The organism is Streptomyces sp. 7R007, assembly GCF_054850255.1.
Window position 1 is genome coordinate 1 of the sequence record NZ_JBTWMV010000029.1, and the last position, 57,671, is coordinate 57,671.

40 protein-coding genes and 2 pseudogenes (1 of these 42 running past the window's edge) are annotated in these 57,671 nt (G+C 72.7%); 28 read left to right on the forward strand and 14 right to left on the reverse strand.

What is annotated here, in order from left to right:
• On the forward strand, positions 1 to 835 hold an 835-nt coding region (locus ACYF6T_RS30445; RefSeq protein WP_461700467.1), incomplete at its 5' end, for a ricin-type beta-trefoil lectin domain protein.
• A gap of 13 nt (positions 836 to 848) precedes the next feature.
• Here the strand turns inward: ACYF6T_RS30445 and ACYF6T_RS30450 are convergent.
• From ACYF6T_RS30450 to ACYF6T_RS30460, 3 genes are all read right to left on the reverse strand, one after another.
• On the reverse strand, positions 849 to 2,849 hold the full coding sequence (locus ACYF6T_RS30450) for an ATP-binding protein (protein WP_461700468.1): 2,001 nt from the start codon (positions 2,847 to 2,849) through the stop codon (positions 849 to 851).
• A gap of 352 nt (positions 2,850 to 3,201) precedes the next feature.
• Entirely contained in the window at positions 3,202 to 3,867 is a 666-nt protein-coding gene (locus ACYF6T_RS30455; protein WP_461700469.1) for a Pvc16 family protein, read from the reverse strand.
• Between the two features lie 138 nt (positions 3,868 to 4,005).
• On the reverse strand, positions 4,006 to 4,674 hold the full coding sequence (locus ACYF6T_RS30460; protein WP_461700470.1) for a helix-turn-helix transcriptional regulator: 669 nt from the start codon (positions 4,672 to 4,674) through the stop codon (positions 4,006 to 4,008).
• Positions 4,675 to 4,829: 155 nt separating this feature from the next.
• Here ACYF6T_RS30460 and ACYF6T_RS30465 point away from each other — a divergent pair, with 155 nt between their 5' ends.
• Entirely contained in the window at positions 4,830 to 8,483 is a 3,654-nt protein-coding gene (locus ACYF6T_RS30465) for a helix-turn-helix transcriptional regulator (protein ID WP_461700471.1), read from the forward strand.
• Here the strand turns inward: ACYF6T_RS30465 and ACYF6T_RS30470 are convergent.
• The gene (locus tag ACYF6T_RS30470) at positions 8,480 to 13,522 is read right to left on the reverse strand and encodes a hypothetical protein (protein WP_461700472.1); all 5,043 of its coding nucleotides are present in this window, start codon (positions 13,520 to 13,522) and stop codon (positions 8,480 to 8,482) included. The two genes, ACYF6T_RS30465 and ACYF6T_RS30470, sit on opposite strands and share 4 nt — an antisense overlap.
• Positions 13,523 to 13,761: 239 nt before the next feature.
• Here ACYF6T_RS30470 and ACYF6T_RS30475 point away from each other — a divergent pair, with 239 nt between their 5' ends.
• Genes ACYF6T_RS30475 through ACYF6T_RS30495 form a run of 5 tightly spaced genes read left to right on the forward strand, consistent with a single transcriptional unit; the run spans position 13,762 to position 16,209 of the window.
• The gene (locus ACYF6T_RS30475; protein ID WP_461700473.1) at positions 13,762 to 14,142 is read left to right on the forward strand and encodes a sortase-dependent protein; all 381 of its coding nucleotides are present in this window, start codon (positions 13,762 to 13,764) and stop codon (positions 14,140 to 14,142) included.
• The gene (locus tag ACYF6T_RS30480) at positions 14,139 to 14,744 is read left to right on the forward strand and encodes a class F sortase (protein WP_461700474.1); all 606 of its coding nucleotides are present in this window, start codon (positions 14,139 to 14,141) and stop codon (positions 14,742 to 14,744) included. The genes ACYF6T_RS30475 and ACYF6T_RS30480 overlap by 4 nt, the downstream gene beginning before the upstream one ends.
• Positions 14,741 to 15,232, forward strand: a complete 492-nt coding sequence (locus ACYF6T_RS30485; RefSeq protein WP_461700475.1) for an RNA polymerase sigma factor — start codon at positions 14,741 to 14,743, stop codon at positions 15,230 to 15,232. The genes ACYF6T_RS30480 and ACYF6T_RS30485 overlap by 4 nt, the downstream gene beginning before the upstream one ends.
• Positions 15,216 to 15,656: a hypothetical protein gene (locus tag ACYF6T_RS30490; RefSeq protein ID WP_461700476.1), complete on the forward strand. Its 441-nt coding sequence runs from the start codon at positions 15,216 to 15,218 to the stop codon at positions 15,654 to 15,656. Before ACYF6T_RS30485 ends, ACYF6T_RS30490 begins: the two co-directional genes overlap by 17 nt.
• 31 nt (positions 15,657 to 15,687) lie before the next feature.
• Complete coding sequence (locus ACYF6T_RS30495) at positions 15,688 to 16,209, forward strand: hypothetical protein (protein WP_461700477.1); 522 nt, start codon at positions 15,688 to 15,690, stop codon at positions 16,207 to 16,209.
• Here ACYF6T_RS30495 and ACYF6T_RS30500 read toward each other — a convergent pair.
• The 3 genes from ACYF6T_RS30500 to ACYF6T_RS30510 all read right to left on the reverse strand — a co-directional run bounded on the left by ACYF6T_RS30500 (position 16,202) and on the right by ACYF6T_RS30510 (position 19,364).
• Positions 16,202 to 17,353 (reverse strand): serine hydrolase domain-containing protein, encoded by a 1,152-nt coding sequence (locus tag ACYF6T_RS30500; RefSeq protein WP_461700478.1) that lies wholly within the window; start codon positions 17,351 to 17,353, stop codon positions 16,202 to 16,204. The genes ACYF6T_RS30495 and ACYF6T_RS30500 overlap by 8 nt on opposite strands.
• 204 nt (positions 17,354 to 17,557) lie before the next feature.
• The gene (locus ACYF6T_RS30505; protein WP_461700479.1) at positions 17,558 to 18,259 is read right to left on the reverse strand and encodes a glycerophosphodiester phosphodiesterase; all 702 of its coding nucleotides are present in this window, start codon (positions 18,257 to 18,259) and stop codon (positions 17,558 to 17,560) included.
• Between the two features lie 19 nt (positions 18,260 to 18,278).
• Positions 18,279 to 19,364 carry an adenosine deaminase gene (locus tag ACYF6T_RS30510; protein WP_461700534.1) on the reverse strand — a complete coding sequence of 362 codons (1,086 nt, stop codon included), beginning with the start codon at positions 19,362 to 19,364 and terminating at the stop codon, positions 18,279 to 18,281.
• Between the two features lie 98 nt (positions 19,365 to 19,462).
• On the opposite strand from ACYF6T_RS30510, the gene ACYF6T_RS30515 reads away from it, so the two are divergent.
• A complete protein-coding gene (locus tag ACYF6T_RS30515) occupies positions 19,463 to 20,068 on the forward strand; it encodes a DUF4190 domain-containing protein (protein ID WP_461700480.1) in 606 nt (201 codons plus the stop codon).
• A gap of 50 nt (positions 20,069 to 20,118) precedes the next feature.
• Here the strand turns inward: ACYF6T_RS30515 and ACYF6T_RS30520 are convergent, their stop codons facing one another.
• Positions 20,119 to 20,679 (reverse strand): NADAR family protein, encoded by a 561-nt coding sequence (locus tag ACYF6T_RS30520; RefSeq protein ID WP_461700481.1) that lies wholly within the window; start codon positions 20,677 to 20,679, stop codon positions 20,119 to 20,121.
• Positions 20,680 to 20,888: 209 nt separating this feature from the next.
• Here ACYF6T_RS30520 and ACYF6T_RS30525 point away from each other — a divergent pair, with 209 nt between their 5' ends.
• The 8 genes from ACYF6T_RS30525 to ACYF6T_RS30560 all read left to right on the forward strand — a co-directional run bounded on the left by ACYF6T_RS30525 (position 20,889) and on the right by ACYF6T_RS30560 (position 30,589).
• The gene (locus tag ACYF6T_RS30525; RefSeq protein ID WP_461700482.1) at positions 20,889 to 22,424 is read left to right on the forward strand and encodes a gamma-aminobutyraldehyde dehydrogenase; all 1,536 of its coding nucleotides are present in this window, start codon (positions 20,889 to 20,891) and stop codon (positions 22,422 to 22,424) included.
• Between the two features lie 55 nt (positions 22,425 to 22,479).
• Complete coding sequence (locus tag ACYF6T_RS30530; RefSeq protein WP_461700483.1) at positions 22,480 to 23,727, forward strand: polyamine ABC transporter substrate-binding protein; 1,248 nt, start codon at positions 22,480 to 22,482, stop codon at positions 23,725 to 23,727.
• A 5-nt stretch (positions 23,728 to 23,732) separates the two neighbouring features.
• Positions 23,733 to 24,902: an ABC transporter ATP-binding protein gene (locus ACYF6T_RS30535; RefSeq protein ID WP_461700484.1), complete on the forward strand. Its 1,170-nt coding sequence runs from the start codon at positions 23,733 to 23,735 to the stop codon at positions 24,900 to 24,902.
• Positions 24,902 to 25,831 carry an ABC transporter permease gene (locus ACYF6T_RS30540; protein ID WP_461700485.1) on the forward strand — a complete coding sequence of 310 codons (930 nt, stop codon included), beginning with the start codon at positions 24,902 to 24,904 and terminating at the stop codon, positions 25,829 to 25,831. The genes ACYF6T_RS30535 and ACYF6T_RS30540 overlap by 1 nt, the downstream gene beginning before the upstream one ends.
• Entirely contained in the window at positions 25,832 to 26,632 is an 801-nt protein-coding gene (locus tag ACYF6T_RS30545; RefSeq protein WP_461700486.1) for an ABC transporter permease, read from the forward strand.
• Positions 26,633 to 26,669: 37 nt separating this feature from the next.
• Complete coding sequence (locus tag ACYF6T_RS30550) at positions 26,670 to 28,088, forward strand: NAD(P)/FAD-dependent oxidoreductase (RefSeq protein WP_461700487.1); 1,419 nt, start codon at positions 26,670 to 26,672, stop codon at positions 28,086 to 28,088.
• 128 nt (positions 28,089 to 28,216) lie between these two features.
• Entirely contained in the window at positions 28,217 to 28,699 is a 483-nt protein-coding gene (locus tag ACYF6T_RS30555; protein WP_461700488.1) for a bifunctional DNA primase/polymerase, read from the forward strand.
• An 84-nt stretch (positions 28,700 to 28,783) separates the two neighbouring features.
• On the forward strand, positions 28,784 to 30,589 hold the full coding sequence (locus ACYF6T_RS30560) for a chitinase (protein WP_461700489.1): 1,806 nt from the start codon (positions 28,784 to 28,786) through the stop codon (positions 30,587 to 30,589).
• A gap of 49 nt (positions 30,590 to 30,638) precedes the next feature.
• Here the strand turns inward: ACYF6T_RS30560 and ACYF6T_RS30565 are convergent.
• Positions 30,639 to 31,208 (reverse strand): annotated as a pseudogene (locus ACYF6T_RS30565) (phosphatase PAP2 family protein); the annotation flags it as partial.
• Positions 31,209 to 31,619: 411 nt separating this feature from the next.
• On the reverse strand, positions 31,620 to 32,954 hold the full coding sequence (gabT, locus tag ACYF6T_RS30570; protein WP_461700490.1) for a 4-aminobutyrate--2-oxoglutarate transaminase: 1,335 nt from the start codon (positions 32,952 to 32,954) through the stop codon (positions 31,620 to 31,622).
• Between the two features lie 226 nt (positions 32,955 to 33,180).
• On the opposite strand from gabT, the gene ACYF6T_RS30575 reads away from it, so the two are divergent.
• The 3 genes from ACYF6T_RS30575 (at position 33,181) to ACYF6T_RS30585 (ending at position 38,614) form a co-directional block, all read left to right on the forward strand.
• A complete protein-coding gene (locus tag ACYF6T_RS30575; RefSeq protein WP_461700491.1) occupies positions 33,181 to 35,289 on the forward strand; it encodes an ATP-binding protein in 2,109 nt (702 codons plus the stop codon).
• Between the two features lie 94 nt (positions 35,290 to 35,383).
• Positions 35,384 to 37,045: a PucR family transcriptional regulator gene (locus ACYF6T_RS30580; protein WP_461700492.1), complete on the forward strand. Its 1,662-nt coding sequence runs from the start codon at positions 35,384 to 35,386 to the stop codon at positions 37,043 to 37,045.
• Between the two features lie 123 nt (positions 37,046 to 37,168).
• Positions 37,169 to 38,614: an aldehyde dehydrogenase family protein gene (locus tag ACYF6T_RS30585; RefSeq protein WP_461700493.1), complete on the forward strand. Its 1,446-nt coding sequence runs from the start codon at positions 37,169 to 37,171 to the stop codon at positions 38,612 to 38,614.
• A 78-nt stretch (positions 38,615 to 38,692) separates the two neighbouring features.
• Here ACYF6T_RS30585 and ACYF6T_RS30590 read toward each other — a convergent pair whose 3' ends face one another.
• Positions 38,693 to 41,536: a glycoside hydrolase family 3 C-terminal domain-containing protein gene (locus ACYF6T_RS30590; RefSeq protein WP_461700494.1), complete on the reverse strand. Its 2,844-nt coding sequence runs from the start codon at positions 41,534 to 41,536 to the stop codon at positions 38,693 to 38,695.
• Positions 41,537 to 41,861: 325 nt separating this feature from the next.
• Between ACYF6T_RS30590 and ACYF6T_RS30595 the strand changes: the two genes are divergently transcribed.
• The 6 genes and pseudogenes from ACYF6T_RS30595 (at position 41,862) to ACYF6T_RS30620 (ending at position 49,778) form a co-directional block, all read left to right on the forward strand.
• Positions 41,862 to 43,553 (forward strand): extracellular solute-binding protein, encoded by a 1,692-nt coding sequence (locus ACYF6T_RS30595; RefSeq protein ID WP_461700495.1) that lies wholly within the window; start codon positions 41,862 to 41,864, stop codon positions 43,551 to 43,553.
• 27 nt (positions 43,554 to 43,580) lie between these two features.
• Positions 43,581 to 44,615 (forward strand): ABC transporter permease, encoded by a 1,035-nt coding sequence (locus tag ACYF6T_RS30600; protein ID WP_461700496.1) that lies wholly within the window; start codon positions 43,581 to 43,583, stop codon positions 44,613 to 44,615.
• The gene (locus ACYF6T_RS30605; protein WP_461700497.1) at positions 44,612 to 45,565 is read left to right on the forward strand and encodes a carbohydrate ABC transporter permease; all 954 of its coding nucleotides are present in this window, start codon (positions 44,612 to 44,614) and stop codon (positions 45,563 to 45,565) included. The genes ACYF6T_RS30600 and ACYF6T_RS30605 overlap by 4 nt, the downstream gene beginning before the upstream one ends.
• Positions 45,562 to 46,644, forward strand: a pseudogene (locus ACYF6T_RS30610) (beta propeller repeat protein); the annotation flags it as partial. The gene ACYF6T_RS30605 and the pseudogene ACYF6T_RS30610, both read left to right, overlap by 4 nt.
• Before the next feature lie 191 nt (positions 46,645 to 46,835).
• Entirely contained in the window at positions 46,836 to 49,025 is a 2,190-nt protein-coding gene (locus ACYF6T_RS30615; protein ID WP_461700498.1) for a glycosyl hydrolase family 95 catalytic domain-containing protein, read from the forward strand.
• Positions 49,026 to 49,061: 36 nt separating this feature from the next.
• Complete coding sequence (locus ACYF6T_RS30620; RefSeq protein WP_461700499.1) at positions 49,062 to 49,778, forward strand: glycoside hydrolase family 12 protein; 717 nt, start codon at positions 49,062 to 49,064, stop codon at positions 49,776 to 49,778.
• A 40-nt stretch (positions 49,779 to 49,818) separates the two neighbouring features.
• Here the strand turns inward: ACYF6T_RS30620 and ACYF6T_RS30625 are convergent, their stop codons facing one another.
• Together ACYF6T_RS30625 and ACYF6T_RS30630 are read right to left on the reverse strand one after the other, a co-directional pair.
• Positions 49,819 to 51,867 (reverse strand): glycoside hydrolase family 31 protein, encoded by a 2,049-nt coding sequence (locus ACYF6T_RS30625; protein ID WP_461700500.1) that lies wholly within the window; start codon positions 51,865 to 51,867, stop codon positions 49,819 to 49,821.
• 137 nt (positions 51,868 to 52,004) lie between these two features.
• Entirely contained in the window at positions 52,005 to 53,021 is a 1,017-nt protein-coding gene (locus ACYF6T_RS30630) for a LacI family DNA-binding transcriptional regulator (RefSeq protein ID WP_461700501.1), read from the reverse strand.
• 376 nt (positions 53,022 to 53,397) lie between these two features.
• On the opposite strand from ACYF6T_RS30630, the gene ACYF6T_RS30635 reads away from it, so the two are divergent.
• Positions 53,398 to 55,341 carry an acyl-CoA dehydrogenase family protein gene (locus ACYF6T_RS30635; protein ID WP_461700502.1) on the forward strand — a complete coding sequence of 648 codons (1,944 nt, stop codon included), beginning with the start codon at positions 53,398 to 53,400 and terminating at the stop codon, positions 55,339 to 55,341.
• A gap of 1 nt (position 55,342) precedes the next feature.
• Here ACYF6T_RS30635 and ACYF6T_RS30640 read toward each other — a convergent pair whose 3' ends face one another.
• Positions 55,343 to 55,792 (reverse strand): lamin tail domain-containing protein, encoded by a 450-nt coding sequence (locus ACYF6T_RS30640; protein WP_461700503.1) that lies wholly within the window; start codon positions 55,790 to 55,792, stop codon positions 55,343 to 55,345.
• Between the two features lie 189 nt (positions 55,793 to 55,981).
• On the opposite strand from ACYF6T_RS30640, the gene dxr reads away from it, so the two are divergent.
• Both dxr and ACYF6T_RS30650 read left to right on the forward strand, forming a co-directional pair.
• Complete coding sequence (gene dxr, locus ACYF6T_RS30645) at positions 55,982 to 57,238, forward strand: 1-deoxy-D-xylulose-5-phosphate reductoisomerase (RefSeq protein ID WP_461700505.1); 1,257 nt, start codon at positions 55,982 to 55,984, stop codon at positions 57,236 to 57,238.
• An 8-nt stretch (positions 57,239 to 57,246) separates the two neighbouring features.
• Positions 57,247 to 57,671, forward strand: partial view of a M50 family metallopeptidase gene (locus ACYF6T_RS30650; protein WP_461700535.1) — the start only. It continues 868 nt past the right edge of the window; 425 of the gene's 1,293 nt are visible here — the first part of the coding sequence; it begins with the start codon at positions 57,247 to 57,249; the stop codon falls past the right edge of the window.

A 57,671-nucleotide genomic window follows, 5' to 3' on the forward strand; every position in this document is an offset into this window, starting at 1 on the left:
ACCGCGCCGGATCATCTGGTTCGGCGCGAAGGAACAACGCCCGTACCGGCTGTCCGTCCTCCGCTCCGGCGCCAACCCCCTTCCAGTCGAGGGGACTTACGTCCAGCGGGGGTTCCTGCCCCGCTGGCTGGCGACCTTCTTCGGGGTGTTCCTCGCCCTCGCGATCACCTTCGTGATGCTCTGGATCGCCTACAAACCCTCCGTCAGCTCCGGCGCCACGGAGTCGGTCGTCGAGGCGGGCGGGGCGCTGACGCCCTCGCCCACCCCCACTCCGGCCCTGACACCGGACGCCCAGGTACCGTCCACGGCCGAGGAACAGCCGGTTCAGGAGCAGCCCACGGAGACCAAGAGCGCGAAGTCCCGGAGCGGTTCGGGATCGTCGGGCGGCGGGACGAAGTCCGGGGGATCGACGAAGGCCAGCCCCAAGCAGACCGCCCAGGTCGTGGGACAGCTGATCATCGGACAGGGCTCCGACCGCTGTATCGACGTCACCGACGGGGACGACGGCGTGGGCCGTGACGGCACCCGGTTGCAGCTGTGGGACTGCGCGGGATCGGCCAACCAGAAGTGGGACTTCCGGGGCGACGGCACCGTGCGCTCGCTCGGCATGTGCATGGACGTGGCCTGGGGATCCAAGGACGACGGCGCGGCGATCCAGCTGGCCCGGTGCAGTGGCAACCCGGCCCAGCAGTTCGTGCTGAGCCAGGCCGGCGACCTGGTCAACCCGCAGGCCGACAAGTGCGTGGACGCCACCGACAACGGGACCGGCAACGGCACCAAGTTGCAGCTGTGGACGTGTTCCGGAACGCCCAACCAGAAGTGGCGGGTGGAGTAGGCCCTGCCTACGCCTACCAGGCGCCCTCGCCCGGCACCAGCCGGCCCGCCTTGCGGTACTCACGGCGGGCGCCCTCCAGCAGGTCGGCGCCCGTCACCGGCTCACCGCGGCCGGCGGCGAGATAGGCGGCGGTCACCACGGCGCTGCGGATGGAGCCGCCGGCCAGCTCGAAGTCGGCGGCCAGCGGGGCGAGTTCGATGCCGTCCGCACAGGGCACGTGGGACAGGCTGTGCCGCCACAGGGCGCGGCGCTGGCCGGCGTCCGGGAACGGGAAGTCGACTACGAGGTCCAGACGCCGGGTGAAGGCCTCGTCGATGTTGGCGCGCAGGTTGGTGGTGAGCAGCGCGATGCCGTCGAAGGACTCCAGCCGCTGGAGCAGATAGGCGCTCTCCATGTTGGCGTACCGGTCGTGCGAGTCCTTGACCTCGGAGCGCTTGCCGAAGACGGCGTCGGCCTCGTCGAAGAGGAGCACGGCGTCGGTGCGGTCGGCCTCGGTGAAGATGCGCTCCAGGTTCTTCTCCGTCTCGCCGACGTACTTGTCGACGACGGAGGAGAGCTGGACGACGTAGAGGTCGAGGCCGAGTTCGGCGGCCACGACCTCCGCGCTCAGCGTCTTGCCGGTGCCGGACTCGCCCGCGAACAGGCCGAGGACGCCCCGGCCCCGGCCGCCGCCCGCGCTGAGCCGCCAGTCGCCGAGGACGCGGTCGCGGTGGCGGGCGCGCAGGGCGAGTTCGCGCAGCTGGGTGAGCGGGGCGTCGGGGAGGACCAGGTCCGACCAGTCGACGGCGGGCCGGATCCGGCGGGCGTGCCGCTCCAGGCCCGAGGCGGACTGCCGGCGGGCGGCGAGGCGGACGTGGGCCGCGGTGAGCGGGGTGCCGTCGAAGGCGGCGAGGCCGCGGGCGGCGCGCGCGGCACGGGCGATGCGGTCGCCGGAGAGGTGGTACGGGGCGACGGTGGCGGCCAGGTCGAAGTCCGGCTCCTCGCCGAGGGCGTCCACCCAGGCGCGCACGGCGCCGGCTCGCTGCGCGGGGGCCTCCAGGACGAGGACGTCGTGCTCGCACCACTGGGGGTCGTAGGGGCGGGGGCCCGCGATCAGTACGGGCAGGTCGGTCGCCGCGGCCACCTCGCGTACCAGCGCCGACGGCTGGTCCGGCAGGCCGGTGACCACGACCGCGCGGCCGCCCAGGCGGGCCTCGCGCAGCAGGTCCGGGACGCGGTCCTCGGGTCCCGAGAAACGCAGGGCCGGCAGGCCCGCCAGGCGCAGGGCGGCGGTGACGCAGGCGAGTGCGTCGCCTTCGTGGTCCTCGCGGAGATAGACGGTGAGCGGGGGGCCGGCGGCGAGGAGGGCGGCCAGCCGTTCGGCGACACGCGCGAACTCCCCGTCCGGGAAGGGATCTTCACCGTCGTACGACAGCACGTGCGCGTGTCCCGTGAGCGTCGCGTCGGGGGTGTCGTCGCCGAGCAGGTGGGCCACGAGCCGGTCGGGGACGCGCAACGGACGGCTGAGGAAGGGGCGTTCGGGCTCCTCCAGCGTCAGCAGGCCGAGCGCGCACAGGGGGGCCGTCGGGTGCAGGCGGGCCCGTGCGCCCGGTGAGTGCACCGGGATGCCGCACAGGTCGAGGGCGAGGGCGACGGTGGCCCGGCGGCGGCTGACGTCGTCGTTGAGGTAGCCGTACAGCTGCTCGAAGCTGCGGTCCAGGTCGGGGGCGAGCGCGATGAGCAGCAGGGCGGCGTCCAGGTCCGTCAGGCCCAGGCGCGCGCAGAGGTCGGACAGCCGGTCGTCCCGCGCCGCACCGAACTCCGCGCGCTCCGACCGCGCCGCGGGGCGCAGCAGATGCCGTACGGCCTCCTCCGACAGATACAGCCCGCGCAACGGGTCTGCGGCCGTGGGATCCTCGGCCGCCCGCTCCTCCACCAACAACGCCACACGCTCCCGCAGGGCACCGAGCCGAGCGAGAAGGAGCTCGGCGGGATCGTCGAGGCCGGCCAACTCCTCATAGGCAGCAGCGGTCACGAGACCACCACCGACCGGGAGGGACGGGGGAACTCGGCCGACGTGCCGCGACACGGGGCCTCGACCGGCGTGAGGCGGCGCCGGAGCTCGGGTGACTGACCACGGCCCGGAAGCCCGGTCGGCGGGGCGTGACGCCGGTGCTCGGTTGGCCGGTCGGGGCGCTGGAGGTGGGTCGGCCGATCGTGGTGCTGGGCCTGGGCGGGTGTGGCGTGGTGCTGGAGGGCGTTGGGTCGGTTGTGGGGTGGGGGGCTCTTTGGCATTTCGCGGGGTTCGGGGGAGGCAGTCGTCGCGCGGCGTCCGGTCAGGTGGTCGTGGCGCCGGAACCTTCTCGGCTGGTCGTGGGCGGACGTCGTCACTTCGGGGGGCCGCCTCGGTGGCGGGGTGGGCGGGTCGCTGCCAGGTGGTGGGGGCGGTGGGCTCGTTCCTCCGCTTCCTGCGCGGGGGTGTCCGTGCGGCGGACCCGGACGGCCGCGCCCTCGGTGACCGGCGGGCCGGCGTCGTACTCCGGGAAGGCCGGGAAGGGGGCGGTGACCACGAGGTCGAGGGACGGCTTCAGTTCGCCGCCCAGCGCGGACCAGATCTCCGCCAGCGAGCGGGACTCGGTCTGCACGCCGGCCACGGACACCGGCACCGACAGCCCCAGCACGCGCAGCGACTCGGGGAGTTCGTCCGGCGACAGCAGCTCGCGCGGGATCAGCGTGGCCAACACCGCCGACAGCAGCCGGTGTTCGTCCTGCGGCTGCTTCGTCCACGCCGTGACGAGGTAGGACAGCCGGAACCAGCGCGGCGGCTGACGCCGCTTGACGACCACGTCCCGCTCGTCGTACACGGGCACGTGCCCCCGCTGACGGCGGCCGACGTCCTCCCGGATGTCGTACAAGTAGGCGTTGATCGTGGGCGCGTTGCGCCGGGCGGCCCAGTCACGGGTGGGCGCCTCGAAGGCGACGTCGATGCCCGAACCCGCCAGCGCGCCGCCGCCGAGCAGGCCCTTGAGGACCTCGTCCACCTCGTGGATCACCGTCGCGCTCCCAGCTGCCGTACGCGGCCGCCGCGTTCGGGCCGCCGTCTTCGATCCTGCACCTCGGCCCCCGCGTCACCGCAGGCACGCAGGGGCAGAACGTCCTGCCCGAGGGGCCGGTTCCGGATGCCCGTTCGATCAGATGTAGCCTTCCCGAAGGGCATGCGCCACGGCGTGCGCCCGGTTGCGCAGGTGCAGCCGGGTCGTCAGCCCGTGTACGACGTTCTTGACGGTGCGTTCGGAGTAGGACAGCTTGCTCGCGATCTCTCCGGTGTCGAGCCCCTCGGCGATCAGCCGCAGGACGTCCACCTCACGCGGCGTCAGCCCGGAGGAGGGGGCGCCGCCCCGCCCTGCCGTGCTGCGGTGCAGCGAACCCACCTGGTTGATCAGCCGGCCCAGCAGGTCGGCGGGCAGGTCGCCGTCCCCGCGGGCCGCCGCGAGGACGGCCTGCACCAGCCGCGTCGCCGTGGCCTCGCGCCGCCACACGATCGCACCGACCCCGCACTCGATGACGTCCAGCAGTTCGGCCTCGCGCAGGGTGCCCACGACGAGCACCGCCCGCGCGCCCTCGCTGCGCACCACCCGGCGCACCCGGGTCAGGGCGGCCTCGTCGAGCAGGTCGTCGATGAGCACCGCCACCGTGCCGGGCCCGGAGGCGCTCTCGTCGCGCAGGTCGATCTCCGGGTACCGGCGCAGCTGGCTGAGGACTCCCTCGCGGGAGATCGGGTCCCTGGCGTGCACGACGACGGCGGTTCGGTCGGTTCCGCCGGGCGTGCCGGTGTGCGTAGGCCGCGTTGAGCTGAGCAAGCTTTTCCCCCATGTCCACGTGCCTGACACCTGTGTGGGGTCGGTGGCAGGCGTGCGTTCCTCACACTCCAGTGGCGGGTGGGACGGGCGCAATCGTGGAGCACCACGAGCAGGACCACGAGATCGGACGTACGACGACCACGACGGAGGCAACGATGTCCGAACCGCGAGGTGAACACCGGGAGGCCGGCGCGCTGTTGGCGGCCGCGGCCGAACGTGCCCGCGCCGGTGCCGGCGGTGTCGTGCTGCTGCGCGGGGCCACCGGCACGGGCCGCACCACGGCCCTGGAGGCCGCCGCGCGGGACGCCGCCGCGCACGGCATGCGGGTACTGCATGCCCGCTGCTCGCCCGGTGACACCACGGTGCCCTTCGCCGTCGTACGCCAACTCCTCGGTGACGAGGGCGGGGTGGAGCACGCGGAGGGGGAACGGGCGCAGGCCGACGCCCTGTCGCAGGTGCTGCGCGCGTACGCCGACCAGGCCCCGCTGTTCGTCGCCGTGGACGACGTGCACCTCGCCGACGCGCCCTCGCACCGCTGGCTGGTGGAGTGCGCGCGACATCTGGGCCGCTTATCCCTGCCCGTCCTGCTGGCGGTCACCGAACGCAGCCAGTACGACGTCGACCCTCCGGCGCCGGGCTTCACCCACACCCTCTCGCCCGCGCTGGTGCACACCCACACCCTCGCGCCGCTCACCGGGCCGGCGGCGACGGCGCTGGTGCAGGCCGAGTTCCCGGGCGCGCCGGTGAGCTGGACCGCCGACTGCGTGCGGGCCGGCGCGGGCAGCCCGCTGCTGCTGCGTGCCCTGCTGGGCGACCTCGGCTCCCCCGAACGGCACCCCGAGGTGCCCGAGACGACCGGTGCCCTGTACCCCGGGGCGTATCCGGCGGCGGTGTCGTGGTGGCTGGACAGCGCCGGCCCCGGCACGGCGGAGGTCGCCCGAGCCCTGGCCGCACTGGAGGAGGGCTGGGACGACCTGACGCCCGGCACCTCCCGCCCGACATCCGCGTACGCACACGGCGAGCCGCACTGGCCCGAGACTTCCCGGCCCGGACCCGAGAACGGACAGTGGTCCGCATCGTCGGCGTACGCGCACGAGGAGCCACCCCGATCCGGCGGCCCGGGCTTCGACCACGAGCCACCGCAGTGGTCTCCCGCCTCCGCGTACGCGCACCAGGAGCCGCCCCGGTCCACGCGTTCTGCGCACGGCCACGGGGCCCCGCAGCGTTCCGCCACGTCCGCCCGCGCGGACGAGGACCCACCTCGGTCGGGACGTTCTGCGCACGGCCACGAGCCCCCGCAGCGTTCCGCCACGTCCGCCCGCGCGGACGAGGAGCCGCCCCGGTCCACGCGTTCTGCGCACGGCCACGAGCCCCCGCAGCGTTCCGCCACGTCCGCCCGCGCGGACGAGGAGCCGCCTCGGTCGGGACGTTCTGCGCACGGCCACGAGGCCCCGCAGCGTTCCGCCACGTCCGCCTGCGCGGACGAGGAGCCGCCTCGGTCCGGGCGTTCTGCGCACGGGTACGGAGACCACCGATGGTCCGCCGCCTCCGCGTATCCGCGGGACGAACCGCCCCAGTCCCCGCGTTCCGCCCACGCCCCCGACGAACCGCGCCCCGCGTCCGCGCCGGAGCGGTCGCGGTGGTCTGCCGCGTCCGCGAGCCAGGAGCCGTACCGGTCCACCGCGTCCGCGTCCGCGCGTCAGGAGCCGTACCGGTCTGCCGCGTCCGCGCCGGAATGGTCGCGGTGGTCCGCCGCGTCCGCGTACGCGGGTCGGGAGCCGTACCGGGCCGCCGTCTCCGCGTACGCGGGTCGCGAGCCGCATCGGTTCGGCGCGCCCGTCTACGGGTCCGGTGTGGCTCAACGGTCCGGGTCTGCACGGCAGTTCGATGCCGCCGTGTCCGCCGAGCGGCTTGCCGGGCTGCTCGCCGAGCTGGCGGGAGCCGATCCCGCTCGGGTGGCGGGGTGGCTCACCGCGATGACCGGGCTCGGGCTGCTGCGGCCCGGGCCCGGCGGGCGGCCCCGTTACGCCCACCCCCTGCTGCGGGACGCGGTGCTCACCGGTGTGCCCGCGGCGCGGCGCCGGGCGGCGCACCGGGCGGCGGCGGAGGCGATGCTGCACCGCGGCGCCGGTACCGAGACCGTGGCCCGGCAACTGCTGCTCGCCGACCCGGTGGACGCCCCCTGGGCCCCGGCCGTCCTCCAGGACGCCGCCCGCAGCGCCCTGCGCGACGGCCGCGCCGACGACGCCGTGGCCTATCTGCACCGGGCCCTGGACGAGCCGCTGCCCGATCCGGTCCGGCAGCGGCTGCTGACCGAGCTGGGCTCCCTGGAGTGCGCGGGCTCCGAGTCCTCGGCCGGCATCCCGCGGCTCACCGCGGCCCTGCACCTGGGGGGCACGCCGCAGGACCAGGTGCGCGCCGCCGTGGCCCTCGGCACCGCGCTCACCGCCCGCGGCCGGGCCCGCGCCGCCGTCGAGGTGCTGTGCGCGGTGAACGGCCGCCTCGACGGCCACCCCGAGCTGACCGGCACACTGCAGGCCGCGTCCGCCCTGCTGTCCGACCACGACCAGACCGTGCGCCGCGAGGTGTACCGCCGGCTGAGCGAGACCGCCGAACGCTCCCCGGAACGCGTCGTCCCCGCCGCCCGCGCGCTGCTCGTGCGCCACGCGGCCACCGCCGGCCTGACCTCCGCGGCCCAGGCCATGAAGGAGATCCGGGAGCTGCTCGCCGAGCCGGCCGACGCCCTCACCGAGCCGTTCCTGCTCGGCACGGCCGCCGCGATCGCCCAGTGGGCCGACGAACTCGACGAGGCCGAACGGCTCGTGGACCGCGGCCTGGCCGGCCAGCGCCCCGAACTGCTGCACCCCATGCACGCGGCGCTGCTGCACACCCGCGCCGACATCGCGGCGGCCCGCGGCGAGTACGCGCTGCTGCCCGCCGAGCCGCCCGTCTCCCCGGACACCGGCCCCTCCAACGCCCACGGCCACATCCTCATCGCCCTCGTGGAGACCGGCCGCGCGGCCGAGGCGCGCCGCCTCGCGGACGGCTTCGACCTGCGGGACGCGCCCGACTCCTGGGAGCTGAACCGGTTCCTGTACGCGCGCGGCATGCAGCGCCTCACCGCGGGCGACCCGGCGGCCGCCCTGCACGACTTCCTGGAGTGCGGCCGCCGCCAGACGGCCCGCGAGGTCGTCAGCCCCGTCGTCACCCCGTGGCGCACCGCCGCCGCCGAGTGCCGCCTCGCCCTCGGCGACCACCGGGAGGCCCTCGCCCTCGCCGAGGAGGAGCTGGAGCTGGCCCGTGTGTGGGGCACGCCCCGCACGGTCGGGCGTGCCCTGCGGGTGCTGGGCACGGTGACGGGCGGCCGCCGGGGTCTGGAGCTGGCCGAGGAGTCCGTACGACTGCTGCGGGACGAGCCCGTCGTCGCGGAGGCCGAGCTGGTGGCCGCGCTGATCGCGCAGGGCCGGCAGCTGACCGCCGCCGGCGAGGCCGCCCGGGCCCGGCTCGGCCTGCGGCAGGCGGCCGAGCGCGCCGAACGGCTGGGCGCGCTGCGGCTGCTGGCGCTCGCCGAGGAGGCCCTGCGCGAGGGCGGCGCCCGCCGCACCGCCGCCGCCCGCACCGGCTCCGGCGCCCTGACCGACAGCGAGCGCCGCGTCGCCCGGCTGGCCGCCGACGGCCGCACCAACAGCGAGATCGCCGCCCTGCTGCACCTCGCCCGCCGCACCGTGGAGACCCACCTCACCAGCACCTACAAGAAGTTGGGCATACGACGGCGCAGCGAGCTGGGCCGGGCGCTCGGCGCGGACTAACTCGGCGGGGCCGCCGACGCCCTGAGCTTCAGGTGGTCGTCGGGATCCTTCAGATGGGTGCCCTGCGACGCCAGCATGCGGCGCACCACGGGCGCGGGCATCCGCACCACCACCGGGCGGGGCAGCGTCAACTCCCGTATGGCGGTGGTCGCGTGGGACGGGCGCGTCCGGTCGGACACCCGTGCCACCACCCGCACGTCCAGCGTGAACTGCACCAGCACCGACTCCAGCTTCGGCTTGTGCAGCGGCATGGAACCGGAGGCGTTGACCGCCGCGTCGGCCGCGCCGCCGGAGCCGCCCGCGTTGCCCATCAGCTGGTTGAGGCGGAACTCCTCCGCGTTGAGCAGCCCCGCGCCGAACAGTCCGCGCGCCGAGCGGCCGTGGTCGGCCGAGCTCACGCCGTCCGTCTGCGTGGGCCGCGGCGCCTCCAGGTGGCTCTGGCCCACCGTCTCGAAGGTCATCTTGTCGCCGACGCCCAGCACCCGCCCGGCGCGCAGCCGCGCGTGCACCGATGCCCGCAGGTCCTGCCCCGAGGCACCGCTCGCGTGCACCGGCGGCAGCTCCGCCCCGGCGGAGGTCAGCAGCGGCAGCGCGGCCGTCAGCCACTCGGTGGAGACCGCCTCGTTCAGCGTGTACGCGGCCGACTGCCCCTTGTCCCGGAACCGGCTGCCGCCGCCGGCCTCCCGGACCGCGGCCGTCACCAACTGCCGTACGTAAGGGGCCCCCTGGAAGCCGTTGACCTGCGCCTCCATCGGCAGTCGCACCCCGCCCGAGCGCCAGGCGCCGAGGTCGGTGCGCGGGGCGTGGGAGACCGCCTGGCGGGGGACCAGGCTGATCCGGTCCAGGGCCCTGAGGTCGTTGTCCAGAACGCGGTGGGTGAAGGACGTGCGGCCGGTGGAGGCGAGACCCAGCCGGCGGTCGCCGCGGTGCAGTTCGAGGGTGGCCTCGATCGGCACGGTCAGCTTCGACGACTTCGCCGTCTTGGCCTCCGCGACCGTCTTCATGCCGAGCTGGCCCCGGCCCGCGCCGCCGCTGCGCCGCGAGTCGCCCGAGGCGACGCCGAGCCCGGCCGCACCGCCGGTGCTCTTCAGCTGGCCCGCCCCGCCGTCCGGTTTCCCGGAGCCCGCGAGGACGCCCTCCACGCCGGTGGTCACGCCCTCGTCGTGGGCGGTGCCCCGCTGGGCGACGGCCGAGGTGATGTACTCCATGTCCCGTCCGTCGTCCGCGGCGGAGGCGAAGACGCCGTCGCCCCGGCGGCTGACCTTGAACACCGCCCAGTACGGCGTCCTGCGGCCGTCGAAGAGCTCGACGGTGACCCCGCCGTCCATCGCGCTCGACAGCAGTCCGGCGCTGCCGTCCCGGTCCAGCACCCGCAGCAGCCGCTGCACGTTGTCGTTGCGGTCCGCGAGCTGGAGCCGCGGCAGCAGGTCGTCGGCGAGGTCCTGGTGGCCGGAGGCCGCGAGGTTGGCCCGCAGCCGCTCCAGCAGGGGGACGAAGTCGGGCAGGTCCTCGACCATGCCGAAGCCGAGGGGCAGGCCGCGGGCGAGGGAAGGGCTGGGGCGGGCGGGCGCGGAGCTGCCGGACGCGGCGGCGCGCTCGGCGGCCGCCCGGGAGCTCTCCGCCTCCGGGATCGCCGAGGTGTCCCCGGCCGCCTTCCCGGACGCCTTGTCGGCCGGCTTGGCGGCTGCCTTCTCGGCTGCCTTCTCGGGCGCCTTGTCGGCCGGCTTGTCCTCCGACTTCAGCGCCTTGCGTGCCGACTCCGGCAACTCCACGCCCGCCGCTCGCAGTTGCTCCGCCGTCAGCCACACCGCCGCCGTCGCCGGCAGGGTCTGCGACTCCTTCGCCACGTACGGGCCGCCCCCGGTCACCTTCACCTCGGCGACCATGCCGACCAGCAGATCGCACTGGACGAGGTACAGCGGCGCCTTCTTCGGGGTGTGGGCGTTGCGCTCGACCGTGCCGGAGACGGCGGCGGCCGTGGAGTCGCCCACCGTCGAGGTACGGCTCGCCGACAGGCCCTGCCCGGTGCGCCACTCGGAGCCGTTCTCGGAGCCGGTGGCCCCGAACTGCCAGGTGCTGGTGGTGCCGTGCCCCTGCTGACCGCCCGCCTGGTGCCCGCCCAGCACGAAGGTCTCCGTGCCCGGGCCCGCGCCCTCGTGCACGAGCCGGGGGTTGGCCAGCGCGAGCCGCGTGCCGACCGCGCCGTTCAGGGCGGCCAGGCGGCGCGGGTAGCGCAGGTTCTTCACCACCCAGCCCGCGGACGCGGCCTGCCGCAGGGCCGCGGTGACCGCCTGCGGGCTGAACCGCTCCTCGATCGCCAGGCGCGGCGCGAGCCCCTCCGTCTGCAGCGCCGGGTCCTCGCGTACGCCCTTGTTGCGGGCCGCGGCCTGGGACAGCAGGCGGAAGGCGAGGTCCCGGATCGGCTGGGCGTCCCCGACCGTCTCCACCAGCTGCCAGTCCCGTACGGCACCCGGGAGGGAGATCCCGGCCAGGTCGCCGATGCCGGCCGCGGTGATGCCCTGACCGGGGCTCGCCGCGCCGGGCGCCTGGAGCCGCCCCTTGGCCGCGTCGTCCAGGGCGAACTCCGTCGGCGTCAGCAGCCGCACGTCCTGCTCGTCCAGGTGCAGCCCCGCCAGCAGCTTCGCCTCCGGCGCGTCCCGGCCGGGGGAGCCGGGGGTCAGACTGCGGGCCGGCTTGCGCGGGCGGGAGGTCATGGTGACGTCGACGTCGAGGCGCAGGGCCGCCCCGAAGGCGCTCGCGGACTCGGAGCCGTTGGTGAGGACGTCCGTGCGGGTGGTCGGACCGGCCTGGCCGCGCCGGGTGCCCGACCAGTGCTTCTCGTAGCGTGCGGAGCCGGTCAGCACGCCCGGGACCAGCCGGGCCTGCGCCAGCACCAGTCCGCCGATCGAGCGTGAACTGCTGCGCCCGCTCTGGATGTTGGTGGTGACACCGGAGTGGCTGCGCACCAGCCAGTTGTCGGTCTCGCCCAGGTAACCGGTCTCCCGCAGACCGCCCTTGACCCGGATCTGCACGTCGTGGGCGTGCATCGTGGTCTTGCGGCGCAGCCGCACCCGGATGCCGGTGGACAGCAACTGGTCCTTGTTCACCTTCAGGTTGGTCTCCGACAGGGCGGCCATCAGCTCGCGGTGGTTGCGCCGCTGGACCTCGGCCTCCTCCCGGCTCGGCGGTGCCGAGGGCGCGGTGGCACCGTAGGCGGGCAGGTAGCCGGCGAGCCGGGGATCGGTGGCGAACAGCTCCTCCACCGCCCGCACCATGGGCCCGGTGTCCAACTGGCTGAGGGTGACGCTGGATCCCATGGCGCCGAAGGGGAGATGGCGTTCCTCGTCCTCGGCGCCGGGCGGCTTGACGAAGTCGCCCGCCGTCACCCCCGGCGGCAGCGGCAGCCCGAGGTCCTTCGCCTCGTCGGCGCGCAGGCTGATCCACACCTTCATCGAGTGCTCGGCGACCCGGGAGGCGGGGTTGAGGATCATCTGCGCCGAACGGGGACCCGTGCCCTCCGCCGTGAACCGCACGGTGCCCAGGTAGAGCACCTTGTCGCCGCGCACCTCCGCGCCCTGCCGGCTGGAGACGGTCTGCTCGGCCACGGTGAACCGGGCCTTGCGGGCGGCGGCGACCGGCATGCCGGTGGTGCGCACGACGGCCGCGTTGCCCGCCGCGCCGAACCCGAACGCCGGGCCCGCCCCGGCCGCGACCGCCCGCCCCTTGCCCGCGGTCTCGGTGACCGTGTGCTGGGTCTGCTGGTGGGTGCGCAGCTGCGTCTTGCCGGTGGACCAGGCCGGCGTCAGTCCGGTGATCGCCGCGCGCAGCCGGTAACCGCCCGTGCTGGAGCCGTCCTTGGAGTGCAGGTCCTCGCCGACCACGCCGTCCCGCAGCAGCCGCGGCATGTCCTCCAGGACGGTCGCCGTGGACGTCGCCTCGTACAGCCGGGCCCGGCCGGGCGCGCCGGGTGCGGTGAGCGAGGGGTGCAGGACGGAGGCCACCGTGTCGAAGAGCCCGCCGCCGCCCTGCTGCGGGGCGGCCGTGTCGGAGACGGCGAGCGGGGCCATGGAGTCGGCGAGCGAGACGCGCCGGGCGGTCTCGGCGTGCAGGGGCCTCGGCCGCTGCGGCGCCGCGGTGCCGGCCGGGATCAGATGCTCGGTCGGCACCCGCTGGGTGAGCGTGCCGCCGCCGCGGAAGACCTCCGCGTTCCGCTCGCCGTGCCGGCGCACCCGTACGCCGTAGCGCACCCGGCGCAGCACCTCGACGGAGCCCTTGTCGCTGCGCAGCACCCGTGGCTCGGCCACGTTCTTCTGCACGCGCTGCTCCCGCGAGGACTGCCAGGGCTGCGCGGTGCCGGTGGCCGCGACGCCCGCCCACACGGCCGGCGCGACGGGGAAGAGGCCGAAGGCCATGCCGCCCGCGCCTTTGCCGGAGGAGTTCCCGGCCGTCGTGCTCACCGTGGCGGCGGTGTTGTGCTGGACGTCGACCTTGGTCTCCTTGCCCTCCGGATCGTCCAGCCGGTCGAGCGGCGCCCCGCCCGGGTCGGCGGGCGCGTCGGCCAGGTCGGCGCCGGGGTGGAAGACGGGCGGGGCGTCCTCCGGGGCGGGGGAGACGGTGACGGTGACGTCCCACCACTCGGTGCCGTCCCTGCCCTCGACGGCGAAGGCGCGGCCCTGCCCGTAGAACGACTCGGGGCGTCCGGCCAGTTCGGCCGCGATCTCGGCGACCGTCCCGTCCCCGTGCCCGACCTTCGCGGCCACCGCGTTCTTCACGAACTCGTGCCCGGTCAGCCCGTACGCCGTGGACAGTCCGCCGGCCTCCAGGTCCCGCAGGTACGGCGGCAGCACGAGCCCGGCCTCGGGTGCCTCGTCGAGGGCGGGCAGCGCCCGGCCCTTGCCCTTCAGGGCCCGGGTGGTGGCCGCGTTCCCCGCGGACTGCTGGAAGGCGAGCAGGGCCGGCGGCCGGGCGGGGCGGGGGATCCGGGACGCCTGCGGGGAGGCGTCGGTCTTGCCGGTTGCTGACTGCTGCTGACGTCGCACGAGTTCAACGTAATGACGGGCGACGCGGGCGGAGAGCCTCCGGGCAACTCTCGCCACTATGGCCGCTTGCGCCACACCGGAAGGTCAACTGCCGTACACCTGACCGTCGTTCGCGCCCCCGCCGGACGCTTTGCCATCTCTTTGCAACCCGTCTCCCGTCCGCCTCGTCTCTCCCCGCGTCCATGACCAAGCCCGCCGGACCTCCGGGCGGCGGGCGGACCGACGAAAGAGAGCGATCCATGCGCCGAACAGGCCTCAGCGCCCTGGCCCTCACCTGCACCGCCGTCCTGGCGGGCGCGGTGCCCGCGTTCGCCGACGGCACCACCCCCACGCCCCGCCCGAGGGCCACCGCGGCCCCGGTCGCCGAGTCCCCCTCGCCGGTCCCGAGCGCGACCAGGGACACCCGCGCCCCCTCGCCGGTCCCGAGCACCGGGCCGACCCGGGCGCGTTCCGGGGGCCAGGTGTCCGTCGTGCCCAGCGGCGCGCCGAACACCGGCGAGGTGCCGCCCGGGTCGGGCGGCCACACCGGTGCGCTGGCCGGCGGGGGAGCAGCCGCGGCGGTCGTCGTGGGCGGCGGCGCCGTCCTCCTCGTCCGGCGTCGGCGGGCGACGGGGGCATGACCTCGCTCTCCAGGCGCGCCGCCGTCACGGCACTGACGGCGGCGCTGCTCGCCGGATGCGGCGGGCACGAGGGGACGGCCGGACGGGCGGCGCCCGAAGGCGCCGCGAGCACCCGGCCGGCCGGCGGCACACCGGCCCCGACCGCCCCCGTCCGCCTGCGCATCCCGGCCATCGGCGTCGACACCCCGGTCCTGCGGCTCGGACTGGCCCCGGACGGCACCGTGCAGGTGCCCCCGATCGCCGCGCACGACCAGGCGGGCTGGTACCGCTACTCGCCCGTGCCCGGACGCACCGGCCCGTCGGTGATCCTCGGCCACGTCACGGTCGGCTCCTACGGCGACGGCGTCTTCCGGCACCTGGCCGCACTGCGCCGCGGCGACCGGATAGCGGTGCGCCTGGGGAACGGCACGACGGCCGACTTCGCCGTCACCGCCGTACGCACCGTCGGCAAGGCGGCCTTCCCGACCGAGCAGGTCTACGGGAACGTCGACCGGCCGGAGCTGCGTCTCATCACGTGCGGCGGGCCGCGTACCGGCACCGGATACCGCGACAACGTGATCGTCTTCGCCGCGCAGGCGCCGGATGCGACGGGAGAGCGGTGAAACGGTCCCGCGAGAGGGCGGCGTCCGAGCTGTTCGCCGCCCTCTACCCGCGCCTCGCCGGCTGGTGCCGGCGGCTCGTCGACGACGACGAGACCGCCCACGAGATCGCGTCGGAGGCGTTCACGCGGCTGTGGGCGCGCTGGACGGCCGTCGCCGAACCGCAGGGCTTCCTCTACGTCACCGCCGCCAACCTGGTCCGCGACCACTGGCGCAAGCTGGAGCGGGAGCGCCGGGCGGTGCGCCGGGCCGGAGTGGAGGCCGCCGTACGGCCGCCCGCCGAACCGGCCGACCCGTCGGTGCGGCTGCTCGTCCAGTCCCTCCCGGACCGGCTGCGCGTGCCGATCCTGCTCCACTACTACGCTGACATGCCGATCCGGGAGGTGTCCGTGCTCACCGGACGCAAGGAAGGGACCGTCAAGGCCGACCTGCACGCGGCCCGCGAACTGCTCCGCGCCCACCTGGGGAGAAGCCTTGACCACACCCGCTGACCAGAGCCGGGACCCGGCCGCCGACGACGAACTGTCCGTCCTCCTGCGCCCCTCGGCCGACCGCCTCGCCCCGCCCCCCGGCCGCTACGCGGCGATCCGCCGCACCGCCACCCGCCGCAAGCTGCTGCGCGCGGCGGCGGGAGCGGGCGTGGCCTGCGCCGCCGCGGCCCTCATCGGCGTACCCCTCCTGACCCGCTCCACCGCCCCCGCCACCCCCACGGTCCCGCTCGCCCCGCCCCCCGCGAGCGCCCCCTCCACGTCGCCCTCTCCCCCGCCCTCTCCCTCGGCCCCTCCCACGACCTCGCGCTCGACCTCGCCCACACCCGTCCCGAGCCGTCCGCCGTCCACGCGGCCGACCGCCCGCACCGTCGCGCCCTCGGAGACCCGGGACGCCCCCTCGGCCGCCCCGCGAAACAGGTTTTGAACGTGTTCAACTCCAGGCGTACGCTGCTCCCATGAGCGACAGAGCCGCCCTGCTCAAGGGCATTCGCGCCTGGTTGGTCCTGTTCGTCGTCTGCCTGGTGCTCAGCGGCGCCACGGCCTTCCCGCTGGTCCACGAACTGCGCTGGACGGAGGAGCTGTTGCGGTCGCTGTCCGTGCCGCGGCACCTGCCCGCGCTCATGGACTGGATCGAACGCGTGCGCCGCGGCCTCGACACCGCCGACGCCGACTACCCCTTCCTCCTCTACGGCACGGACTGGCTGGCCTTCGCCCACCTCGTCATCGCCACGGCCTTCTACGGCCCCTACCGCGACCCCGTCCGCAACATCTGGGTCGTCGAGTTCGCGATGATCGCCTGCGCCGGCATCATCCCGCTCGCGCTGATCTGCGGGCCGCTGCGCGGGATTCCCTTCTGGTGGTCGGTGATCGACATGTCCTTCGGGGTGTTCGGGGTGATCCCGCTCCACGTCGTCCGCAAGAAGATCAAGCGACTGGAGGCGCTCACCCCCAACCCGACGGCCGCCCTGGCTACTTGAGCGCGGCCAGCGCGATCCGCCGCGCCACCGGGTTCATCGACTCGCCCTTCGCGTCGATGGACCCGACGCAGTAGACGAGGGTCCGGCTCAGGTCGCGGGTCGCCGCGACCAGGGCGCTGTAGCCGTACCGCGCCCCGGACTTGACCCAGTACACCCGGCCGCCGTACTCGAACCGCTGCAACCCCGCGCTGTAGGTGGCCCCCTCGATGCCCGCCGGCACGGTGAACATCTCCTCCAGCTGCGGCCCCGGCACGATCCGCCCCCGGAACAGCGCCGTCACCAGCCGCTCCAGGTCGGCGGTGGTGGAGATCATGTCACCGGCCGCCCACCGGTCGGCCTGGTTCCACTCCGTCACGTCGACGAACCCCGTCGTGCCGTCCGGGCCGGTCACCAGCTGGTAGCCGTGGTTGTGCGGTCCCCGGACGCGGGGATCGGCGCCGGGGAAGTAGGTGTCCCGCATGCCGGCGGGGCGCAGCACCAGCCGCGTGGCCTCGTCGGCGTACGCGTGCCCCGTCACCTTCTCGACCAGCAGGCCGAGGACGGTGTAGTTGATGTTCAGGTAGTCCTGCCGCGTGCCCGGCGCGAACTCGGGGCCCTTCGCCACCGCCGACGCGACGACCTGCCGCGGCGTCAGCGTGTCGAAGCGGTGCGCGTACTGCTCCTCGAAGGAGTCGCCCCATCCGTCGCCGGCCCGCAGACCGCTGGTGTGGTTCAGCAACTGCCGTACGGTGATGGGCTCGAAGGCGGAGGTGAGCAGGCCGGGGAGGTAGTGCTGGACCGGTGCGTCCAGGTCGACCCTCCCCTGCGCCGCCATCTTCAGCACGACGGCCGCCGTCACCACCTTCGTCGTCGAACCGGCCCGGAACCGGGCGCCCGGGTCCGCCGCCCGCCCGCTCGCCAGGTCGTGCACGCCCGCGCTGCCCCGCCACACCCCGTCGCCGCCGCCGACGCGGACGAGGGCCGCGGTGGCGTCCGCGTCGGGCAGCCCGGCGAGCGCGGCCCGCAGCGCCTCGGCGTCGGGACCGGCCGCGGCACGGGCCGCGACGGGCGGGGACGCCGACGCGGCGAACGCGGGGGCGGCCAGCGGACCGGCCGCCAGGGTGAGGACGAGGCAGGCGGCGAGTACGGGAGTGCGGGGGCGCATCGGCTGCTCCTTGCGGGGCTCGGCTGTCTCCGCCGTACGACTCGGCGGTCTCCGCCCAGCCTCGGGCCCGGGCGCGGACACGCGGATCGTCGCGGGGGAGGGGCCGGCCCCTGAGGGGCCCCGGAGCAACTGCCCGCGGCACCAGGGAAGTTGTCGGGGGTGGTCCCCTACGGGTACCGGACGGGCCGACCCGGCGACGGTGCCTCAGCGCTCGCGCGTGGCGGCCCCGTCCCGCAGGGCGCACAGGACGTCCACCCGGTTGGTGGTGATCGAGTCGACGCCGAGGTCGATGAGGCGGCGCATGGAGCGGCGGGTGTCCGGGGTCCACACGGCGAGGAGGTACCCGTCGTGGTGGACCCGGGCCGTCAGGTCCCGGCTCACCAGCGGGAAGCGGTAGTTGAGCCAGCGCGGCTTCACCGCCGCCAGCAGGGCGGGGCGCGGGGGAGCCAGGCTGGCGCAGGTCAGGGCGATCTCGGCGGACGGGTCGGCGGCGCGGACGGCGAGCATCGCGGCGGCGTCGGCGCAGTAGTACACCCGGTCGGCCGCTCCCGCCTCCCGTACGACGTCCACGACCCGCCGCGCCGTCCGCACCTCCCGGGTGCCCGGCAGGTCGAGCATCAGCCGGCTGCCGTCGGTTGCCGCGAGCGCTTCCGCGAGCGTCGGCACCGCGCCGCCCGTCAGCCCGCGCACCTCGGCCGCCGACAGCGACAGCAGCGGCCGGTCCTGCTCCCACAGCCGCTTCAGCGTCTCGTCGTGCAGCAGCACGGGGACGTCGTCCCTCGTCAGGCGTACGTCGACCTCGACGGCGTCCGCGCCCAGGGCGAGCGCGGCACGCAGCGAGTCGACGGTGTTCTCGCGGACGCGGTAGGGGTCGCCGCGGTGGGCCACGGCGGTCACTTTCTGCATGGCGTCCATTGTGGAGGGATCAGGGAGCCGGCCACCGTGCGGTGTAGGAGTCGATCTCCTCCCGCAGCCGCGCCTTGCCGGCCTCGTCGAGGAAGGAGACGTCGACGGCGTTCTTGGCGAGGGCGGCGAGACCCTGCTCGTCGAGGGAGAGCAGCCGGGCGGCCACCGCGTACTCGTTGTTCAGGTCGGTGCCGAACATCGGCGGGTCGTCGGAGTTGATCGTGACCACGAGGCCGGCCTTCACGAACTCGCGGACGGGGTGCTCGTCGAGGGTGCGGACCGCGCGCGTGGCGATGTTCGAGGTCGGGCACACCTCCAGCGGGATCCGCCGCTCGGCGAGGTGGGCGAGCAGCCTGGGGTCCCGGAAGGAGTTCGTGCCGTGCCCGACGCGCTCGGCGCGCAGATGGACCAGCGCGTCCCACACCGTCTCCGGGCCGGTGGTCTCGCCGGCGTGCGGCACCGAGTGCAGCCCGGCGGCGATCGCCCGGTCGAAGTACGGCTTGAACTGCGGCCGCGGTACGCCGATCTCGGGCCCGCCGAGCCCGAACGAGACCAGCCCCTCGGGGCGCAGCCGGTCGTCCGTGGCCAGCCGCACCGTCTCCTCGGCGGCCTCCAGACCGGCCTCGCCCGGGATGTCGAAGCACCAGCGCAGCACGGTCCCGAAGTCCGCCTCGGCGGCCTTGCGGGCGTCCTCGATGGCGTCCATGAAGGCCCGCTCGTCGATGTTGCGGCGGGTGGAGGACCACGGGGTGACGGTCAGCTCGGCGTAGCGCACCTGCTGCCGGGCCATGTCCCGGGCCACCTCGTACGTCAGCAGTCGTACGTCCTCCGGGGTGCGGATGAGGTCGACGACCGACAGATACACCTCGACGAAGTGAGCGAAGTCGGTGAACGTGAAGTAGTCGGCCAGGGCCTCGGGGTCGGTGGGCACCCGGGAGTCGGGGTGGCGGGCGGCGAGTTCCGAGACGATCCGGGGGGAGGCGGAGCCGACGTGGTGGACGTGCAGTTCGGCCTTGGGCAGTCCGGCGATGAAGGCGTGCAGGTCGGTCAAGGTTCCTCCCCGGGAACGGCGCCCCGGGCCGTGGCCGGACGGGACGCGGGTGATCGGCTGATCGATGACTCGGGGATCATCGTAGGCCGGGCCCCCGCGCGGCTGTGCCCCGCCGTAGCATGACGGGACATCCGACAGAGGGGACCGTGCGCATGACCGACGACGCGCAGACGCCGGCCGCGCCGGAGAACAACGGCACGCAGCCGCCCGGGACGCCCGGCGAGGCGCCCCGCGACCCCTGGGCGCCGCCCGCCGCGGCGCCCCGCTCGGTACACGACCAGCCGACGGTCACGGCGATGCCCGGCGTCGACACCCCACCCCAGCCCTGGTCCGACCCCTTCGCGCCCCCGGCGACCGCCCACCCCCAGGGCGAACCGGTCCCGCCGCCGCCCATCGCCCCCGACGGCCCGGGCCAGGTCCCGTACGGCTACCCGGTCGCCGGCTACGCCTACCCGCCCCCCACCCCCGCGTCTCCCGCCCAGGGCTACTACGGCTGGCCGGGCCTGCCCCCGCAGCCCAGCAACGGGATGGGCACGGCCTCCCTCGTCCTCGGCATCATCGCGGCGGTCGTCTTCTGCCTGTGGCCCATCGCGATCATCCTCGGCGCCCTCGCCCTGATCTTCGGCTTCATCGCCCGCGCCAGGGCCGCCCGAGGCGAGGCGACCAACCCCGGCCAGGCCCTCGCGGGCATCATCTGCGGCGCGGCAGGCATCGTCCTGGGCCTCGGCATGATCGCCTTCCTGATAGCCGGCCCCTGACTCCGCCGGCAGCCCCCACCAAGACGCCGGTACCTCACCCCACATGCCGGCTACAGCCGCGCCCGGGCCTCCATCAGCGCGAACCCGAGGAGGTTCAGCCCCCTCCACCGCTCGGGGTCCGCCGCGGCCTCGTCGCCGGCCGCCAGGCCGATGCCCCACACCCGGTCCACGGGGCTCGCCTCCACCAGCACCCGGTTCCCGGTGTGGAGCAGGAACTCCCGCAGCTCCGGGTGGGCGGCGAACTTGTGGACGCTGCCCTCGACGACGATCCCGAACCGCTCGCGTTCCCATATGGCCTCGTCGAAGCCCCGCACCAGCCGCCCCGCCTTCTTGGCCTGCGCCGGATGCTCTGCGGAGAGCACCAGCCGCTCGGCCTCCGCGTCCCCGAACAGCCGGGCCTTGCCCGCCATCATCCAGTGCTCCGCTGTCCCGTACGTCACCCCCTCCACGGTGAACGGCGACGGCCACCACTGACTCAGGCAGCTCGCCCCGATGCGCCCGTCCGGCAGCGGGCGGTGCCCCCAGAAGTGCAGGTACTTCACTCTCGACCCCGCGCGGACCTCCCTGACCAGGGCTTCCCGCGAGCCGATCCTCCCCGTGACCTCCTCCATGCACGCGAGTCTGGCAGCCACCACTGACACTCCGTCCCCCCTTTTCCATGCCCACTCGACACCTGGTCGACAGATTCCGTCGCGTAACCGAAAGGCAACAACGGAATCACTTGTCGGCCGCCTTTCCCTCTGTCAGGATCGGCACTCAAATCGAGCTGGAGCTACGCCACCCGCCCCCACGCACCGGGGCCCCGGCGGAGGAGAGCGACATGCACAACCCGGGCACCGCCACCCCGGAACGATTCCCGGCCCAGGACCGCCTCGCGGACGGCGCGCAGTACATCGCGGGCCGCCTCACGAAGGGGACCTCGGGCCGTACGCACGCGGTCGTCGACCCCGCGACCGGCACGGACGTGTACACGTACGAACTGGCCGGCCCCGACGACGTCGACGCGGCCGTGGCCGCCGCGCGCGAGGCGTTCCCCGGCTGGGCGGGCGCGACCCCGGGCGAGCGCTCCGACGCCCTGCACCGCCTGGCCGCCGTGCTCGCCGACCGCGCCGAGGACTTCGCCCGGGCGGAGTCCCTCCAGTGCGGCAAGCCGCTGAAGCTGACCCGCGAGTTCGACGTGCCGGGGACCATCGACAACACCGCGTTCTTCGCGGGCGCCGCCCGGCACCTCCAGGGGCAGTCGGCCGGCGAGTACTCCGGCGACCACACCTCGTACGTCCGCCGCGAACCCATCGGCGTCGTCGGCTCCATCGCGCCCTGGAACTACCCCCTCCAGATGGCCGCCTGGAAGATCCTCCCGGCGATCGCGGCCGGCAACACCATCGTGCTCAAGCCCGCCGAGCTCACCCCGCTGACCTCGCTGCTGTTCGCCCAGGCCGTCACCGACGCCGGGATCCCGGACGGCGTCGTCAACATCGTCACCGGGACGGGCAGGGAGGCCGGCGAGCACCTCGTCGGGCACCCCGACGTCGCCATGACCTCCTTCACCGGCTCCACCGCCGTCGGCAAGCGGGTCGCCGAGGTCGCCACCGCCACCGTCAAGCGCCTCCACCTGGAGCTCGGCGGCAAGGCGCCCTTCCTGGTCTTCGACGACGCCGACCTGGAGGCCGCCGTCCACGGCGCGGTCGCGGGCGCGCTCATCAACACCGGCCAGGACTGCACGGCCGCCACGCGCGCGTACGTGCAGCGGCCGCTGTACGAGGCGTTCGTCGAGCGGACGGCCGCCCTGATGGAGACGGTCCGGCTCGGCGATCCCTTCGCCCCCGGCACCGACCTCGGCCCGCTCATCTCGCACGTCCAGCGCGACCGGGTCGCCGGTTTCGTCGACCGGGCGCGCGCCTACGCGCGCGTGGTGACCGGCGGCGAGGCACCCGGGGGCGACCTGGACAAGGGCGCGTACTACCGGCCCACCCTCGTCGCCGACGCGCCGCAGGACAGCGAGATCGTGCAGTCCGAGATCTTCGGCCCGGTCCTGGTCGTGCTGCCCTTCGACGGCGACGACGAGGGCATCCGCCTCGCCAACGACACCCCGTACGGCCTCGCCGCCTCCGCCTGGAGCCGCGACGTCTACCGGGCGAACCGCGCCACCCGCGAGATCAAGGCGGGCTGTGTGTGGGTGAACGACCACATTCCGATCATCAGCGAGATGCCGCACGGCGGCTACAAGGCGTCCGGCTTCGGCAAGGACATGTCGGCGTACTCCTTCGAGGAGTACACGCAGGTCAAGCACGTCATGTTCGACAACACGGCGGTGGCCGAGAAGGACTGGCACCGCACGATCTTCGGGGACCGCTAGCGAAACCAGGCCGCCTGACCCGCGGCCGCCCGACCTCCGAAAGGGCACCACGCGCATGGAGCAGTACGAGCCCGACCGCCTGTCCCCGGCCGAGGTGGCCGCCATGCGGCGCAGCCTCCGCAACGGCAGGGCCTCTCTCGCCCGCAGGTCCCTGCTGCGCGCCTCCGCGGGCGGCGCGCTCGCGCTCGGCGGCCTCGCGACGCTGAGCGCCTGCGGCATCCCCGCGGCCGGCAAGACACAGGGCGGCGAGGCGGCCGACGACCACTCGGCCAAGGAGAAGGTGGTGAACTTCTCCAACTGGCCCGAGTACATCGACGTGGACGACAGCGAGAAGCACCACCCGACGCTGGACGCGTTCCGCAAACGGACCGGCATCACGGTCAAGTACACCGAGGACATCAACGACAACGACGAGTTCTTCGGCAAGATCAAGCCGCAGCTCGCCGCCGGCCAGGACACCGGCCGCGACCTCATCGTCCTCACCGACTGGCTGGCCGCCCGCATGATCCGCCTCGGGTGGGTCCAGAAACTGGACGCGTCCAACCTGCCGCACGCCTTCGCCAACCTCGCCGACCAGTTCCGCGCCCCCGACTGGGACCCGGGCCGCGCCTACTCGTACCCCTGGCAGGGCATCTCCACGGTCATCGCGTACAACAAGAAGGCCCTGGACGGCATCGAGGTGAAGTCGGTCTCCGACCTCCTCGACAACCCCAGGCTCAAGGGCCGCGTCGGCTTCCTCACCGAGATGCGCGACAGCATCGGCATGACCATGCTGGACATGGGCAAGGACCCGGCGAAGTTCACCGACGACGACTTCGACGCGGTGATCGCCCGCCTGCAGAAGGCGGTCGACAAGGGCCAGATCCGCCGGTTCACCGGCAACGACTACACGTCCGACCTCACCAAGGGCGACTTCGCCGCCTGCATCGCGTGGGCCGGCGACATCGTGCAGCTCCAGGCGGACAACCCCGAGGTCGGCTACGTCATGCCGGACAGCGGCTACATGACGTCGACCGACAACATGCTGATCCCCAACAAGGCGCGCCACAAGGCGAACGCCGAGAAGCTCATCGACTACTACTACGAGCTCGAACCGGCCGCCGAACTCGCCGCCTACATCAACTACGTGAGCCCGGTCGAGGGAGTGAAGCCCTACCTCGCGAAGATCGACAAGGACGCGGCGGACAACCCGCTGATCATCCCCGACAAGGCCACGGCCGCCAAGTCGCACGCCTTCCGCTCGCTGAGCTCGAAGGAAGAGACGGCCTACCAGCAGAAGTTCGCGAAGCTCACAGGGGCGTGACGAAGATGACGACGACAGACACCAGCGGCGACGTCCGCCTCTCCGGTATCAGCAAGACGTACGACAACGGCTTCACCGCCGTCCAGCCGCTCGACCTGACCGTGCCCCAGGGCTCCTTCTTCGCCCTGCTCGGCGCCTCCGGCTGCGGCAAGACCACCACCCTGCGCATGATCGCCGGCCTGGAGGAGCCCACCACGGGCGCCGTCCACCTCGGCGACCAGGAGGTCACCCACCTGCCGCCGTACAAGCGCCCGGTGAACACCGTCTTCCAGTCCTACGCCCTCTTCCCGCACCTCGACATCTTCGAGAACGTCGCCTTCGGCCTGCGCCGGCGCGGCATCAAGAGCGTGAAGAAGCAGGTCGAGGAGATGCTCGACCTCGTCCAGCTCGGCGAGCAGGCGCGCAAGAAGCCGCACCAGCTCTCCGGCGGCCAGCAGCAGCGCGTCGCCGTCGCCCGCGCGCTCATCAACCACCCCAAGGTGCTCCTGCTGGACGAACCGCTCGGCGCCCTCGACCTGAAGCTGCGCCGCCAGATGCAGCTGGAGCTCAAGCGCATCCAGACCGAGGTCGGCATCACCTTCATCCACGTCACGCACGACCAGGAGGAGGCCATGACCATGGCCGACACGGTCGCCGTGATGAACGCGGGCCGCGTCGAGCAGCTCGGCTCGCCCAGCGACCTGTACGAGAACCCCGACACCACCTTCGTCGCCAACTTCCTCGGCACCTCGAACCTGATCGAGGCCGAGGTCGACACCAAGAGCGGTGACGACATCGTGCTGAAGGCCGGCGGCGGCAAGCTCGTCCTGCCCGTGGCCCGGTGTTCCGCGCCCACGACGACCGGCGGCAAGGTGCTGGTCGGGGTGCGCCCGGAGAAGATCTCCCTCACCCACGCCGACGACGCCGGCGAGATCCCCGAGGGCCGCAACCGCATCACCGGCACGATCGCCGACTCCTCCTTCATCGGCGTCTCCACGCAGTACGTCATCGACAGCCCCGTCTGTCCCGAGTTCGAGGTCTACGCCCAGAACATCGACCGCGACGCCCGCCTGGTGCCCGGCGCCGAGGTGGTCCTGCACTGGAACCCGGCGCACACCTTCGGCCTGGACGCGGCGCAGTCCCTGCTTGCTGGGACAGTGGGCTCCGCCGGTGTCGCCGAGGAGGAGGCGGTCTGATGGCGACCCTCACCGAGGCGCCCCCGCCCCTGGCGCCCGCCACACCCGAGCAGAAGCCCCCGCGCAAGAGGGGCCGCCTCACGCCGTACTGGCTGCTGCTGCCCGGCATCCTCTGGCTGCTGGTCTTCTTCGCGCTGCCGATGATCTACCAGGCCTCCACGTCCGTGCAGACGGGCTCCCTGGAGGAGGGCTACAAGGTCACCTGGCACTTCGCCACCTACTGGGACGCGCTGTCCGAGTACTGGCCGCAGTTCGTGCGCTCGGTGCTCTACGCCGCCGCCGCGACCGTGCTGTGCCTGCTGCTCGGCTACCCGCTGGCCTACCTCATCGCGTTCCGGGCGGGACGCTGGCGCAACCTGATCATGATCCTGGTGATCGCGCCCTTCTTCACCAGCTTCCTGATCCGCACCCTGGCCTGGAAGACGATCCTCGCGGACAACGGCTTCGTCGTGCACACCCTCGACAGGCTGCACGTCCTGGCCCTGACCGACTGGCTCGGCTGGACGGCCGGCGACCGCGTGCTGGCCACCCCGCTCGCCGTCGTCTGCGGTCTGACGTACAACTTCCTGCCGTTCATGATCCTGCCGCTGTACACCTCGCTGGAGCGCATCGACAGGCGGCTGCACGAGGCGGCGGGCGACCTGTACGCCAAGCCCTTCACCACCTTCCGCAAGGTCACCTTCCCGCTGTCGATGCCGGGCGTGGTCTCCGGCACGCTGCTGACCTTCATCCCGGCGGCCGGCGACTACGTCAACGCCGACCTGCTCGGCTCCACGGACACGCGGATGGTCGGAAACGTCATCCAGACACAGTTCCTGAGAATCCTCGACTACCCGACGGCCGCGGCCCTGTCGTTCATCCTCATGGCCGCGATCCTCCTCATGGTCACCCTCTACATCCGCAGGTCCGGGACGGAGGATCTGGTTTAAATGGCCTTCGTCAACTGGCTCAAGCGCCATCTCGTCGTCATCGCGGGACTGCTGACGCTCGGATACCTCCTGCTCCCGAACGTCGTCGTCACGGTGTTCTCCTTCAACAAGCCGAAGGGCCGCTTCAACTACGAGTGGCAGCAGTTCTCGCTGGACGCCTGGAAACAGCCGTGCGGGGTCGCCGACATGTGCGGCTCGCTCTCCATCAGCCTGCAGATCGCCGTCTGGGCGACGATCGGCGCCACCGTCCTCGGCACGATGATCGCCTTCGCACTGGTCCGCTACCGCTTCCGCGCCCGCGGCGCCGTCAACTCGCTGATCTTCCTGCCGATGGCGATGCCCGAGGTCGTCATGGCCGCCTCGCTGCTCACCCTGTTCCTCAACATGGGCGCGCAGCTGGGCTTCTGGACGATCCTCATCGCCCACATCATGTTCTGCCTGAGCTTCGTCGTCACCGCGGTCAAGGCCCGGGTGATGTCGATGGACCCGCGCCTGGAGCAGGCCGCGCAGGACCTCTACGCCGGCCCGGCGCAGACCTTCCTGCGGGTCACCCTGCCCATCGCCGCCCCCGGCATCGCGGCGGGCGCGCTGCTCGCCTTCGCGCTCTCCTTCGACGACTTCATCATCACCAACTTCAACGCCGGCTCGACCGTCACCTTCCCCATGTTCGTCTGGGGTTCGGCGCAGCGCGGCACGCCCGTGCAGATCAACGTCATCGGTACGGCCATGTTCCTGGTCGCCGTACTGCTGGTGCTGTCCTCCATGGTCATCGGCAACCGCCGCAACAGGCAGAAGGCATAGGCCTTTTCGGAGAAACCCTCGGTAGGGAGTTGACATCATGGCCCCAGGCGCCATGAACCGCTGGACGAAGTCTCTTTCCGACGCACAGCCGGTCCCGTACTGGCTGGAAGACCCCGGCAAGCCCCACCCCGAGCCCGCGCTCACCGCCGCCGAGACCTGCGACCTGCTGGTCGTCGGCGGCGGGTACAGCGGACTGTGGACCGCGCTGATCGCCAAGGAGCGCGACCCGCGGCGGGATGTCGTCCTGCTGGAAGGCCGCGAGGTGGGCTGGGCCGCCTCCGGCCGCAACGGCGGCTTCTGCGCCGCCTCCCTCACCCACGGCCTGCCCAACGGCCTCACCCGCTGGCCGGACGAGATCCACCGGCTTCAGGAGCTGGGCGCCCGCAACCTCGACGAGATCGAGAAGGCGGTCGCCCGGCACGGCATCGACTGCGACTTCGAGCGCACCGGCGAGATCGACGTGGCCACCGAGACGTACCAGTCCCGGGAGCTGCGCGAGTGGTACGAGCGGATGGAGCGCGAGGGCCTCGCCGAGGGCGTGGAGTTCCTGGACGCCGACGCGGTACGGGAACAGGTCGCCTCGCCGACCTTCGAGGCGGGCCTGTGGGACCGGCGGGGCGTGGCCATGCTGCACCCGGCCAAGCTGGCGTGGGGCCTGAAGCGGGCGTGCCTGCGGCTCGGTGTCCGCCTCTACGAGCACACGCCCGCCCTCACCCTGAAGCCGTACGGCGCCGGGATGGCCGTACGCACGCCGTACGGCTCCGTCCGCGCCCGCAAGGTCGCGCTCGGCACGAACGTCTTCCCGAACCTCATCCGGCGCGTACGGGCGTACACCGTCCCGGTCTACGACTACGCGCTGATGACCGAGCCGCTGACCGCCGACCAGCTGGCGTCGGTCGGCTGGAAGAACCGGCAGGGCCTCGGGGACTCGGCGAACCAGTTCCACTACTTCCGCCTCTCCGCCGACAACCGCGTCCTGTGGGGCGGTTACGACGCGGTCCACCACTACGGCGGCCGGGTGCGGGCGGAGTACGACGACCGGCCGGAGACGTACGCCAAGCTCGCCGCGCACTTCTTCACCTGCTTCCCGCAGCTGGAGGGCGTCCGCTTCACGCACGCGTGGGGCGGCGCCATCGACACCTGCTCCCGCTTCTCGGCCTTCTTCGGCACCGCCCACCACGGCAACGTCGCCTACGCGGCGGGCTACACCGGCCTCGGCGTCGGCGCCACGCGCTTCGGCGCGGAGGTGATGCTGGACCTGCTGGCGGGCGAGACGACCGAGCGCACGTCCCTGGAGATGGTCCGCACGAAGCCGCTGCCGTTCCCGCCCGAGCCGTTCGCCTGGACCGGCATCGCCCTCACCAAGTGGTCGCTGGCCCGCGCCGACGCCCACGGCGGCCGCCGCAACCTGTGGCTGCGCACGATGGACCGGCTGGGCCTCGGCTTCGACAGCTGACGCGTGATCCGGTCCGAGGTGTGATCCGGTTCACTCCAACGAGCGGTCCCAACCCGCGTAATGGACCCGGAAGACCTCCCTCTCCCCTGTGACGCGACCGCGTCGACGAGAGAAAGGGAGGTCTTCTCATGACTGGGGCGAAGACGGCGGTCGAGTGGCTGGCATCCGTTGCTCCGGATCCCGAGGCCTGCCGCCGGGAGTGGGAGCGCAACCCGCTGGGGATCGCGCTGCTGCCCGCCGGCAAGGCCTGGGACGTGCTCATCCTGCCGGGCGAGCTCGGCTACCGGACCCTCGACGTGCTGTTCCGCATCCTGGACCGGCCGGGGCCGGTCCTGGTCGACTTCGGGGACGCGCGCATGGGGTTCCTGGTGCCGCCGGGCACCGCCGCCCGCTGGATCGGCACGGGGATCCGCACGGCCGGGGCCGGCACCTGGATCGTGGTGCCCTACCCCGGCCGCTCGACCGGCGGCGTGCGCTGGCTGGTCCCGCCGGACGGGTCGGGCACGCTGACCGACCCGGCACTGCTGGAACTGGCGATGCACGAGGCGGCGGCCCAACTGGCGCGCGAGGAGCGGGAGGAGAGGGAGGAACGGGAGGAAGGCGACCGGTGAGACGCGGCAGGTCTTGACAACCGGATTGGTCTGGACCAAGTTGAGCGGGCTCCACCCTCCCCTTCCCCCAGCCCGGAGGCTCTTGTGGATCGCCGCAGACACACCAGACCCGTCCTCGCCGCGCTCACGGCCGTCCTGCTGGCCGTACCCGGCATCACCGCGCTCTCGTCGGCCGCCCGTGCGGCCGACGCGGACCTCGCGGTCAACGGCGGCTTCGAGTCGGGCCTCGACGGCTGGTCCTGCACGGCCGGCACGACGGTGAACTCGCCCGTGCACAGCGGTGCGTCGGCCCTTCAGGCGACCCCGGCCGGCAGCGACAACGCGCAGTGCGCGCAGACGGTGACCGTGCAGCCGGACTCCGCCTACACCCTGTCCGGTTACGTCCGCGGCTCCTACGTCTACCTCGGCGCGAGCGGCACCGGCACCACCGACGTCTCCACCTGGACCCAGTCCGCCCCCGACTGGCAGCGGTTGACGACGAGCTTCCGCACCGGCCCCGCCACCACCAGCGTCACGCTCTACACCCACGGCTGGTACGGCACCGGCGCCTACTACGCCGACGACGTCTCCCTCGTCGGCCCGGCCGGAAGCACCGCACAGCCCCCGGCCGCCCCCACCGGCCTCACGGCGGGCACCGTCACCTCCTCCTCCGTCGCCCTGTCCTGGTCCGCGGTCACCGGCGCCACGAGCTACGCCGTCTACCGCGACGGCGCCAAGGTGCAGACGGTGACCGGCACGTCGGCCACCGTGACCGGCCTGGCCGCGTCCACCGCGTACGGCTTCCAGGTCACCGCCGTGAACACCGCCGGCGAGTCCGCGAAGTCGGCCGCCGTCACCGCCACCACCACGGCCGGCTCCTCCGGCGGCACCTCGGACCTGCCCGCCCACGCCCTGGTCGGCTACCTCCACGCGAGCTTCGCCAACGGCTCCGGCTACACCCGCCTGGCCGACGTCCCCGACAGCTGGGACGTCATCGACCTGGCCTTCGGCGAGCCGACCTCCGCCACCTCCGGCGACATCCGCTTCACCCGGTGTCCCGTCACCGAATGCCCGAACGCCGAGTCCGACGCCGACTTCAAGGCGGCGATCAAGGCCAAGCAGGCGGCCGGCAAGAAGGTGCTCATCTCGATCGGCGGCCAGAACGGTCAGGTCCAGCTCACCACCACCGCGGCCCGCGACGCCTTCGTCTCCTCCGTCTCGAACATCATCGACACCTACGGCCTCGACGGCCTGGACATCGACTTCGAAGGCCACTCCCTGTCCCTGAACGCCGACGACACGGACTTCAGGAACCCGACGACACCGGTGATCGTCAACCTCATCTCGGCGCTGAAGACCCTGAAGGCGAAGTACGGTCCGAAGTTCGTGCTGACCATGGCACCGGAGACCTTCTTCGTGCAGATGGGCTACCAGTACTACGGCACCGGCAAGTGGGGCGGCCAGGATCCGCGCTGCGGGGCCTACCTCCCCGTCATCCACGCCCTGCGCGACGACCTGACCCTGCTGCACGTCCAGGACTACAACTCGGGCCCGATCATGGGCCTGGACAACCAGTACCACTCCATGGGCGGCGCCGACTTCCACATCGCCATGACCGACATGCTCCTGACCGGCTTCCCGGTGGCCGGCGACACCAGCAGGGTCTTCCCGGCGCTGCGCCCCGACCAGGTCGCGATCGGCATGCCGGCGTCGGTCAACGCGGGCAACGGCTACGTGGCCCCGGCCGAGGTCACCAAGGCCCTGGACTGTCTGACGAAGCGGACGAACTGCGGGTCGTACGCCACCCACGGGACCTGGCCCGCGCTGCGGGGTCTGATGACGTGGTCGGTGAACTGGGACCGCTACGCGAACTGGGAGTTCCAGAAGAACTTCGACGCGTACTTCGGCTGAGCACCAGGAACAGTCCGGTGAGCAGCACCGTGCACAGACACCAGCTCGCCGCCACGTCCAGCGGCCAGTGCCAGCCGCGGCGCACCAGGCCGAAGCCGACGCCCAGGTTGACCACGGCACAGGCGATCAGCAGCTCGCGGCGGGCGTACGCGGAGCGCAGCCAGGGGAGGAGGAGCATCGTCGAGGAGCCGTAGGCGATCGAGGCGGTGGCCGTGTGGCCGGAGGGGTAGTAGCCGGTGCCGGGGCCCACGACGGGGGTGCCCGGGCGGTCGGTCAGCTCCTTCAGGGGGACGACCAGGGCCGGGACCAGCGCCATCAGCACGGCCGCCGCGAGGGGCGGCAGCCACCAGCGGTCCAGTCCGGCCGTGCGGCCCCGCCAGGCGACGTATCCCAGGACGAGTGCGAGCACGGGCACCGCGACGGTGACGTTGCCCAGGTCGGACAGGAGCGCGGAGAAGCGGTCCGGGTGGACGAGCGCGCGGCTCAGCCGCTCGTCCGCGCGCAGCAGCGGGCCTTCGGCGACGACCTGCCAGGTGATCAGCGCGAAGAGGAGGGCCGGAAGCCCGAGGAGGAGGACGGGGAGCGTTCGCTGGAGATCCCGGGCCGGAGAAACGGACATGAGGGACAGCCTGTCATGTCCGGTCGCAGGCCGGGCGCGAGAACGAGGAGGAGAAGGAGGCCGGCCGCCCCGGAACAGGGGGGGTGGTTCCGAGGCGGCCGATCGGATCGGATCGACGCCCACCCCGGGGGGTTTGGGGCGGGCGACTGTCCGATCGGTGAGGAGATCCGGAGCCTAGGGCCCCGGTTGTGTGCGCGAGGGCACGACCAGGTCGAAGCTGGGGAGGCCCCGGCCTGTTGCCGCCCACAGTCCCCTGTGGGCGGGTGTATCTCTCATCTGGGTAGAACCTACGGCAGCCGGGGGACCGGCGACAGCCGGATTCCCCTCCCGCCATCCACCTCGCACACGTTCTTCACACGGCCTGACAACGACCGCCCCAGCCGCGGAAATCCGGGCGGCGCGGCCGTCGGTTCAGATCCGGGTGAAGGCCTGCTCGATGATGTCGAGGCCCTCGTTGAGGAGGTCCTCGCCGATGACGAGCGGGGGCAGGAAGCGCAGGACGTTGCCGTAGGTGCCGCAGGTCAGGACCAGCAGGCCCTCCTGGTGGCAGGCCTTGGCCAGCGCGGCGGTCGCCTCCGGGTTCGGCTCCTTGGTGGTGCGGTCCTTCACCAGCTCGATGGCGATCATCGCGCCGCGTCCCCGCACGTCGCCGATGACGTCGAACTTCTCGGCCATGGCGGTCAGGCGGCCCTTCATGACCTCCTCGATGCGCCGGGCCCTGCCGTTGAGGTCGAGCTCCTTCATGGTCTCGATGGCGCCGAGGGCACCGGCGCAGGCGACGGGGTTGCCGCCGTAGGTGCCGCCCAGGCCGCCGGCGTGGGCGGCGTCCATGATCTCGGCGCGCCCGGTGACCGCGGCGAGCGGCAGACCGCCCGCGATGCCCTTCGCCGTCGTGATCAGGTCCGGGACGATCCCCTCGTCCTCACACGCGAACCACTGCCCGGTACGGCAGAAGCCGCTCTGGATCTCGTCGGCGACGAAGACGATGCCGTTGTCGGCGGCGAACTTCCGGATGGCCGGCAGGAAGCCCTTGGCGGGCTCGATGAAGCCGCCCTCGCCGAGCACCGGCTCGATGATGATCGCGGCGACGTTGTCCGGGCCGACCTGCTTGGTGATCTGGTCGACGGCCTGGGCGGCGGCCTCGGGGCCGGCGTTCTCCGGGCCGGTCGGCCAGCGGTAGCCGTAGGCCACGGGCACCCGGTACACCTCGGGGGCGAAGGGGCCGAAGCCGTGCTTGTAGGGCATGTTCTTGGCGGTGAGCGCCATGGTGAGGTTGGTGCGCCCGTGGTAGCCGTGGTCGAACACGACGACGGCCTGCCGCTTGGTGTACGCCCGGGCGATCTTGACGGCGTTCTCGACGGCCTCGGCGCCGGAGTTGAACAGGGCGCTCTTCTTGGCGTGGTCACCGGGGGTCAGCTCGGCCAGCGCCTCGGCGACCGCCACGTAGCCCTCGTACGGGGTGACCATGAAACACGTGTGGGTGAAGTCGGCGAGCTGAGCGGACGCGCGGCGGACGACGGCCTCGGCGGACGCGCCGACGGACGTCACGGCGATGCCGGAGCCGAAGTCGATCAGCCGGTTGCCGTCGACGTCCTCGATGATGCCGCCGCCCGCGCGCGCGGTGAACACGGGCAGCACGGAGCCCACGCCCTGCGCGACCGCGGCGGTACGGCGGGCCTGCAGCTCCTGCGACTTCGGCCCGGGAATGGCGGTGACGATCCGACGCTCCTGCGGAAGTGCGCTCATGGGGGGCTCCTGGGGGAATTGCGGTTTCTTACGTTCTTTTCCCGCAGGCTAGGACGGGCGGAGGGGGCTGGGCATGCTCCATGTGGGCGTTTTCGCTGGGGCGGGTTGTCCGTGGTGGACATGGCGCCCTCCGCGAGCCCCGGCCATGCAGCGGTGAACTCCCCGTGAGAGGGCGTTAGATTGACCGCTGAAGGTGCAGGGAACGGCAGGTCAGGGAGCGAGGGTGATGGACGGCGACGGGACGCAGGACGCGCGGGGTACGCATGCGAACCCTGTGCCGCGGGCACGCTCCGCTGTTCCCCCCAGGCCCACGGAAGCCCCCTCGGTACCGCCCCGCCCGGACGGCTCGGCGTTCCTGGCCTGGCTCCGGGCACCGCGCCCGGAGGCGCTGCCCGGAGTGTGGCGGTTCGGGCACCGGCCCCGGGCGGACGAGGAGCCCGAACTCGTCCCCGCCCGCCAGCTGATCAGCGGCGCGCTGATCGCGTTCCTCGTGGGCTGGCTGATCTGGTCCCTGCTGTGGAACGGCTACCTCGGCGGCTGGTGGCTGCTGCCGCTGTACGCGATGATCCCCGACTCCTGGGCCGAGCCCCACAGCTTCGGGGCCGTCGTGGTGGTCTACGCCTACTACGTGCTGATCGCCCTCGTCATCATGATCGGCGTCGGTCGCCTGGGCCGCTGGGGCGAGATCTGGCGCCGCTACGGTCCCCCCGCCTGGCGCCCGGCCACCCCCCGCGCCGAACGCCCCCCGGCCCCCGACCAGGACCCCGCCGAATGGCCCCACCTCCGGGCCGCCGGAGCCGTTGACGCTGCTGAGCGGCTGGCTGCCGAGGCCCGGGCCGGGGTGATGCGGGACGTCGATCACGCGCGGATCACCCGGGCCTGGCAGGGCGTCCGCAGCGGCCGGCACGCTCTCGCCGCGTTCACCGGCGCCGTGCTCAAGGACGGCGCCGCCGCCTGCCTGCACCCCTCCGGCGCCCGCGACCTGCCCGCCCGTATCGCCCGCCACGACCTGCTCACCGGCCAGGTACGGCTCGGCACCACCGCCGACGACCCCCGCAACCCCTACGCCTACCGCGGCGCCGGCCTCGGCCTCGGCCCCGACCTGCTCGGCACCTCCCTGCTCGCCGTCGGCCCGGCCGGTTCCGGCAAGACCGGCACCGTGGTGCGCCCGCTCGCCGAGTCGCTGTGCCTGCACGCCCTCGCCGGACGGGCCGCGGTCGTCGTGGTCGGCGCGGCGGGCGCGGGGCTCGGACCGGCCGACGCCTACGACGTCGTCGTACGCATCGGACATCCGGACTCCGTCTACGACCTGGACCTGTACGGCGGCACCGACGACCCCGACGAGGCCGCCGCCGTCCTCGCCGAAGCCCTGGTCGGAGACCTCGCCGACCCGCACCCCGGCAGCGACGGCCGCCGCTCGACGACCGTGCTCGCCCAGCTGCTCGGACCGTTCCGCGCGGTCCACGGCCGCTTCCCCTCCGTACCGGAGCTGCGGCACCTGCTCGACGGCGCGCCCGAACCGCTGCGCGAGCTGCGCGCGGCGCTGCAGGGCTCCGGGCAGGAGTCGCTGATCAGGGAGCTGGACGCGCGGGAACGGCAGTCGGGCCACCCGGGCGACGTCGCGGCCGTGCTCGCCGACCGCGTCGCCCTGCTCGACCGGCCCGCCTTCGCCGGGTTCTTCGACACCTCGGGACAGTCCACGCCCTTCTCGCTCAAGGCCCTGGACCACCCCGTCCGGGTCCGTGTCGACCTGCCCGAACGCGGCCACGCCGACGCCTCCCGCATGCTGGCCCGGCTGGTCCTCGCACAGTTCACGGCGAGCGTGGCGGTACGGGAGGACCGGTCGCTGTTCGCCTGCCTGGTGCTGGACGACGCGACCGGCGTCGTCACCCCGGAGGCGGTGCGCGGCATCCAGCGGCTGCGGTCGGCGAACGCCGGCGTCGTGCTGACCCTGCGCACCCTGGACGACGTGGCCAGGCCCCTGCGCGGCCCGCTGCTGGGCGCCGTCGGCTGCCGTATGGCCCTGTCCGGGCTCACCCCCTGGGACGGGCAGGACTTCGCCGAGGTGTGGGGCAAGGAGTGGACCGAGACCCGGGACGTCACCGACCGGCAGATCATCGCCGAGACCCCGGCCGGGAAGGCGGTGCACATGCTGCGCCGGGTGATCACCGGCAAGGCGCCCACCGCACGGGCGGTGACCGTCCGGCAGGTCGAGCGGGAACGCTGGTCCGCCTCCGAGCTGGCGCACGGCGTCCCGCCGGGGCACGCGGTGCTGTCCCTGACCACCGTGCGCGGCGAGCACGCGCCGCCCCTGCTGGTCGACCTGAGGGGCTGAGCCACGACCGTACGGTGAGGCAGAATCGGCACAGGCCGTTCATACGCGGCGGCCAAATGATCACGCCGATCACACAGCCCACACAGAAGGCCTCATGCCCCCCACCCTCGCCTCGCTCGTCCACCACTCGGCGCTGAAGCTGACCGTGCGCGCGGGCGAGGACCGCCTGGACGTCCCCGTCCGCTGGGCCCACGTCAGCGAGCTCGCCGACCCCGTCCCCTACATGGAGGGCGGCGAACTCCTGCTGATCACCGCGCTGAAACTGGACGCGGAGGATCCGCAGACGATGCGCCGGTATGTGAAGCGGCTGGTCGGCGCGGGCGTGGTGGGGCTCGGCTTCGCCGTCGGCGTCAACTACGAGGAGATCCCGAAGGCCCTGGTCGACGCGGCCGAGGAGGAGGGCCTGCCGCTGCTGGAGGTGCCGCGCCGCACCCCCTTCCTCGCCATCAGCAAGGCCGTCTCCGCGGCGATCGCGGCCGACCAGTACCGGGCGGTGACGGCGGGCTTCGCCGCCCAGCGCGAACTGACCCGGCACGCGCTGACCGACGGCCCGGAGGGGCTGCTGGCCGCGCTCGCCGCCCAGGTGGACGGGTGGGCGGCGCTGTACGACGCCTCGGGCACCGTCGTCGCCGCGGCACCGGAGTGGGCGGGCCGCAGGGCCGCGCGGCTCACGGCGGACGTGGAGCGGCTGCGCGAGCGCCCGGCGCCCGCGTCCTCCGTGGTGGGCGGCCCGGACCACGAGGACCGCGTCGAGCTGCACTCCCTGGGCACCGGCCGGCGCCCGCGGGCCGCCCTGGCGGTGGGCACGGCGGCCGCCCTCGGCACGGCGGAGCGGTACGCGGTCCACTCGGCGATCGCGCTGCTGACGCTCACCACGGAGCGGTCCCGGTCGCTGCACGCCGCCGAGCAGCGCCTCGGCGCGGCGGTGCTGCGGATGCTGCTCGCCGGGGAGCCGGACCACGCGCGTGCCGTCGCCGGCGACCTGTACGGCAGCCTGCTGGACGCGCCGTTCCGGGTGATCGTCGCCGAGTCGGCCCCGGCGCCGGCGGCGAGCCTGGTGGGCGCCCCGGCCGCCCGCGGCACGTCCGCCGCGCCCGCCGCCGACGCCGGCCGGGGCGATCCGCTCGCGGCCCTCGCCGAGTCCGTGGAGTCGGCCGCCGCGCGCGCCGGGGAGGCCGTGCTGGTGGTGCCGGAGCGGGAGCGGCTGGTGGTGCTGGCGGCGGACGAGGGCGCCGCGGTCGCCGCCTGCGCGGATCACGCGGCGGCCCTGGAGGCGGCGCGCGCGGGGACGGCACGGGAGCAGGCGGGCGGCGAGGAGGACGAACTCGTCGTCGGCGTCTCGGCGCCGTCCGGGCCGATCGCGGCCGCGGCGGCGTACAAGCAGGCCGAGCAGGCGGTGTCGGTGGCCCGGCGGCGCGGGCGGGTGTTCGTCGAGCACGAGCAGCTGGTGTCCGGGTCCGTGCTGCCCCTGCTGGCCGACGACGCGGTCAAGGCGTTCGCGGACGGGCTGCTGCGGCCGCTGTACGAGCACGACGCGACCGGCCGCGGCGACCTGGTGGCGTCGCTGCGGGCCTGGCTGTCGCGGCACGGGCAGTGGGACGCGGCCGCCGCCGACCTGGGCGTGCACCGGCACACCCTGCGCTACCGGATGCGGCGCGTGGAGGAGATCCTCGGCCGCTCCCTGGACGACCCGGACGTCCGGATGGAGCTGTGGCTGGCGCTGAAGGCGACGTCGACGCAACCGGCGGCGTCGTAGGACAAAGCGGAGCACGCCCAGCGCCCACCACTCCGCCCAGGACAAACGCGCGGGCGCCGCCGCCCCCCTACGGTGGACCCGAAACCCCTGTTCACCCCTATGCGGAAGGGCCGGAACCAGCACATGACTTCCACCACCGCCTTCTGGCTCGCCGGCCGCCAGGTCACCGGCGAGGACACCTTCGACGTCACCTCCCCGTGGGACGGCCGGCTCGTCGGCAAGGTCAGCGTGCCCACCGACGCCCAGGTGGAGGAGGCGATCGCCGCCGCCCACGCCGTCCGCGAGGAGTTCGCCGCCACCCCCGCCCACGTCCGCGCCGCCGCCCTCGACCACGTCAGCCGGCGTCTCGTGGAGCGCACCGAGGAGATCGCCCGGCTGATCTCCGCCGAGAACGGCAAGCCGATCAAGTGGGCGCGCGGCGAGGTCGGCCGCGCCGTCTCCGTGTTCCGGTTCGCCGCGGAGGAGGCCCGCCGGTTCAACAGCGGCGAGGCCCAGCGCCTCGACACCGACCTCGGCGGCCAGGGGCGCCTCGCGCTCACCCGCCGGTTCCCCAAGGGTGTCGTCCTCGGCATCGCGCCCTTCAACTTCCCGCTCAACCTGTGCGCCCACAAGGTCGCCCCGGCGATCGCGGCTGGCGCGCCGATCATCCTCAAGCCGGCGCCCGCGACCCCGCTCTCCGGCCTGGTCATCGGCGACCTGCTCGCCGAGACCGAGCTGCCGGCCGGCTCCTGGAGCATCCTCCCGGTCGCCAACGACCGCATGCCCGCCCTGGTCCAGGACGAGCGGCTGCCGGTCATCTCCTTCACCGGTTCCGAGAAGGTCGGCTACGCGATCATGGACTCGGTGCCGCGCAAGCACTGCACCCTGGAGCTCGGCGGCAACGGCGCGGCCGTCGTCCTCGGCGACTACGCCTCCGACGCCGACCTCGACTGGGCGGCCACCCGCATCGCCACCTTCTCCAACTACCAGGGCGGCCAGTCCTGCATCTCCGTGCAGCGGGTCATCGCCGACGCGTCGGTGTACGACCGCCTGCTGCCGCGCATCGTCGCCGCCGTCGAGGCCCAGGTCACCGGCGACCCGAGCGACGACGAGACCGACGTCGGCCCGCTGGTCAGCGAGGACGCCGCCCGGCGCGTCGAGGCGTGGGTGGACGAGGCCGTCTCCGCGGGCGCCCAGCTCCTCACCGGCGGCAAGCGGGACGGCGCCTCCTACGCGCCGACCGTCCTCACCGACGTGCCGGCCGGCACCACGATCTCCTGCGAGGAGGTCTTCGGACCCGTCCTCACGGTGCAGAAGGTGAACGGCGAGGCGGAGGCGTTCGCCGCCGTCAACGACTCCAAGTACGGCCTCCAGGCGGGCGTGTTCACCCACGACCTGCAGGCCGCCTTCCGCGCCCACCGCGCCCTGGAGGTCGGCGGTGTCGTCATCGGCGACGTCCCCTCCTACCGCGCCGACCAGATGCCGTACGGCGGCGCCAAGCAGTCGGGTGTGGGCCGCGAGGGCGTGAAGTTCGCGATGGACGACTACACCTACGAGCGGGTGCTGGTGCTCACCGGACTCGCGCTCTGAGCGAGCGTCTCCCGAAGGGGCCTGGCAGCGGAGTACTCCGCCGCCAGGCCCCTTCTTCCCTCGGCCTTCTCCGGACCCTCAACCGGAGAAGCCGACGCGCGCGAGCCGCAGCGGGCCGCGCAGTCTGAGACGGACGTCGTGCACCCCCTCGGCGACGAGTCCGGCGCTCAGGGACGTGTAGTCGTACGGCGACGCCGTGGGCGTCTCCAGGGCCAGTACGGCGACGGCGGGACCCCCGTCGAGAAAGAGCTCCACCACGCCCTCCCCGGCGACCGCCGCCGTCACCTCCGTCACACCGTCCCCGAAGTCGCAGGCCCGGTAGACCAGTTCACCGTCACGCCCCCGCTCCGGCGTCACCGCGTCGCCTGCCGCCTTCGTCCGGTCGACGATCGCCGTACCGCTCTGCTCGTCGAAGTCGGCCGCCTCCAGGCCCTGTGCGCGGACCGGGCGCGGGGCGCCGGGCTCGCCGTCCAGGTGGACGGTCGTGCGCAGGCGGACGTCCTCGCTGGACGCGCCGACCAGGATGTCGTACGGACCCGGCTCCAGCCGCCACCCGCCCCGGGCCACGTCCCAGAACTCGAAGGCGGACAGGGGGACTTCGAAGGACAGCTCGGTCCGCTCGCCCGGCGCCAGGGTGAACCGGCGGTGCGCGAGCAGCTCGCGGCGCGGGCGCGGCACCGACGGCTCCACGGCCCGCGTGTACAGCTGGGCGACCTCGTCGGCCGTGACGTCACCGGTGTTGGTGACCGAGAAGGAGACGCGCAGGGCCGCGCCCTCGACACGGGCGCCCAGGTCGGCGTAGGCGAACGTGGCGTAGGACAGGCCGTGTCCGAACGGGAACAGCGGCGTGCCCTCGAAGTACAGGTACGTCTGGCGGCTGCCGATCACGTCGTAGTCGAGCAGGTCGGGCAGGTCGCCGTCGCTCTCGTACCAGGTCTGCGGCAGCCGGCCCGCGGGGGAGACGTCACCGGCCAGGACGCGGGCCAGCGCGGTGCCCGCGGCCTGCCCGCCGTGCGCCGTCCACAGCACCGCCGGCAGGGCGGAGGTGCGCACCGCGTACGGGTACGCCGAGACCAGCGCCAGGACGGTGCGCGGGTTCGCGGTGCGGGCGGCGTTCAGCAGGCGCTCCTGGTGGGCGGGGAGCCGCAGGGTCGTCCGGTCCTCGGTCTCACGGCCGTTGATGTGCGGGTCGTTGCCCGCGACGACCAGGACCACGTCGGCCTGCTCGGCGACCCGGCGCACCGCCTCCTCGCCCCGCTCGGTGACGATCAGCTCGAAGACTTCCGCATCCGTGTGGCCCTCGGCGGCAACCTTCACGCCGTCGGCGGCGACGAAGACGTGGCGACCCGTGCCGAGGTGCCTGAGGAGGTGTCCGTTCTCGTGCGGTTCCAGGCGGAACGTCTCCTGGACGACCCAGCCGCCGGGCTGGTCGGCGGAGGCGCGGACGTAACCGTCCTCGGCGACCGAGAGATAGCGGCCGTCGGGGGCGCGCAGGGTCAGCACGCCCTCACCCCAGTCGGCCAGGGCGAGTTCGGTGCCGTCCGCGCCCGTGGTCAGCGGCGGCAGGTCGGTGCGGCCGGTGAGCAGGGCCGGGTCCAACGCGCCCTCGGCGCCGCGCACCTCGTCGTCGGCGTCGGCCGCCGGGACCTCGAGGAAGGCGCCGGACGAGGTCTTGAGGCGGATGCGGTCCACACCCTCCGCGAACTCCACGCGCTCGGCGCCGAACCGCTCGTACAGGCCCTCCAGCGGAGTGGAGCGGTGGAGCAACGTGCCGCTGTACCAGTCGAGTTTGCACTCGTCGGCCAGCAGTCCGACCACCGCGATCCGGGTGTCGGGGGCGAGCGGCAGCAGACCGTCGTTCTGCAGCAGCACCACCGCCTGCTCGGCGGCCTCCCGGGCGAGGGCGCGGTGGGCCGGGGTGTCGAACTCGCCGGTGCCGGCGTGCGGGTCGTGGCGCGGGTCGAACTCGCCGAGGCGGAAGCGGACGGAGAGCTGGCGGCGCACGGCCGCGTCGATGTCCGCCTCCGACAACAGGCCCCGCTCGTAGGCGCCTTCGATCCGTGCGACGATCTGCGAGCCGTCCGTCCCGTGGTCGGTGAAGCTGTCGACGCCCGCCTGCAACGCGGCCGCCGTCGCCTCCTCGTGGGTGGCGAAGTAGTGCTCGCAGTCCACCAGGTTGGAGGGCGCGCCCGCGTCCGAGCAGACCAGCAGCTCCTCGTCGCTCCAGGTCCGCAGGTGCTCGCGCAGGTACGGGGAGACGTGGTTGGGGCGGCCGTTGACCAGGTTGTAGGCGGGCATCACCCCGGCCACCGCGCCCGCCTCGACCGTCTCGCGGAAGGCGCGCAGGTCGTACTCGTGCAGCACGCGCGGTCTGACCGAGGACGACGAAGTGGCCCGGTCCGTCTCGTTGTTGTGGGCGAGCCAGTGCTTGAGGACGGGGGCCGTGCGCCAGTACGCCGGATGGTCGCCGCGCAGCCCGTGCGTGTACGCCGTCGCGATGGCCGAGGTGAGCCTCGGGTCCTCCGCGTAGCCCTCCTCGTTGCGGCCCCACAGGGGGTGGCGCAGCAGGTTGACGGTCGGGGACCAGACGTTGAGGCCGACGCGGTCGTCGTGGACGCGCATCGCGCGGGCCTCCTTGGAGACCGCCTCGCCGATCCGGCGCACCAGGTCGGTGTTCCAGGTGGCACCGAGCCCTACGGCCTGCGGGAAGACCGTCGCCGGGCCCATCCAGGCCACGCCGTGCAGGGCCTCCTGGCCGGTGCGCCAGGCGCCGATGCCCAGCCGCTCCACGGCGGGCGCGTACTGGTGCAGGAAGGAGATCTTCTCGTCGAGCGTGAGCCGCTCCAGCAGGTCGTCGATGCGCTTCGCGAACGGCAGCTGCGGATCGCGGAACGGCGGCGTGGGCGACGTCTGTTCGGTCACGTGGGGGTCCCCTTGGGATGGAGCGGCGGAGCGCTTTCGAAGCGCTTCGATGCTCATTCGACGAGTGGTCGGGTGTCAAGAGACGCTCACTATGTCTTCAAGCGGCACATAAGAAATGGTCGTCGCTCATAGCTCGGAGGAATCTTGGAAGCGACCCTTGTGCACCCCCGGGTGTTCACTTAACCTCGCAGCAACATCGAAGCGCTTCGACTACAGGTGCAGCCAGACGGGTCGGAAGGCCGCTTCAGCTCAGCCAGTTCCACTGAAGACACCGCAGCCGACGGCCACCGCCGGGTGTCCCGGTGCGCCACGAAGGGTTGACGCAATGACGCCGAACGCCGCTTCCTCCTCCGGACCGAGCCGGAGAAGCTTCCTCGCCTCGACCGCGGTCGCCACCGCGGCGGTGGCGGGCGGGATGCCGTTGCTGGCCGCCTGCGGAGCCTCGGACAGCGGCTCGGGCGGGGGCACCAGCGCGGGCAAGAACGCCAAGAAGCTGCTGCCCGCCTACGTGGCGCACAACGTGGTGAGCCCCGACATCCCGGCCAAGAACGGCTCCTCCGTCGGCTTCACCCGCAAGCTGGTGCTGTCCGACCTGAAGACCTCGGTGCCGAAGAAGCTCGGCAAGGGCGGCAAGGTCACCGTCATGTCGCCGTTCTGGGGCTCCCCGCCCAAGCAGGACAACCCCTACTACCGGGCGATGAACGACCTCATCGGCGTCGACGTCGTCTGGCAGAACCAGGACGGCAACACCTACGACCAGAAGCTCGGCGCGGTCCTCGCCTCCAGCGACATCCCGGACGTGGTGGTCGTCCCCAGCTGGAACATGCTCGGCAGGATCCCCAGCGCCATCATCGGCAAGTTCGCCGACCTCGGCCCCTACCTGTCCGGGGACGAGGTCAAGCAGTACCCCAACCTCGCGGCGATCCCGAGCGAGGCATGGCAGCGCTGCATCTTCGGCGGCAGGCTGCGCGGCCTGCCGATGCCGGCCTCGTACGTCACCAACATCGTGCCCCTCTACCGCAAGGACGTCTTCGACAAGGAGGGCTACGAGACACCCCGGTCGGCGGACGAGTTCCTGGCCCTGGCCAAGGAGATCACCAACGCCAGGGCCAAGCGCTGGGCCTGCATGGACATGAAGTGGACGGCCTTCAACAGCTTCGGCGTGCTGTCGGGCAGCGAGAAGGCGCTCGGCTGGAACGTGATCGACGGCAAGCTGACGTACCGCATCGAGACCGAGGAGTACCTCGAAGCGCTGGAGTGGACGCGCAAGCTGTTCGCCGCCGGGGTCGTGCACCCCGACGCCAAGCTCGGCAAGAGCAACTCGGCCGACCCCGGGCCCAAGTTCGCGGCCGGCGAGTTCCTCATCTACAACCAGGACATCTCGCAGTGGTGGAGCCGCACCGCCGAACAGGCCACGCAGAACCCGGACTACGAGATCTGGGGCATGGACGTCTTCGGCCACGACGGCGGCGACCCGACCCTGTGGGCCGCGCAGCCGGCCGGCATCTTCGCCTTCGTCAACAAGAAGGCCTCCGAGTCCGTGATCCGTGACGTGCTGGCCGTCGCCAACGTCACCGCCGCGCCGTACGGCACCAAGGAGTACATGCTCACCAACTACGGCGTGGAGGGCACCCACTACACCGTCAAGGACGGTGTGCCCACCAAGACCGACGCGGGCAACAACCAGGTCGTCAACGCCTACGTGATGATCGCGAGCCCGGCCTCCACCATCGCCCATCCCGACTTCCCCGAGGTCGCCAAGGGGCAGGTCGAGTGGCAGCAGCGGATGGGCGCCTTCACCAGGAAGTCGACGTTCTGGGGCCAGCAGATCACCGAGCCCAGCCGCTACACCAACCTCTCCAACGACTTCGAGCAGCTGGAGGACGACATCGCGCGCGGCCGCAAGAAGATCAGCGACATGCAGCAGGCCGTCTCCGACTGGAAGAAGAAGGGCGGGGACAAGCTGCGCGACTGGTACCAGAAGCTTCTCGACGACAACGGCTCGGCCGCGAGCTGACCCGGCACCGAGGCAAGGAGAACGACCGTGTCCCACAGCACGGTGCCTCGGAGCAGGGCCGAGGCCACACAGCCGGCGAAGACCCCGGTGGCGTCCGGCGGCGCCACCGGTCCCCGGCGGCGAGGACGTCAGGGCAGGCTGAGCCTGCGGCTCAGGTTCAGACGCGACCGCGTGCTGATCCTGATGACGCTGCCGGCCATCCTGCTGGTCCTGCTCTTCAACTACGTGCCGATCCTCGGCAACATCGTCGCCTTCCAGGACTACGACCCCTACATCAGCGACAACGGCGTCGTCTCCATGCTGCACAGCCCCTGGGTGGGCCTGCAGAACTTCCAGGCGATCTTCCAGGACTCGGCGTTCTGGGGCGCGGTCCGCAACACGCTGGTGCTGTTCTTCCTCCAGCTCGTGCTCTACTTCCCGATCCCGATCGCCCTCGCACTGCTCGTCAACAGCGTGGTCCGGCCCCGGGTGCGGGCGATCTCGCAGGCGATCCTGTACCTGCCGCACTTCTTCTCGTGGGTGCTGGTCATCTCCGTCTTCCAGCAGCTCTTCAGCGGCGCGGGCCTGCTCTCCCAACTCCTCAGGCAGCACGGCTACGACGGCTTCGACCTGATGACCGACCCGGACACCTTCAAGTTCCTGGTCACCGCGCAGAGCATCTGGAAGGACGCCGGCTGGGGCGTCATCGTCTTCCTCGCCGCGCTCGCCTCGGTCCCGCCCGACCTGTACGAGGCCGCCGCGATGGACGGCGCCGGGCGCTGGCGGCGGATGTGGCACGTCACCCTGCCGGCGCTGCGGCCGGTGATCGCGCTGCTGCTGGTGCTGAGGGTCGGTGACGCGCTGACCGTCGGCTTCGAGCAGATCCTGCTGCAACGGGACGCCGTCGGACCGTCGGCGGCGGAGGTCCTGGACACCTTCGTCTGGTGGAACGGCGTCCGCAACCAGGACTTCGGCTACGCGGCCGCCGCCGGGCTGATCAAGGGCGTGGTGAGTCTCGGTCTCGTCCTCGTCGCGAACAAGGTGGCCCATCTCATGGGCGAGCAGGGGGTGTACAAGAAGTGACCGCCGTCGTGGACAAGCCCGTCGTGGACGCACCGGGCGCCGGCAGGCCGGGCAGGTGGGCCGCCCCGCCCCGGCCGGTGTGGGAGGAGGAACCCGGCAAGGTGGGTCTGGCCGGCAAGGGCCTCGTGCTCACCCTCGCCTGCCTGGGCATCCTCTTCCCGCTGTGGATCATCGTCGTCACCAGCCTGTCGTCACGCAGGACGATCGACGAGGCCGGGGGACTGGTGATGGTGCCCAAGGGGGTCACCTTCGTCGCCTACAAGGAGCTCCTCAGCGGCGGCCAGGTCACCCGCGCGGCGATCATCAGCGTCGTCATCACCGTGGTCGGCACGCTGTTCTCGATGACCGTGTCCGTGCTGTGCGCGTACGGGCTGTCGCGGACCGGGTCGCTCGGGCACCGCTGGTTCCTGATGCTGCTGCTGGCGACGATGTTCTTCAGCGCGGGGCTGATCCCGACGTACCTGCTGGTGCAGTCGCTGGGCCTGACCGACACCTATCTGGCGCTGATCCTGCCCAGCGCGGTGAGCGTCTTCAACATCCTCGTGCTGCGCGGCTTCTTCATGGGGATATCGCAGGAACTCGTCGACAGCGCGCGGATCGACGGGGCGGGCGACTTCCGGATCCTGTGGCAGATCGTGATGCCGCTGTCCCGGGCGGTGCTCGCGGTGATCACCCTGTTCTACGCCGTCGGGTACTGGAGCGCGTGGTTCAACGCGTCGCTGTACCTCAACGACCAGGACATGATGCCGCTGCAGAACGTCATGATCCAGCTCGTGCAGAAGCAGGAGGCGCCGGTCGGGCTGGGACAGGCGATCAAGACGGGGCAGCTGTCGGGGCTGGCGGTGCAGATGGCCGTCATGGTGATGGCGCTGCTGCCGGTGGCCGTGCTGTCGCCGTTCGTGCAGAAGCACTTCAAGAAGGGCATGCTGACCGGCGCGGTGAAGGGCTGACCGACGCCCGCTCAGGCCGGGGGCGTGGTCTGACGGCGGCTGCGGGTCGTACGTGGCCGGTCGCGCCCAAGCGGCGGAGCCGCACACCGACACAACACCGCGCCCCAGGTAACTCCCCCCGCCCTCTTTCCCGTTGCGAGGTGTATGTCATGTACGCGTCCGGCCTGAGTCGTCGTCCCGTCCTCTCCGGGCTGCCGTCCCGCGAAGGGCGTGCGCCGGCTGCCGACAAGGCCACCTCCTACCGCTGGGACGACCGCGCCGCCCGCTGGACGCCCCTTCTCGACCAGCTCGGCTGGGACGACTGGAACCTCCTCGGGGTCGAGGCGAAGGCCGTCGACCCGGCCCACCCCGACCGGCTCTGCCTCGCCCTCGGCACCTACGCCCAGTCCTGGGCCGGCGACGGGTCCGTGCCGCGGTCCGAGGACCGGGGAGCCACCTTCAGCCGTCCCGACGTGGACGTCAGGCTCGGCGCGAACGAGGACGGCCGGGGCGCCACTTGGCCGGCGGTCGGCGCCTTCCCGGGCAGCCCGAGTGCGAACGGGCAGGGCGTCACCCTGCTCGTCGCCGCCGGGCGGACCGTCTACGCCGGCTGGGGCGACTCCGACGACCCCTACCGGACCGCCGACGGAACCACCTGGGAGGCCGTTCCGGGGCAGCCCCCCGGCACCACCGCCAAGGCCCCGATCCGCGCCGCCCACGACGCCCACGCCCGCGAGCTGTACGTGACGTACGCCGACGCGCCCGGCGGCAGCGACACCTTCGGCTACGGCGGGGTCGCCGTCGCCGCCGGCCGGCCCGGAACCGTCGTCGTCTCCACCAACGACCGGTGGGCGGCGGTCGACACCCTGTTCCGCAGCACCGACGGCGGTCGCACCTGGACGTCCCTGAAGGACTCCGCCGTCCTCGACGTCTCCGAGACTCCTTTCCTCACGTGGGGTGACGCCCGGCCGAAGCTCGGCTGGTGGATCCAGGCCGTCGCCGTCGACCCGTACGACGCCCATCACGTCGTCTACGGCACCGGCACCGGCGCCGCGCTCTGCGGCACCCGCGACCTCGTCCACTGGGCGCCGCGGATCCGTCCCGACGCCCTGCGCCGGCTCCTCGCGGGCATCGCGGCCGGCGCCGGTGTCCGCCCCGTGCTCGACGGGCTGCCCGAGCAGGCCGCACCCGTCACCGTCGGAGTCCCCCGCACGTGCCGGGAGCTGCTGATCGGCGTGACCGTCACGGACGAGGTCGCCCTCGGCCGGTACGGCGTGGTGGTGTTGCGCCCATGAACCTCGTCCACAGCACCTGGGAACCCCGCCCCGCCGCCCGCTGGGAGGACGGCTTCCTGAGCGGCAACGGCCACCACGGCGCCCTCGTGTTCGGTGAACCGAACGACGAGCGGGTCGTCGTCACCCATCACGCCCTCGTCCGCCCCAACGGCGGCGAATCCGCCCGCCCGCCGCAGCTGGCCGCCGAACTCCCCGCACTACAGGACCGGTTGCTCGCCGGTGACCTGCACGCCGCCGAATCCTTCACCGACGGCCGCGCGCTGCAATGGGTGCAGCCCTTCCACCCCGCCTTCCAGGTACGGCTGCGCGGCGCGTCCGGCGGCGAGCCGCGCCGCTACCGCCGCTCGGTCGACTTCACGACCGGCGTCGTGGAGGAGGTCTGCGAGGGCTTCGGCAGCCGCGTCTTCGTGTCGCGGGCGGACGACGTCGTCGTCCAGCACGTCACCGCCGCCCGCCTCGACGTCACCCTGGACCACCGGCTGCCCGGCGCGCCCCACAACCTCGCCGTCGGCGAGGGCGCCGTCCTCAGCCCCGAGGGCGCCCTGCTCACCCTGCGCGTCCGCTACCCCGGCGGCGAGACGGCGTACACCGGGCTCACCCTCGTCGTGGTCACCGGCGGCAAGACCGCGCTCACACCCCCGGGCGTGCGGGTCACCGGCGCCGAGTCCGTGCTGCTGCTGACCCGGGTGCTGCGGCACACCGGCGACCTCGACACCGCACCGCACGCCCGCGCCCTGCGCGACACCCTGCCGGACACCGAGGACCCGTACACCACCCTCCTGGAGCGGCACACCGCCCTCCACCGCACCGCCTACGAACGCGTCACCCTCGACCTCGGCGCCGACCCGGCCGAACGCGGCTTGCCCGGCTCGCAGCTGCTCACCCGACCGGACAGCCCCGCCCTCCTGGAGCGCCTCTTCGCCGCCGGCCGCTACCACCTGCTCTCCGCCAGCGGCCTCAACCCGCCCCGCCTGACCGGCCTGTGGACCGGCGACTGGGACACGGCCTGGTCCGGCGCCTTCACCCACGACGCCAACCTCAACCTCCAGACGGCCTCCGCGGCAGCCGCCGACCTGCCCGAAGTCACCGCCGCCCACGCGTCGCTGATCAACCGTCAGCTCGCGGACTGGGCCGACAACGCCCGTACCGTCTTCGGCTGCCGCGGAGTCGTCGCCCCCGCGCACAGCGACGGCGCGTCCGGGCTGTCGTACCACTTCAGCCGCGAGTACCCGCTGCACCTGTGGACGGCCGGCGCCGACTGGCTGCTCAAGCCGCTCGTCGACCACGACGAGACCCACGGCACCCGCGACCCCCGCACCGCCCACGCCCTCGCCGAAGTCGCCCTGTTCTACGAGGACTTCCTCACCCGCGAGGACCCGGACGGCCACCTGGTCGTCGTCCCCTCCTACTCGCCCGAGAACCACCCCGCGGGTGCCGGCTGGGGCGTGCTCAACGCGGCCATGGACCTCTCGGCCGCCCGGCACGCCCTGCTGACCGCCGCCGCGTACCACCCCGAGCACGCCGACCGCTGGCGCGCCCTCGCCGACCGGCTCCCACCGCACCGGGTCAACGCCGACGGCGCCCTCGCCGAATGGGCCTGGCCCGGCCTCGACGACACCTACGACCACCGCCACCTCAGCCACCTCTACGGCGTCTGGCCCCTGGACGAGATCAACCCCTACGACACCCCGGACCTCGCCACCGCCGCCCACCGCGCCCTCGAACTGCGCGGCGCCGAGAACGACTCCGCGCACGGCCATCTGCACCACGCCCTGGTCGCCGCCCGGCTGCGCGACGGCGAACGGGTCGCGCACGCCCTCGGCCAGGTCCTCAAGGGCGACTTCTTCCATACCTCGCTGATGAGCGCCCACTACCCGCACCGCGACGTCTACAACGCGGACGCCGCCCACACCCTGCCCGCCGTGCTGATCGAGGCGCTCGTGCAGTCCACCCCCGACCGCCTGGTCCTGCTGCCCGCGCCGCCCGCCGCCCACCCCAGCGGCCGGCTCCGCGGCGTCCGCACCCGGTTCGGCGCCCGGCTCGACCTGACCTGGAGCCCGCACGAGACGACCGCGGTGCTGCGCCCCACGCGCAGTTGCCGCGTCGAACTCCGGACTTCCTCCGGCGCACGGCCGCTCGACCTCGTCGCCGGAGAAGACCACGTCCTCACCCTGGGGACGTGGTAACCCCCCGCACCTCCCCCCACCCATGGAAGGGACACCATGGCAACACGCACCCTGACGAAGAGGATCACCATGGCGCTGGTGGCGCCCGCGCTGGCCCTCGGCGCCACGGTCGGACTCGCCTCCGCGCCCGCCTCCGCCGCCGTCTGGAGCTCCTGCGACCAGTGGGCCAACACCACGCTGAACGGCTACACGCTCTACAACAACATCTGGGGCTCCGGCGCCGGCACCCAGTGCATCTGGGCCAACTCCGGCACCAACTGGGGCGTCAACGCCAACCACCCCAACACCGGCGGCATCAAGTCCTACCCCAACGCCAAGAAGGTGATCAACAAGTCGGTCACCTCGCTCGGTTCGCTCTCCAGCAGCTACAACGTCACGGTCCCGTCGTCCGGCGCGTACAACACGTCGTACGACATCTGGGACACCAACTACGACTACGAGATCATGCTCTGGATGAACAAGACCGGAGCCGTCGGCCCGCTCGGCACCTCGCAGGGCACCCTCACGCTGGGCGGTCACACCTGGACCGTCTACAAGGGCAACAACGGCGCCAACGACGTGTTCTCCTTCGTCCGCACCTCCAACTCCAGCTCCGGCACGGTCAACATCCTGCCGATCCTGAAGTGGATCAAGGACACCAAGGGCTGGTTCGGCAACGTGACCATCGGCGACCTGCAGTTCGGCTTCGAGATCACGTCCTCCTCCGGCGGCCTGGACTTCACCGTCAACAGCGAGAGCGTCAGCAGCAGTTGAGCCGCAGGGTCGGCCCCCGGCGCGGGGGCCGACCCGTCGCTCAGTCCGCGATCGGCAGCCGCGCCCCGTCGCGCAGGAACAGCGGGATGCGCTCCAGCGGGGCGTCGACCGTCACGGGCGCACCGCCCTCGTACGTCTCACCCGTCCACGCGTCCGTCCACGACGCCCCCGCCGGAAGGTACGCCGTGCGGGCCGTCGCACCCGCCGTGAGCACCGGCGCGACCAGCAGGTCCGGCCCGAACAGATAGGCGTCGTCGACCGACCAGGCCGCCTGGTCCTCGGGGAACTCCAGGAACAGCGGCCGCATCACCGGCAGCCCCTCCTCGTGGGCCGCCCGCATGGCCTCCAGCACGTACGGCCGCAGGCGCTCGCGCAGGCGCAGGTACCGCTCCAGGATCGCGCCGGCCTCCTCGCCGTACGACCACACCTCGTTCGGGCCGCCGGTCATCTCCGGACCGAGCGGCATGCCCGGGTCGCGGAAGCCGTGCAGGCGCATCAGCGGGGACAGCGCGCCGAACTGGAACCAGCGCACCATCACCTCGCGGTACGCCGGGTCGTCCGGGTCGCCGCCGTGGAAGCCGCCGATGTCCGTGTTCCACCAGGGGATGCCCGACAGCGCGGTGTTGAGGCCGGCCGCGATCTGCCGGCGCAGGGTCGGGAAGTCGGTGCCGATGTCACCGGACCACAGGGCGGCGCCGTAGCGCTGACTGCCCGCCCAGGCCGAGCGGTTGAGGGTGATGACCTCCTCGCCCTCGGCCCGCAGGCCGTCGTGGAAGGTGCGGGAGTTCTCGGCCGGGTAGAGGTTGCCGACCTCCAGGCCGGGGCCCGCCCAGTAGCGCAGGTTCTCCTGGAAGCCGGGCTTGAGCTCGGGTTCGCAGGCGTCCAGCCAGAACGCCGTGATGCCGTACGGCACCAGGTAGTTGTCCCGCACCCTCGACCACACGAACCGGCGCGCGTCCGGGTTCGTCGCGTCGTAGAAGGCGACCTGGACCGTCGAGGCGACCTCCTTGTCCGGCCAGTCGGCGTGCGCCAGCGGGCCGTACTGGGTGCCGATGAAGTACCCGCGCTGCTCCATCACCGGGTGGTTCTCACTCAGCGGCGACACCGACGGCCACACGCTCACCACCAACTTGATGCCCAGCTCGTCCAGTTCGCGGACCATCGCCGCCGGGTCCGGCCACTCCTTCGGGTCGAACTTCCACTCGCCCAGGTGCGTCCAGTGGAAGAAGTCGCAGACGATCGCCGAGATCGGCAGTCCCCGCCGCTTGTACTCCCGGGCCACGGCGAGGAGTTCGTCCTGTGTGCGGTAGCGCAGCTTGCACTGCCAGAAGCCCGCCGCCCACTCCGGCAGCATCGGCGTGCGGCCGGTCACCGCGCTGTAGCGGCGCTGGCCGTCGGCCGGGCCGCCCACGGTGATCCAGTAGTCGATCTGTCGTGCCGAGTCGGCCACCCACCGGGTGCCGTTGTGCGCCAGCTCCACGCGGCCGATCGCCGGGTTGTTCCACAGCAGGGTGTAGCCGCGGCTGGAGGTGAGCACGGGGACGGAGACCTCGGCGTTGCGCTGGACGAGGTCGAGGACCAGGCCCTTCTGGTCGAGGCGGCCGTGCTGGTGCTGGCCCAGGCCGTACAGCTTCTCGTCGTCGTAGGCGGCGAAGCGCTGCTCCAGGCGGTGGTGGCCGTTGCCCACGGCGGTGTACAGCCGCGGGCCCGGCCACCAGAAGTGGGCCCGCTCCTCGGCCAGCACCTCGCCGCCGTCGTCCGTGCGCACGAAGCGGACCAGGCCCTCGGCGTCGACCTCGACGGTCAGCGCGCCGACCGTCAGCCGCCCTTCTCCGTCACCGATCTTGACGCTGGACCCGGTGGCCGGCGGCTCGTCGAGCAGCGCGCCCGGCAACCCGTCGAGGATCGGCCCGCCGAGCCGGGCGCGCACCCGGACCGCGTCCGGCCCCCACGGCTCGACACGGAGGGTCTCCTGGCGGCCGCTCCACTCCAGCGCGCCGTCCCGTTCGCGGAAGGTGCCGACGGTGGGGGACGACTGCGCCAGGCCGACCGTGCCCTGACTGGTCTGGTTTTCGGCAGGCTGATTCACGAGGGGTGCTCCCGAAAGGTCAGAGGGGTGCCCGCGGGCAAGAGAGGACGGGCAAGCGAAGGCGGGCAGGGGAAGACGGACAGGGGAAGACGGGCAAGGGAGGCGGGACGGAGGAGGACGGGACGGGGAAGACGGGGTCAGGACTGGCCGGAGGGTGCCGGTCCGGTGCTCGCCCGGACCGTCAGCTCCGGCGCGATCAGCACCACGTCGTCCGTGCCCCGGCCGTCGAGCTTGGCGACCAGGTGCTCCACGGCGTACCGGCCCATCTCCTGGGCGGGAATGGCGACGGACGTCAGCCGCACCGAGGCCTGCGTGGCGACCTGTTCGGGGCAGACCGCGACCACCGACACGTCCTCGGGCACGGCACGGCCCTGCTGGCGCAGCAGCGCGAGCAGGGGCTCCACCGCCGACTCGTTCTGCACGACGAAGCCCGTGGTGCCCGGGCGCTCGTCGAGGATGCGGGCGAGGGTGACGGCCATCGCGTCGTATCCGCCCTCGCACGGGCGGTGCAGCAGCCGGATGCCCAACTCCCGGGCGCGCGAGCGCAGTCCGTCGAGGGTGCGCTCGGCGAAACCGGTGTGCCGCTCGTAGACCGCGGGGGCCTCGCCGATGACAGCGATGTCGCGGTGGCCGAGCATCGCCAGGTGCTCCACGCACAACGCGCCCGTCGCCCGGAAGTCGAGGTCGACACAGGTGAGACCGGTGGTGTCGGCGGGCAGCCCGATCAGCACCGAGGGCTGGTCGGTGCCGCGCAGCAACGGCAGCCGCTCGTCGTCGAGTTCGACGTCCATCAGGATCATCGCGTCGGCCAGCCCGCTGCCGGTGACCCGGCGGACGGCGTCGGGTCCCTCCTCACCGGTCAGCAGCAGGACGTCGTAACCGTGCGTCCGGGCCGTGGTGGCGACGGCGATGGCGATCTCCATCATCACCGGCACGTACATGTCGGTGCGCAGCGGGATCATCAGCGCGATGATGTTCGACCGGTTGCTGGCCAGGGCCCGCGCGCCCGCGTTCGGGTGGTAGCCCAGCTCGCGGATGCTCTGCTCGACCCGCTGCCGGGTGGTCGCGGAGATGGACCGCTTGCCGCTGAGGACATAGCTCACCGTGCTCGCCGAGACTCCGGCGTGCTGGGCGACCTCGGCGAGGGTGACCATCCAGCTCTCCCAGCGGTGTGAAGCGCTTCGACAGTGCGCGTTGCGAACAAGGGTGGGTGGGGGTGGTCCGACACTAGCTCCTCGTGAGAGCGGGTGTCCATAGGCTGTCGAAGCGCTTCGACAGCTTTCCCGGGCCGCGTTCGCAGGAACCCGTGGGAGCCGTCGTATCCGAACCGTCCCCCGGAAGGACCCCCGACGCAACACCGCGGACCGGGCCCGCCCGGGACGGCGGACGGCCTCCACCCACTCGGCCGGCATCGGCCGAACGGCTGCACGAAGGGTGGTGGGCTCGCCCGGGATCGGGTACATACGATCGGGTAGCACCCGTCGGTAACCAATACGGTCCAAGATCCCGATTCGCGGCGAGGTGAGCCTCATGTCCGCCAGCCCCACCGACTCCGCTGGACGTCCCACCGTCTCCGAACGTGAGGCCCGCCAAGTGGCGGAGGCGGCCCGGGAACAGGAGTGGCGCAAGCCCAGCTTCGCCAAGGAACTGTTCCTCGGCCGGTTCCGCCTCGACCTCATCCACCCCCACCCCCTGCCGACCGACGAGGCCGCCCAGCGCGGTGAGGAGTTCCTCGCCAAGCTGCGCGACTTCTGCGAGACCAAGGTCGACGGCGCCCTGATCGAACGCGAGGGACGCATCCCCGACGAGGTCGTCCAGGGCCTCAAGGAACTCGGCGCCCTCGGCATGAAGATCGACACCAAGTACGGCGGCCTCGGCCTCACCCAGGTGTACTACAACAAGGCGCTCACCCTGGCCGGTTCCGCCAGCCCCGCGATCGGTGTGCTGCTGTCGGCCCACCAGTCGATCGGCGTACCGCAGCCGCTGAAGCTGTTCGGCACGCAGGAACAGAAGGAGACGTTCCTGCCCCGGTGCGCCCGCACCGACATCAGCGCCTTCCTGCTCACCGAGCCCGACGTCGGCTCCGACCCGGCCCGCCTGGCCACCAGCGCGGTGCCCGACGGGGACGACTACGTCCTCGACGGGGTGAAGCTGTGGACCACCAACGGCGTCGTCGCCGACCTGCTGGTCGTGATGGCGCGGGTGCCCAGGAGCGAGGGCCACCGGGGCGGCATCACCGCCTTCGTCGTGGAGACCAACTCGCCCGGCATCACCGTCGAGAACCGCAACGCCTTCATGGGCCTGCGCGGCATCGAGAACGGCGTCACCCGCTTCCACCAGGTCCGGGTCCCCGCCGCCCACCGCATCGGCGAGGAGGGCCAGGGCCTGAAGATCGCGCTGACCACGCTCAACACCGGCCGGCTCTCGCTGCCCGCCTCCTGCGTGGCCGCCGGCAAGTGGTGCCTGAAGATCGCCCGCGAGTGGTCGGCCGCGCGCGAGCAGTGGGGCAAGCCCATCGCCCACCACGAGGCGGTCGGTTCGAAGATCTCCTTCATCGCGGCGACGACCTTCGCCCTGGAGTCCGTGCTCGACCTGTCCTCGCAGATGGCCGACGAGAACCGCAACGACATCCGCATCGAGGGCGCGCTGGCCAAGCTCTACGCCTCCGAGATGGCCTGGAAGATCGCCGACGAACTGGTGCAGATCCGCGGCGGCCGCGGCTTCGAGACCGCGGAGTCCCTCGCGGCCCGCGGCGAACGGGCCGTCCCCGCCGAACAGGTCCTGCGCGACCTGCGCATCAACCGCATCTTCGAGGGCTCGACGGAGATCATGCACCTCCTCATCGCCCGCGAGGCGGTCGACGCCCACCTGTCCGTCGCCGGCGACCTCATCGACCCCGACAAGTCCCTCCAGGACAAGGCGAAGGCGGGCGTGGGCGCCGGCGTCTTCTACGCCAGGTGGCTGCCGAAACTGGTCGCCGGGCCCGGACAACTCCCGGTCTCCTACGGCGAGTTCAAGCGCGAGGTCGATCTCTCCGGGCACCTGCGGTACGTCGAACGGCACGCCCGCAAGCTGGCCCGCTCGACCTTCTACGCCATGTCCCGCTGGCAGGGGCGCATGGAGTCCAAGCAGGGCTTCCTGGGCCGGATCGTGGACATCGGCGCCGAACTGTTCGCGATGAGCGCCTCCTGCGTGCGCGCCGAACTCCTGCGCAGCCAGGGCCACCAGGGCCGCGAGGCCTACCAACTCGCCGACGCCTTCTGCCGCCAGGCCCGCATCCGCGTCGAGGAACTCTTCAACCGGCTGTGGACCAACACCGACGACCTCGACCGCACGGTGGTCAAGGGCGTGCTGTCCGGCACGTACGCGTGGCTGGAGGCGGGCATCGTCGACCCCTCGGGCGAGGGCCCGTGGATCGCGGAGACGGACCCCGGGCCCTCCAAGCGGGACAACGTCCACCGCCCGATCCGGTAGGTCAGCAGTACTTGTCGCTCGGATCCCGCGTCGTCCAGGAACAGGAGTCAACCTTCGTACCGCTGGCCTTGGTCAGGGTGGCGGTGTCGCTGGTGTTGTTCCAGACGTACCAGCCGCGGTTCTGGTACTTGTGCGACGCGGTGTCCGTGCCCTTGCCGGTGTGGATCTTCATGTACTTCCCGGCGCCGATCTTGACGTTCTTGAAGGTGTACTTGTGGTTCTGCTTGTCCTTCAGGACCCAGCCCTTCAGCGAGATCGCCGAGCCGCTGGTGTTCTTGATCTGCACCCACTCCGCGTTCAGGCTGGCGTTGGAGCCCGTGTCCGAGCCGGGGCTGTCGAACCAGACGTGGTAGATGACCACGCCGCCGGCCGCCTCGGCCGGAGAGCTGAGCAGGGTGCCGGTGAGCAGCGCGGCGCCCGCGAGCGCGGGCAGGGCAGCACGTATTCGCATCGAAATCCCCCCAGGGTCTTGTACGCCGGCCGACCGTCCCGCCGACCGGTAGGGAAGAAGTGTTATCACAAGATCTTCACGTGTACTTCACAAAGGGGGTTTCTGCTTCAATCCGCACAGGAACCGACAAGCCACCCGCCCGAGGGACGCGCTGTCCTTTTGCCGCCCGGCCTCGGCAACAATGGAGGGATGACCGACAGTCCAGCCCCTCTCGCCGACCCGCACCTCGTCTACGACCCCGTGGCGGGCGGCGGTCCGAAGGACGTGGTGATCCTCGGCTCCACCGGCTCGATCGGCACCCAGGCCGTCGACCTCGTGCTGCGCAACCCCGACCGCTTCCGGGTCACCGGGCTCTCCGCCCACGGCGGCCGGGTCGCCCTCCTCGCCGAGCAGGCCCACCGGCTCGGGGTGCGGACCGTGGCGGTCGCCCGCGAGGACGTCGTACCGCAGCTGCGCGAGGCGCTGACCGGCCTGTACGGCGCGGGACGGCCGCTCCCCGAGATCCTCGCCGGCCCGGAGGCGGCCACCCAGCTCGCCGCCGCCGACTGCCACACCGTGCTGAACGGCATCACCGGCTCGATCGGACTCGCCCCCACGCTCGCCGCCCTGGAGGCCGGCCGCACCCTGGCGCTCGCCAACAAGGAGTCGCTCATCGTCGGCGGCCCGCTGGTCAAGGCCCTCGCCAAGCCGGGGCAGATCATCCCGGTCGACTCCGAGCACGCGGCCCTCTTCCAGGCCCTCGCCGCGGGCACCAGAGCGGACGTGCGCAAGCTGGTGGTCACCGCCTCCGGCGGTCCCTTCCGCGGCCGTACGAAGGAACAGCTCGCCGGCGTCACCGTCGAGGACGCCCTCGCCCACCCCACCTGGGCCATGGGCCCGGTCATCACGATCAACTCCGCGACGCTGGTCAACAAGGGGCTGGAGGTCATCGAGGCGCACCTCCTCTACGACATTCCCTTCGACCGCATTGAGGTGGTCGTGCATCCCCAGTCGTATGTCCACTCGATGATTGAGTTCACGGACGGATCGACGATCGCCCAGGCGACCCCGCCCGACATGCGCGGGCCGATCGCCATCGGCCTCGGCTGGCCGGAGCGGGTGCCCGACGCGGCCCCCGCCTTCGACTGGAGCAAGGCCTCGACGTGGGAGTTCTTCCCGCTCGACAACGACGCGTTCCCCTCGGTCGGCCTCGCCCGGCACGTCGGCGAGCTCGCGGGCACCGCCCCGGCGGTGTTCAATGCGGCCAACGAGGAGTGCGTGGAGGCGTTCCGCGGCGGCGCGCTGCCGTTCAACGGGATCATGGAGACCGTGACGCGGGTGGTGGAGGAGCACGGCACCCCGGTCACGGGAACCTCGCTCACCGTGTCGGACGTCCTCGAAGCGGAGACCTGGGCCCGCACCCGGGCCCGGGAACTGGCGGCACAGACGGCGGAGGCCCGTGCATGACGACCCTGATGTTCTTCCTCGGCATAGTGGTCTTCGCGTTCGGCCTGCTGGTCTCGATCGCGTGGCACGAGCTGGGACACCTCTCCACGGCCAAGCTCTTCGGCATCCGCGTGCCGCAGTACATGGTCGGCTTCGGCCCCACCATCTGGTCGCGCAAGAAGGGCGAGACCGAGTACGGCATCAAGGCCGTCCCGTTCGGCGGCTACATCCGCATGATCGGCATGTTCCCGCCCGGCCCCGACGGCCAGCTCACCGCCCGCTCCACCTCGCCCTGGCGCGGCATGATCGAGGACGCCCGCTCGGCGGCCTTCGAGGAACTGCGCCCCGGCGACGAGACCCGCCTCTTCTACACCCGCGCCCCCTGGAAGCGGGTCATCGTGATGTTCGCGGGCCCCTTCATGAACCTCATCCTGGCGGTGGGCCTCTTCTTCAC

Coding starts and splice junctions, on each gene's coding strand:
- gabT (WP_461700490.1), bottom strand. CDS start 32,954: ATGAGCGCACTTCCGCAGGAGCGTCGGATCGTCACCGCCATTCCCGGG.
- ACYF6T_RS30515 (WP_461700480.1), top strand. CDS start 19,463: ATGACCGACGACGCGCAGACGCCGGCCGCGCCGGAGAACAACGGCACG.
- ACYF6T_RS30620 (WP_461700499.1), top strand. CDS start 49,062: ATGGCAACACGCACCCTGACGAAGAGGATCACCATGGCGCTGGTGGCG.
- ACYF6T_RS30500 (WP_461700478.1), bottom strand. CDS start 17,353: ATGCGCCCCCGCACTCCCGTACTCGCCGCCTGCCTCGTCCTCACCCTG.
- ACYF6T_RS30505 (WP_461700479.1), bottom strand. CDS start 18,259: ATGCAGAAAGTGACCGCCGTGGCCCACCGCGGCGACCCCTACCGCGTC.
- ACYF6T_RS30525 (WP_461700482.1), top strand. CDS start 20,889: ATGCACAACCCGGGCACCGCCACCCCGGAACGATTCCCGGCCCAGGAC.
- ACYF6T_RS30465 (WP_461700471.1), top strand. CDS start 4,830: ATGTCCGAACCGCGAGGTGAACACCGGGAGGCCGGCGCGCTGTTGGCG.
- ACYF6T_RS30540 (WP_461700485.1), top strand. CDS start 24,902: ATGGCGACCCTCACCGAGGCGCCCCCGCCCCTGGCGCCCGCCACACCC.
- ACYF6T_RS30535 (WP_461700484.1), top strand. CDS start 23,733: ATGACGACGACAGACACCAGCGGCGACGTCCGCCTCTCCGGTATCAGC.
- ACYF6T_RS30520 (WP_461700481.1), bottom strand. CDS start 20,679: ATGGAGGAGGTCACGGGGAGGATCGGCTCGCGGGAAGCCCTGGTCAGG.
- ACYF6T_RS30550 (WP_461700487.1), top strand. CDS start 26,670: ATGGCCCCAGGCGCCATGAACCGCTGGACGAAGTCTCTTTCCGACGCA.
- ACYF6T_RS30585 (WP_461700493.1), top strand. CDS start 37,169: ATGACTTCCACCACCGCCTTCTGGCTCGCCGGCCGCCAGGTCACCGGC.
- ACYF6T_RS30545 (WP_461700486.1), top strand. CDS start 25,832: ATGGCCTTCGTCAACTGGCTCAAGCGCCATCTCGTCGTCATCGCGGGA.
- ACYF6T_RS30630 (WP_461700501.1), bottom strand. CDS start 53,021: ATGGTCACCCTCGCCGAGGTCGCCCAGCACGCCGGAGTCTCGGCGAGC.
- ACYF6T_RS30580 (WP_461700492.1), top strand. CDS start 35,384: ATGCCCCCCACCCTCGCCTCGCTCGTCCACCACTCGGCGCTGAAGCTG.
- ACYF6T_RS30575 (WP_461700491.1), top strand. CDS start 33,181: ATGGACGGCGACGGGACGCAGGACGCGCGGGGTACGCATGCGAACCCT.
- ACYF6T_RS30495 (WP_461700477.1), top strand. CDS start 15,688: ATGAGCGACAGAGCCGCCCTGCTCAAGGGCATTCGCGCCTGGTTGGTC.
- ACYF6T_RS30480 (WP_461700474.1), top strand. CDS start 14,139: ATGACCTCGCTCTCCAGGCGCGCCGCCGTCACGGCACTGACGGCGGCG.
- ACYF6T_RS30635 (WP_461700502.1), top strand. CDS start 53,398: ATGTCCGCCAGCCCCACCGACTCCGCTGGACGTCCCACCGTCTCCGAA.
- ACYF6T_RS30555 (WP_461700488.1), top strand. CDS start 28,217: ATGACTGGGGCGAAGACGGCGGTCGAGTGGCTGGCATCCGTTGCTCCG.
- ACYF6T_RS30615 (WP_461700498.1), top strand. CDS start 46,836: ATGAACCTCGTCCACAGCACCTGGGAACCCCGCCCCGCCGCCCGCTGG.
- dxr (WP_461700505.1), top strand. CDS start 55,982: ATGACCGACAGTCCAGCCCCTCTCGCCGACCCGCACCTCGTCTACGAC.
- ACYF6T_RS30475 (WP_461700473.1), top strand. CDS start 13,762: ATGCGCCGAACAGGCCTCAGCGCCCTGGCCCTCACCTGCACCGCCGTC.
- ACYF6T_RS30530 (WP_461700483.1), top strand. CDS start 22,480: ATGGAGCAGTACGAGCCCGACCGCCTGTCCCCGGCCGAGGTGGCCGCC.
- ACYF6T_RS30595 (WP_461700495.1), top strand. CDS start 41,862: ATGACGCCGAACGCCGCTTCCTCCTCCGGACCGAGCCGGAGAAGCTTC.
- ACYF6T_RS30640 (WP_461700503.1), bottom strand. CDS start 55,792: ATGCGAATACGTGCTGCCCTGCCCGCGCTCGCGGGCGCCGCGCTGCTC.